The sequence below is a fragment of the Ensifer sp. Root31 genome (assembly GCF_001424825.1).
In the GTDB taxonomy this organism is placed as follows: Bacteria; Pseudomonadota; Alphaproteobacteria; order Rhizobiales; family Rhizobiaceae; genus Ensifer; species Ensifer canadensis.
Genome location: NZ_LMCO01000014.1, coordinates 1 through 57,671 on the forward strand (window position 1 = coordinate 1; position 57,671 = coordinate 57,671).

At 57.0% G+C, this 57,671-nt stretch carries 41 protein-coding genes and 4 pseudogenes (1 of these 45 running past the window's edge); 25 read left to right on the forward strand and 20 right to left on the reverse strand.

Annotation, left to right across the window (positions count from 1 at the left end; translation table 11 throughout):
* Positions 1-5 precede the first annotated feature (5 nt).
* The 7 genes from ASD00_RS15270 to ASD00_RS40035 form a co-directional block, all read right to left on the reverse strand.
* Positions 6-1,496: an aldehyde dehydrogenase gene (locus tag ASD00_RS15270; RefSeq protein ID WP_057207415.1), complete on the reverse strand. Its 1,491-nt coding sequence runs from the start codon at positions 1,494-1,496 to the stop codon at positions 6-8.
* A 1,125-nt stretch (positions 1,497-2,621) separates the two neighbouring features.
* A complete protein-coding gene (locus ASD00_RS41665) occupies positions 2,622-4,301 on the reverse strand; it encodes a flagellin (RefSeq protein ID WP_063963270.1) in 1,680 nt (559 codons plus the stop codon).
* Positions 4,302-4,855: 554 nt separating this feature from the next.
* Complete coding sequence (locus tag ASD00_RS15280; protein WP_348272068.1) at positions 4,856-5,794, reverse strand: hypothetical protein; 939 nt, start codon at positions 5,792-5,794, stop codon at positions 4,856-4,858.
* A gap of 33 nt (positions 5,795-5,827) precedes the next feature.
* The gene (locus tag ASD00_RS15285) at positions 5,828-7,291 is read right to left on the reverse strand and encodes an HlyD family type I secretion periplasmic adaptor subunit (protein ID WP_057207418.1); all 1,464 of its coding nucleotides are present in this window, start codon (positions 7,289-7,291) and stop codon (positions 5,828-5,830) included.
* Entirely contained in the window at positions 7,288-9,486 is a 2,199-nt protein-coding gene (locus tag ASD00_RS15290) for a type I secretion system permease/ATPase (protein WP_057207419.1), read from the reverse strand. Before ASD00_RS15290 ends, ASD00_RS15285 begins: the two co-directional genes overlap by 4 nt.
* A gap of 93 nt (positions 9,487-9,579) precedes the next feature.
* The gene (locus ASD00_RS15295; protein WP_156585590.1) at positions 9,580-17,691 is read right to left on the reverse strand and encodes a hypothetical protein; all 8,112 of its coding nucleotides are present in this window, start codon (positions 17,689-17,691) and stop codon (positions 9,580-9,582) included.
* Positions 17,692-18,879: 1,188 nt separating this feature from the next.
* Positions 18,880-19,269 (reverse strand): hypothetical protein, encoded by a 390-nt coding sequence (locus ASD00_RS40035; protein WP_156585592.1) that lies wholly within the window; start codon positions 19,267-19,269, stop codon positions 18,880-18,882.
* A gap of 898 nt (positions 19,270-20,167) precedes the next feature.
* Here ASD00_RS40035 and ASD00_RS15300 point away from each other — a divergent pair.
* The 4 genes from ASD00_RS15300 (at position 20,168) to ASD00_RS15315 (ending at position 25,600) form a co-directional block, all read left to right on the forward strand.
* A complete protein-coding gene (locus ASD00_RS15300) occupies positions 20,168-21,523 on the forward strand; it encodes an SIR2 family protein (RefSeq protein WP_063963274.1) in 1,356 nt (451 codons plus the stop codon).
* A complete protein-coding gene (locus ASD00_RS15305; protein ID WP_082523575.1) occupies positions 21,520-23,298 on the forward strand; it encodes an ATP-binding protein in 1,779 nt (592 codons plus the stop codon). The genes ASD00_RS15300 and ASD00_RS15305 overlap by 4 nt, the downstream gene beginning before the upstream one ends.
* Before the next feature lie 113 nt (positions 23,299-23,411).
* A complete protein-coding gene (locus ASD00_RS15310) occupies positions 23,412-24,341 on the forward strand; it encodes a hypothetical protein (RefSeq protein WP_057207421.1) in 930 nt (309 codons plus the stop codon).
* A 218-nt stretch (positions 24,342-24,559) separates the two neighbouring features.
* Complete coding sequence (locus ASD00_RS15315) at positions 24,560-25,600, forward strand: radical SAM protein (RefSeq protein ID WP_057207422.1); 1,041 nt, start codon at positions 24,560-24,562, stop codon at positions 25,598-25,600.
* 32 nt (positions 25,601-25,632) lie between these two features.
* Here the strand turns inward: ASD00_RS15315 and ASD00_RS15320 are convergent, their stop codons facing one another.
* Positions 25,633-26,319 carry a hypothetical protein gene (locus ASD00_RS15320; RefSeq protein WP_057207423.1) on the reverse strand — a complete coding sequence of 229 codons (687 nt, stop codon included), beginning with the start codon at positions 26,317-26,319 and terminating at the stop codon, positions 25,633-25,635.
* 69 nt (positions 26,320-26,388) lie between these two features.
* Between ASD00_RS15320 and ASD00_RS15325 the strand changes: the two genes are divergently transcribed.
* The 3 genes from ASD00_RS15325 (at position 26,389) to ASD00_RS40040 (ending at position 30,896) form a co-directional block, all read left to right on the forward strand.
* Positions 26,389-27,570: a cyclic GMP-AMP synthase DncV-like nucleotidyltransferase gene (locus ASD00_RS15325; protein ID WP_057207424.1), complete on the forward strand. Its 1,182-nt coding sequence runs from the start codon at positions 26,389-26,391 to the stop codon at positions 27,568-27,570.
* Positions 27,570-29,228, forward strand: coding sequence for a ThiF family adenylyltransferase (locus tag ASD00_RS15330; protein ID WP_057207425.1), 1,659 nt, complete (start codon positions 27,570-27,572; stop codon positions 29,226-29,228). The genes ASD00_RS15325 and ASD00_RS15330 overlap by 1 nt, the downstream gene beginning before the upstream one ends.
* 504 nt (positions 29,229-29,732) lie before the next feature.
* Positions 29,733-30,896, forward strand: coding sequence for a HEPN domain-containing protein (locus ASD00_RS40040; protein ID WP_057207427.1), 1,164 nt, complete (start codon positions 29,733-29,735; stop codon positions 30,894-30,896).
* Here the strand turns inward: ASD00_RS40040 and ASD00_RS42300 are convergent.
* Entirely contained in the window at positions 30,790-31,101 is a 312-nt protein-coding gene (locus ASD00_RS42300) for a helix-turn-helix domain-containing protein (protein WP_280137506.1), read from the reverse strand. The genes ASD00_RS40040 and ASD00_RS42300 overlap by 107 nt on opposite strands.
* Before the next feature lie 314 nt (positions 31,102-31,415).
* Between ASD00_RS42300 and ASD00_RS15345 the strand changes: the two genes are divergently transcribed.
* Together ASD00_RS15345 and ASD00_RS41675 are read left to right on the forward strand one after the other, a co-directional pair.
* Positions 31,416-32,429, forward strand: a complete 1,014-nt coding sequence (locus ASD00_RS15345) for a methyltransferase (protein ID WP_057207428.1) — start codon at positions 31,416-31,418, stop codon at positions 32,427-32,429.
* A pseudogene (locus tag ASD00_RS41675) lies at positions 32,428-32,547 on the forward strand (integrase); the annotation flags it as partial. The gene ASD00_RS15345 and the pseudogene ASD00_RS41675, both read left to right, overlap by 2 nt.
* Positions 32,548-32,610: 63 nt before the next feature.
* On the opposite strand, the pseudogene ASD00_RS42305 reads toward ASD00_RS41675, so the two are convergent.
* The 5 genes and pseudogenes from ASD00_RS42305 to ASD00_RS15370 form a co-directional block, all read right to left on the reverse strand.
* Positions 32,611-32,841 (reverse strand): annotated as a pseudogene (locus ASD00_RS42305) (CYTH domain-containing protein); the annotation flags it as partial.
* A gap of 85 nt (positions 32,842-32,926) precedes the next feature.
* Complete coding sequence (locus tag ASD00_RS15355) at positions 32,927-33,913, reverse strand: RES family NAD+ phosphorylase (protein WP_057207430.1); 987 nt, start codon at positions 33,911-33,913, stop codon at positions 32,927-32,929.
* Positions 33,914-34,125: 212 nt separating this feature from the next.
* The gene (locus tag ASD00_RS40050) at positions 34,126-34,218 is read right to left on the reverse strand and encodes a DUF1403 family protein (RefSeq protein WP_348272067.1); all 93 of its coding nucleotides are present in this window, start codon (positions 34,216-34,218) and stop codon (positions 34,126-34,128) included.
* A gap of 136 nt (positions 34,219-34,354) precedes the next feature.
* Positions 34,355-34,750 carry a hypothetical protein gene (locus ASD00_RS15360; RefSeq protein WP_156585596.1) on the reverse strand — a complete coding sequence of 132 codons (396 nt, stop codon included), beginning with the start codon at positions 34,748-34,750 and terminating at the stop codon, positions 34,355-34,357.
* A gap of 325 nt (positions 34,751-35,075) precedes the next feature.
* Positions 35,076-36,224, reverse strand: a complete 1,149-nt coding sequence (locus tag ASD00_RS15370; protein ID WP_057207433.1) for a hypothetical protein — start codon at positions 36,222-36,224, stop codon at positions 35,076-35,078.
* A gap of 656 nt (positions 36,225-36,880) precedes the next feature.
* Between ASD00_RS15370 and ASD00_RS41685 the strand changes: the two genes are divergently transcribed.
* From ASD00_RS41685 to ASD00_RS15385, 3 genes are all read left to right on the forward strand, one after another.
* Positions 36,881-37,291, forward strand: a complete 411-nt coding sequence (locus tag ASD00_RS41685) for a transposase (RefSeq protein WP_244496055.1) — start codon at positions 36,881-36,883, stop codon at positions 37,289-37,291.
* Between the two features lie 48 nt (positions 37,292-37,339).
* A complete protein-coding gene (locus ASD00_RS41690; RefSeq protein ID WP_244496056.1) occupies positions 37,340-37,498 on the forward strand; it encodes a hypothetical protein in 159 nt (52 codons plus the stop codon).
* A 612-nt stretch (positions 37,499-38,110) separates the two neighbouring features.
* On the forward strand, positions 38,111-39,028 hold the full coding sequence (locus tag ASD00_RS15385; RefSeq protein ID WP_057207435.1) for a recombinase family protein: 918 nt from the start codon (positions 38,111-38,113) through the stop codon (positions 39,026-39,028).
* Here ASD00_RS15385 and ASD00_RS15390 read toward each other — a convergent pair.
* The 3 genes and pseudogenes from ASD00_RS15390 to ligD all read right to left on the reverse strand — a co-directional run bounded on the left by ASD00_RS15390 (position 39,015) and on the right by ligD (position 43,391).
* On the reverse strand, positions 39,015-39,314 hold the full coding sequence (locus ASD00_RS15390; protein ID WP_057207436.1) for a hypothetical protein: 300 nt from the start codon (positions 39,312-39,314) through the stop codon (positions 39,015-39,017). The two genes, ASD00_RS15385 and ASD00_RS15390, sit on opposite strands and share 14 nt — an antisense overlap.
* A 29-nt stretch (positions 39,315-39,343) precedes the next feature.
* Positions 39,344-40,582, reverse strand: a complete 1,239-nt coding sequence (serA, locus tag ASD00_RS15395; RefSeq protein WP_057207437.1) for a phosphoglycerate dehydrogenase — start codon at positions 40,580-40,582, stop codon at positions 39,344-39,346.
* 1,731 nt (positions 40,583-42,313) lie between these two features.
* Positions 42,314-43,391 (reverse strand): annotated as a pseudogene (ligD, locus tag ASD00_RS15405) (non-homologous end-joining DNA ligase).
* A 1,125-nt stretch (positions 43,392-44,516) separates the two neighbouring features.
* On the opposite strand from ligD, the pseudogene ASD00_RS42490 reads away from it, so the two are divergent.
* Positions 44,517-44,585: pseudogene (locus tag ASD00_RS42490) on the forward strand (hypothetical protein); the annotation flags it as partial.
* A 53-nt stretch (positions 44,586-44,638) separates the two neighbouring features.
* On the opposite strand, the gene repC reads toward ASD00_RS42490, so the two are convergent.
* The 3 genes from repC to repA all read right to left on the reverse strand — a co-directional run bounded on the left by repC (position 44,639) and on the right by repA (position 48,328).
* Complete coding sequence (gene repC, locus ASD00_RS15410) at positions 44,639-45,853, reverse strand: plasmid replication protein RepC (protein ID WP_057207439.1); 1,215 nt, start codon at positions 45,851-45,853, stop codon at positions 44,639-44,641.
* 182 nt (positions 45,854-46,035) lie between these two features.
* Complete coding sequence (gene repB, locus ASD00_RS15415) at positions 46,036-47,043, reverse strand: plasmid partitioning protein RepB (RefSeq protein WP_057207440.1); 1,008 nt, start codon at positions 47,041-47,043, stop codon at positions 46,036-46,038.
* Between the two features lie 52 nt (positions 47,044-47,095).
* Entirely contained in the window at positions 47,096-48,328 is a 1,233-nt protein-coding gene (gene repA, locus ASD00_RS15420) for a plasmid partitioning protein RepA (RefSeq protein ID WP_200951467.1), read from the reverse strand.
* Between the two features lie 358 nt (positions 48,329-48,686).
* Between repA and traI the strand changes: the two genes are divergently transcribed.
* The 12 genes in view from traI to trbI are tightly spaced (at most 17 nt apart) and all read left to right on the forward strand, a layout consistent with a single transcriptional unit that may run on beyond the window.
* Positions 48,687-49,313 carry an acyl-homoserine-lactone synthase TraI gene (traI, locus tag ASD00_RS15425; RefSeq protein ID WP_057207441.1) on the forward strand — a complete coding sequence of 209 codons (627 nt, stop codon included), beginning with the start codon at positions 48,687-48,689 and terminating at the stop codon, positions 49,311-49,313.
* A 10-nt stretch (positions 49,314-49,323) separates the two neighbouring features.
* Positions 49,324-50,301: a P-type conjugative transfer ATPase TrbB gene (gene trbB / locus ASD00_RS15430; protein ID WP_057207442.1), complete on the forward strand. Its 978-nt coding sequence runs from the start codon at positions 49,324-49,326 to the stop codon at positions 50,299-50,301.
* Positions 50,291-50,674 (forward strand): TrbC/VirB2 family protein, encoded by a 384-nt coding sequence (locus ASD00_RS15435; protein WP_057207443.1) that lies wholly within the window; start codon positions 50,291-50,293, stop codon positions 50,672-50,674. Before trbB ends, ASD00_RS15435 begins: the two co-directional genes overlap by 11 nt.
* Positions 50,667-50,966 (forward strand): conjugal transfer protein TrbD, encoded by a 300-nt coding sequence (locus tag ASD00_RS15440; protein ID WP_057207444.1) that lies wholly within the window; start codon positions 50,667-50,669, stop codon positions 50,964-50,966. Before ASD00_RS15435 ends, ASD00_RS15440 begins: the two co-directional genes overlap by 8 nt.
* Positions 50,967-50,974: 8 nt before the next feature.
* Positions 50,975-53,431 carry a conjugal transfer protein TrbE gene (locus tag ASD00_RS15445; RefSeq protein ID WP_057207445.1) on the forward strand — a complete coding sequence of 819 codons (2,457 nt, stop codon included), beginning with the start codon at positions 50,975-50,977 and terminating at the stop codon, positions 53,429-53,431.
* Entirely contained in the window at positions 53,403-54,206 is an 804-nt protein-coding gene (trbJ, locus tag ASD00_RS15450; protein ID WP_057207446.1) for a P-type conjugative transfer protein TrbJ, read from the forward strand. The genes ASD00_RS15445 and trbJ overlap by 29 nt, the downstream gene beginning before the upstream one ends.
* On the forward strand, positions 54,200-54,376 hold the full coding sequence (gene trbK, locus ASD00_RS15455; protein WP_057207447.1) for an entry exclusion protein TrbK: 177 nt from the start codon (positions 54,200-54,202) through the stop codon (positions 54,374-54,376). Before trbJ ends, trbK begins: the two co-directional genes overlap by 7 nt.
* Before the next feature lie 4 nt (positions 54,377-54,380).
* Positions 54,381-55,565 carry a P-type conjugative transfer protein TrbL gene (trbL, locus tag ASD00_RS15460; RefSeq protein WP_057207448.1) on the forward strand — a complete coding sequence of 395 codons (1,185 nt, stop codon included), beginning with the start codon at positions 54,381-54,383 and terminating at the stop codon, positions 55,563-55,565.
* Positions 55,566-55,580: 15 nt separating this feature from the next.
* On the forward strand, positions 55,581-56,243 hold the full coding sequence (locus tag ASD00_RS15465; RefSeq protein ID WP_057207449.1) for a conjugal transfer protein TrbF: 663 nt from the start codon (positions 55,581-55,583) through the stop codon (positions 56,241-56,243).
* Between the two features lie 17 nt (positions 56,244-56,260).
* On the forward strand, positions 56,261-57,073 hold the full coding sequence (trbG, locus tag ASD00_RS15470; protein WP_057207450.1) for a P-type conjugative transfer protein TrbG: 813 nt from the start codon (positions 56,261-56,263) through the stop codon (positions 57,071-57,073).
* Positions 57,074-57,075: 2 nt separating this feature from the next.
* Entirely contained in the window at positions 57,076-57,513 is a 438-nt protein-coding gene (trbH, locus tag ASD00_RS15475) for a conjugal transfer protein TrbH (protein ID WP_057207451.1), read from the forward strand.
* A gap of 10 nt (positions 57,514-57,523) precedes the next feature.
* On the forward strand, positions 57,524-57,671 hold the start of the coding sequence (gene trbI / locus ASD00_RS15480) for an IncP-type conjugal transfer protein TrbI (protein WP_057207452.1). It continues 1,136 nt past the right edge of the window; the window shows 148 of its 1,284 coding nt (coding positions 1-148); its start codon is at positions 57,524-57,526; the stop codon falls past the right edge of the window.

Consider the following 57,671-nt stretch of genomic DNA (forward strand, 5'->3'; position numbering starts at 1 on the left):
CTGCTTCAGCCGATAACGAATGGGTTTGCGATCTCTTTGGCTGTCGAGAGCCAGATGGCTTTGGTCTGGAGATATTCGTAGATCCCGGCGACGCCGTTCTCACGTCCGATGCCACTTTTCTTGTAGCCACCGAAAGGCGTGGTGTAGGAGATGTCGCGATAGGTGTTGACCCAGACGCTTCCGGCCTCGAGGCGCTCGGACATTTTCAGGGCGAGTCGCATGTCTGAGGTCCAGACCCCAGCACCAAGGCCAAATTCGCTGTCATTGGCGATGGCGAGAGCCTCTTCGGGCTCATCGAATGGGATAGCCGCAAGGACCGGACCGAACACCTCTTCCCGGGCGATGCGCATATCGTTGTTCACGCCGGCAAAGATGGTCGGCTCGATAAAGAAGCCGGTGGCGCATTCTTCCTGATCAGGGCGCTTGCCCCCCAGGATGAGCTCAGCGCCCTCCTGGCGAGCGATGTCGATATAACCCAGCACCTTTTCGAATTGCATGCTGTTGGCGATCGGCCCGATCTGGGTCTCCAGTTTGCGCGGATCCCCCACACGCGCGGTTTTCGTGAAAGCGGTGAGCTTCTCCAGGAATTGGTCGTGGACCGAGCGATGCAGGAGCAGACGGGAACCCGCGATGCAGGTCTGACCCACCGCACCGAATATTCCACCCACGACACCGCGCACCGCGTTGTCCAGATCGGCATCGCCAAAGACGATATTGGGGGATTTTCCGCCCAATTCGAGGCTGACGCGCTTCACATCCTTCCCGGCCAGCGAATAGAGGTGCGCGCCGGTCTTCGTCGAGCCGGTGAAGCCCAGGTGACGGGTCAGTGGATGCGTCACCAAGGGCTCGCCCACCTCAGGGCCGTAGCCAGTGACGACGTTGATTACACCGGTCGGAAAGCCCGCCTTCTCGACCAGCTCCATCAACTTGAGTGCGGTGGCCGATGTGAATTCGGCGGGCTTCATCACCAGCGTGTTGCCCGCCGCCAATGCGGGGGCTGCCTTAAGGGAGAATAGCAGCAGCGGTGCGTTCCACGGCACGATGCCGACGCAGACCCCGAGAGGCTCGTGGCGCGAGAAGCTAAGCGCAGGCTTGTCGCAGGGATGGACCGTACCCTCGATCTTGTCGGCGTAGCCGGCATAGTAGTGGTACCATCGTGGAATGTAGCGGATCTGATGCCTCATCTCCTCGAGCAGTCGGCCGTTGTCGCGCACCTCGATGTCAGCAAGGGCGTCGGCATGCTCCTCGATGAGCACGGCGAACCTTTGGATGATGCGACCACGTTCGCTCGGGTGCATCCTGCCCCAGGGACCTTCGGTGAAGGCTCGGTGAGCCGCCCGGACAGCGCGATCCGCATCCTCCTGGTTACCGCGCGGGATTAAAGCCCAGGGCTTTCCCGTGAACGGATCCACCGTCTCGATATATTCCCCTGAGGTTGGGGCGACCCATTGGCCGTCGATATACATGGACAGTTTTGGCAGACTTTGCGTGGACATGCTCTCTCCTCCTGGCAGCTGAGGCGCGGCTTCAGCTGCATATCGATATCCATATTGATTTAAAGTGACATTCTTATTCTCTGTCAAGAATAGAATTACAGAGCCGCAAAAATTGCAGCCTGGCGCCAACTCTGGCTATTTTTACGGCTTTCGCCTACTTTTAGGGCATATTCAGGCAAAATTGACACTCAAGTCACAATCCCACTTGCCATCAGAGCAAAGATGGTGTGTTTTTAACCTAGCAATAATGATATCACTTTGGAGAAACCAGTGGCAGCAGACCAGCCCCTATACGAGCAGATCAAAAGCGCGATCGATCGNATGGTGTGTTTTTAACCTAGCAATAATGATATCACTTTGGAGAAACCAGTGGCAGCAGACCAGCCCCTATACGAGCAGATCAAAAGCGCGATCGATCGGAGAAAATCGGAGGGTCAGGTGAATTTGCGTGGGGAGAGCTAGCAATGGAGAATCAGGCACCCAAACTCCTAGCCTCAGCTTTGATGGGAACCGCACAGATGCATGGCGGCGCTGGCCCAACCATGGCGGAACCTAGCCAACCATAGCCAAGGCGGCGCAACGAAATACGGGTCAAGATTTTCGTGTCCGGGAAGGCCCTGCCGGATCTGATCTCATCAGAAGGCGCCCTGCTCCGTGTACTCTCCATCGCTCGCGCTGGACAGACAGGGTCTCGGGTATGCAACGTCTTCTGGTCGAGCCGAATCTTGCGAGGCTTGCCCTTCACCGTCGTCGCGCCACGGCGGCGGCCGCCTCGTTTGAGGTCAAGGCCATAAAATGACTGTCGGCGGATCCGGATTGGGGACGTGGTCGGACGCTACCGGCTTGCGGCTTGCCTCGTCGAAAACGAGCACGGCAGATCGGCCCTTGTCGTCGGCCTTCGGCTCCAGGGTTCGAGGTGAACAAATTTGAATCCCACATCGTACACTCAAAGGAATGCCCGTGGCGGGCCTCTAAATTTAATCGGCGGAAAGCAGAATAAGGGTAGTGACCGACTACCACTACTTCCGAGGCCCGCGCTGGAAGTGCCTTTTCTTCGGGCGAACCTATCGGTAGCCGTGCCGCTGGGCGGACCAATCCGCTCCAGGAGTATGGCCATTTGCCTCGTTAACGGAAGAGTTGCATCACGTTTTCGGCGTTGTGGTTTGCGATAGACAAGGACTGGATCGCCAACTGCTGTTGCGTCTGGATCGCCTTAAGCCTTGTCGATGCCTCGTTCATATCAGCGTCGACGAGACGACCGACCCCCCTGTCGATGCTCGTCATCATCTTCGCGGTGAACTCGGTCTGCAGTTCGATGCGCTTCTGAAGTGCGCCGAGGGAAGCGCCGCCATCTACGGCGTCTCGCGACATGTTTTCGATCGCAAGTATATACAGGTCCAAGCTTGCGGAACCCGTGATGTCGATTTCCAGAAAGTCGACGCCAATCGGTGTGACGTTTCCCGAAACATTGGAAAACGTGAAGTTCGACAGTGAACCTTTTTCGGGATGGATCGTCGTGTCGACGGAAATTGATACGGCATTAGCCGACCCACTGAAGTTCAGCCCAATTCCACCGACCTTGTATTCGATGATCCTTGCCATCTCGATGCCGGACACGACTATACCATCTGCGGTTCCAAGAGCAGCATCGACATCCGCCTTATCAATGGTGAAGGACTGAGGCACACCGCCATTGACCGCGACGTCAAAGGATATGCTGTCCGTTTCCGACAGCAGAAATGGATCGGTGAAATCCATGGATGTCACCGCGTAATCCGTTCCATAAGAATCTGTTGATGAACCTTCGAGGCCAAGCGCGCCGCCGCTTGGAAGTGTGGAGACAATGTTGGCGAATGCAACATTGTTTACGCTCTCACCGGGAATGCCACCCGACCAGATCGTCACGTAGCCTGCATCTGAATTGATATGCCCCCCGCTCGATACCTGTGCCGGAATGCCAAGTTCCTCGAACTTCTTCCACAGCACGGTCTGAAACCTCTCCGGCCGACCGACCTCTCCGTTGGTTACGCCCAGTGCTGAGTTGACAAAGTCATAATCGATGGTGACAGGGAAAGTCGCGCCTGGAGAGCCTCCATACGAATCCAAAACTAACTCGAAGCTTACAGAGTCCGTTGGGGAGAATGTGACGCTTCCAGGAAAGCTAAATCTGAAGCCCATAGAACCGGATGCTTTGGGTGGGTTGGGAGCCAAGCCACCCAAGGAGAAAGCGGCAGCAGGGTTAGACTGTAAAATTCCGCCACCGTTTGCATCAAACAGAGAGATACGCGTCAGGTCGACATCTGTTGTGTGGAGTGAGACCGACCCATTGGCATCCCTTACGAACGAAGAGACAACAGGGCGAATTGGCGACGGCCCGTAGTCAACATCGGACATATCCGTATTCAACCAGTTCTGACCGTTGAAACTGGCTGAAGTCGCGATGCTGTGAACCTGATCCTTGAGTTGTTCCAGCTCCGTCTGGATTTTGGCCTTGTCGATGCCACCTTCTTTGGCGGCTACGAGCTTGGCCTTGAATTCGGCGAGCACGTCTATGACGGCCGACATCCCGGCGTATGCAGTGTCGACCTTGGCCGCTCCCAATCCGAGAGCGTCTGATACGGCTGATATCGCCATGCGGTCGGAGCGCATGGTGGTCGATATCGACCAGTATGCGGCGTTGTCGGCCGAAACCTGGACACGCATGCCCGATGAAACCATTCGTTGAGTTAGGTCTAAATTAGAGGATATCAAACGGAGAGTCTGGAGCGCAGAAATTGCGGCCCTATTCGTGAGAATCGAAGTCATGGGATGCTCGAACTTGAAGGTTTTTTGCTCATCATGAGTGAAGATTTATGAACTGATACAATCATTTACTAAGTTAACGTGGAGTTAACGCGACGCCACGTTTGTTACTACGGCTGCAACTTTTAATAGTTCCGATGAACTTTGGCGAACGACATGCTCAAGTTGCCCGGTTCGTCTGGCATTAGGGCGGCAGGACATCGCTAAACCGCTCTCGAATATCTGTCTGCCGCGGAACACGGCATTGCAAGAGCCTTACGCGTCCACCGGAGAGGGGAAGGTCCGCAGCGTGGCTGCAATAGCGACTTCGAACCGTCCGAGCTGTTCGTCCACGTGCCGGACTCGCTGCTGTAGCGTCGGCTCGGGGAAGCGGGATGCAGGTCTCGTCGTCAATGTGAGTGATGTGTTCGGCGACGAGGCCTGCGGGAACCAAATCCGAGGGGCGAAACTCGATGCTCATAATGCTGGTTCCTTTTTGGAAACCCAAATCGAAGCATCGTTGGAACAGCATCAAAACTAGGTGGGCGCGCAGGTACGGCGACCGAGATGTCTGCCGGTTAGCTGGAGAGGAATGAGTAAGGAGCGCTTCGCTGCTCCATCCGAGAGTTCGAAGGGAGCGCCGAATTTGGGAAAATCGTCGACGGTCGGGTAAACGAGATACATCTCGCCATCGCCCTGGAGATACTTTGACCATCGGCGAAGAGCTGGTAGAAGTCGGCCTGACTAAGGCCGTGGTTGTTTTCTCGATCGGCGGTCAACCTTTTCCATTTCGCATCGATGATCCATCGACGATCGCCGCTCTTGATCAGGATATCTGGCTTCATCCGGAACCAATCGTCGCCATCCTGTGAGCAAAGATGCAGAGCGCCATGTTGTGGGAGGATCTCGAACGTCCTTGGCGCGGTCATGCGCAACGACGCGAGCACGTACCGCTCGAAGAGCCGCTCCATCGGAAATAGCATGCTGAACCCTTGATAACCGCGCAACCGCGAACGGCAGCCTGTGCATACCCAACGCCGAAAGTCGGCACCCACATCCTGGCTTTCGGGTATGTCGGAGAAAAGGATTGAAAGCTCGCGCGCGAGACGCCAATTCGCGTTCAATGTCGTTCGGCGCGCGACGTGCTCAATCGCCGACCGAATGAGGCGGTTCTCGGGTCGGTCGAGGGAGAATTGATCATGCGTTATGTGGAAGAAATGCCCGCCGCTCGCGGCGGCCCGAATCTGTCGGGCGACATCCAATCTTCCTCGCAGGAACGGCTCGCGCGTTTGCACCAGTTGGTAGGCCTGCCGCGGGCAGGGTCTCGCAAGTTCCAACGCCCTTTCCAGGAAATGAGCCGCCAGCCATTCGGTCATTGGTAGGTCGAAGGCTTCGATCGAGGCACTACCACCAACCCTTGGTGTCAGGTTCAACGCCTCGGAGATCATTCGGATGAGAAGCCGTCGAGCACGGCCGAGCTCGTCCGCCCCACCGCTATGTTTGGGCAGTATCTCGATGCGCGTGCCACAGGGTGTCTCGAGAACGCCGCCTCACCTTTCCTTCATCGCGCCTGAGGCGACTTCGGCCAGCGGCGAGAACAAATACTCAAGGATGCGACGTTGTCCGGTCTTGATCTCGATGGTCACCGTCATGCCCGGCGCCAGAGGAACCGCTTTGCCGTCGACCAGAATATCGGTTTCGATTGGCTCGATGATCACGGGATAGACCAGGTTCTGGACCCGCTGGGCATTGCTGACCGGAACAGTCGATTGCAGATTGCCGGATGACATTTCCTCAAGCTGGCGAGCGTCCGGTTCGGGGATGGCGTCGGTGGCGACACGGATCACCTTGCCGTGCAGAGTGCCGTATCTGGTGAACGGGAACGCCTCCACCTTGATGACGGCCTCGTCGCTCGCCTCGACAAAGCCGATGTCGCGGTTTGGCAGGTAGGCTTCGATCTCCAGCCTCTGGTCGCTGGGCACGATCCGCATCAGTTCGGTTCCCAGTGTCAGCACCTGGCCGACAGTGGTGATCGCCGATGCCTGGACGACACCGGTTTCCGGGCTGCGGATGGTCATGGCCGACAGCCGCCGGCTCGCCTTGGCCAGTTCCTGCACAGCCTGCTCGGCCTCGCGCATGGATTCGGCCAGCCGCTGCATGTTTTCCGCCTGGAAGGTGCTGAACTGGCTGTCCGCCTCGGACTTCAGCACATCGAGCGCGGTCTTTGCCTCCAGGTGTTCGCCCTTTTGGCTGACCAGATCACGCTCGGCCTCCTGCAGCGTTTCCTGGGCGTCGATCATCGCGGCCTTGGTGCCGGCCTCGACATCGACGAGCCGGCTGCGCATCGACACACGCTGGGACAGGGTGGAAACGAACGTCTGCTGGGCAACGATCGTATGCTCGAGGCGGTCAACTTGAGCGACGCTCTTGCGGTACTGGGCCTTCAGGTTGGCGATCGCGCCGGAGAGCTTTGCCAGTTCGGCGTCGTAGAGCTGCTGCTCACGCTCGACGGTCGAGGCCAGTGTCTCCTTGGGGAAGGCGATCAGCAGAGACGCAGGGCCACTGGCAGTCGCCCACAGATCGCTCTTGGCCCAGGCGGCGACGGTGTCTCGCTGCGCCTGTCGCCTGACGATCTCCGCCTGCAATGCGTCAAGGCGCAGCTTCAGTGCCTGTTCCTCGGCCCGCGCGGTTGTCGGGTCGAGCTCGACAAGCACCTCGCCCTTCTGCACCCGGATGCCGTTGACGGCATTCGCCGTGATTACCCTGCCCGGTTCCTCGGACTGGACGATCTTGACCCGGCCGACCGGCTGGATCTTGCCTTGTGCGGTCGCGACAATGTCGAACTTTCCCAAATAGGCCCAGATCAGTGCAAGTGCTGCGAGCAGACAGATCAGCCAAATCATCGCGGCTCGCACCGGCGACGCCGGTGTTTCCAGGATTTCTATTGCCGCCGGCAGAAACTCGTTGTCGGCGCGGCTGCTTTGCTTCGTGGGGTGGCTTGAAGGACGGCTCATGCCTGGGCCTCCGCAGCCACATCCGACATGCCGTTCTGCAGCCGCCACAGATGGGCGTAGAGACCATCCTTGCGTGCCAGCAACTGGTCGTGATTGCCTACCTCGACAATGCGCCCTTCCGACATGCCGATGATGCGGTTGCAGGCTCGGACGGTCGCCAGCCGGTGAGCAATGATAATCACCGTTCGGCCGCGCACGATCTGGCGCATATTGGCAAGCACGATGCGCTCGCTGTCATAATCCAGCGCGCTGGTTGCCTCGTCGAGGATCAGCATCGGCGGATTGGTCGAGAGTGCCCGGGCGATCGCAATCCGCTGCCTTTGGCCACCGGAGAGATTGGCGCCGCGCTCCTCGATCATCGTCTCGTAGCCGTTCGGCAGTTTGACGATGAACTCGTCGGCGCCCGACAGCCGGGCAAGCTTGATGACGGCTTCCCGCGACATGGCCGGATTGGAAAGGGCGATATTGTCGTGGATGGTTCGATTGAATAGCAGGTTCTCCTGCAACACGACGCCGACATGCGACCGCAACCAGGCGGGATCGACCTGGGCGATATCCTGGCCGTCGACAAAAACCTGGCCGGAATTGGGGATGTAGAACCGTTGCATCAACTTGGTGAGGGTCGACTTGCCGGATCCGGACGGGCCGACGATGCCGATGACCTCGCCCGGCTGAACATCGAGGTCGACGTTCTTCAGAACCTCGGGCCCGTTCGGCGAATAGCGGAAGCTCACATGCTTGAAGGAAATCCCACCGCGCGGTTTTGGCAGCGCAACAGGCTGGGCCGGTCGCGGCTCGGACGGCGCATTGAGGATATCGGCAAGGCGCGACACCGAGATCTGCACCTGCTGGAAATCCTGCCAGAGCTGCGACAGACGCAGGATCGGTTGTGCCACCTGGCCGGAGATCATGTTGAACGCCACCAGGGCGCCGACACTCAAGCTGCCGTCGATCACGGCTTGGGCGCCGAAGAGAAGCAGGGCAGCGCTCGTCAGCTTGCTGACATACTGGATGGCATTCTGCCCCTTGGCGGCGAGCATGGTTGCAGCAAAGGACGAACGCACATAGGCGGCCAGCCGCTCTTCCCACTGCGAAGCGACGACTGGCTCGATCGCCGATGCCTTCAACGTCTGCATGCCGACGACGGATTCGACCAGGAGCTGCTGGCTAAAGGCGCTGCGGTCGAACTTCTCGTCGATGCGCTCTCGCAGGAACGGCCTGATGAGAAATCCGATGGCGATATAGAAGGGAATGGAGGCAACGACGATCCAGGCGAGCGTCGTAGAATAGGCAAACAAGACGGCGATGAAGATGAAGGCAAAGATGAAGTCGAGGCCGCTGAACAGCCCCTGCCCCGTCAGGAACTCCCGGATCGTCTCCAGTTCACGCATGCGCGCCACGGTCTGGCCGGCTGCCCGCGTCTCAAAATAGTTGAGCGGCAGATTGAGCAGATGCCGGAACAGCCGCCGTCCGAGTTCGACATCGATGCGGCTCGTCGTATGCGTCAGGGCATAGGTGCGCAAATACTGCAGCACTACGTCGAACAGGCCGATGACTACCAGCCCGATGACGAGAACCGTCAAGGTCGAATAGCTGCGGTGGGCGAGAACCTTGTCGACGACCACCTGAAAGAACATCGGCGTCACCAGCGCGAACAGCTGGATGAACAGGCTGGCGATCAGCACATGGCCGAGTGACCGGCGATAGCGCCAGATCGACGGCAGGAACCAGCGAAAGCCGAACCCAGTCGCCGATGCCCCTGCCCCCAAAAACTTGCGTTGCAGCAGGATGACGTTTCCGCCGGTCAGCCGTAGCAACTCCGCAGCATCGACTTCGCGCGTTTCCATTGTCTCGGGATTGACAAGACGCAGGCCCCCGGTCGACGTCGCCCCGGCGAAGATCGCGAAGCCGCCGTCGGCGAGACAGGCGATCGCCGGCGTCGGAAGCCCGGAGAGCCGGGGCGACGAGACGGCGGACACGAGCCGCGCTTTGAGACCAACGAGTTTGGCGGCGCGCAACAGGTCATCAACCGCCGCCGGTTTACCGAGCGCGAGTTGCTTGGCGATGACTTCAGCTTGGGCGGCAATGCGATAGTAGCCGGCAACGAGGCAGAGTGCTTTCAATCCGGGATCGATTTCAAACGCTTCGGACTCCGAAACGAAGGGATGGTGGGGGCCGACAGGCGCGTTGTCCATGAATGGTTGGCTTTGGTTGAAGCTTGATGGAGAATGACACCGCCTGCCGATGCACATAGTGTCGGCAGGCGGTGTCACCAATTGGAGGCTGCGTCAGGCGATCCCAACCTCGAAGCGGGAGGGACGAGAGGCAACCTTCGCATCACCGACGAGCGCACGCGATCCGTCGCCCTTGAGGTAGCTGCTTGTGCCTGTGATCGCCGAACCGTCGGAGAACTCGCGAGCCCCTTCAGAGGATGGCACAAGGTCGATCAAGCTGATGTCGGCCTCCGCCAGCGTACGGAGTTCGCCGGCATCGGCATTCCCGTTCTGGTTGGCATCCCGCCACACTCGGAACTCGCTCCACCGTGCGTCACCAGTATCGAGCAGGTTGTTGTGGTTGGTGTCAAATACCAGCCGCAATGCTTCCAGGTCGGTGATGTCGGCCTGCTCTTCAGCAAGTTCGTCTGGCGTTTTCCACATTGTGAAGGCCAGTTCCTTCGCCTGATTGATCAAGCCATCAGGACCTGCCCCACCTTCAGCGGCAACGTCGATCGTCAACCAGCCATCATCCGGGCCGACCCACCCCGTGCCATCGGCGATACCATCGCCGTCCCAATCGAACCGTGGGCCGTTTCCGGCTTCGAACTCAGCCGGCGAGAACATCCGAAGATCGATGTGGTCGTCGCCGTTGAGGTCGAGCGCGACGGGCTTTCTCAGTCCTGTACCAAAACGGTTAGCGACGTACTGTGGATACTTACTGAGGACGGTTCGATCATCGTGCACGTATCCTATCATCCGGAGATTGGCCGCGGTCGCCCCCCTATACGGGCTCTCGTTGTCGGCTTGGATCGCGTTGTACGTGCTCCGGGCGTAAGATCGCATCGTTGCAATCCTGTCGAGCTGCAGATTTGCAAACAATGGCTCGTTGAGCGCAGCCAGGTCCGATTGCGCCCGTGCATCAAACCGTTGATATCCGGCGTGCGGCGAGCGCCCCTCTGCGTAGCCCGAGCCGCGCCAGTGCTCAAACGGATTCAGGCCACCGTTTTTGATGTCCACGTTCTGCTGAAGATAGAAGTTGCCATCAAAATAGGCATTGGGCCTACGCCCTTCCTTCCAGCCGAACTGATTGTAGTGCTCGATCGCCGGGGCATGCCAACCGGCGGCGATATCTGGGTTCATAGCAAGATAATAGTTCGCGTCGAACGTGGCGATCTGCCGCGCGGTCCCTTGGCCGTTGTAGCGGGTTTCCTCGACGGAGCCATCATCCCGCTTCTGGAACTGCGCCGTGACCTGCCCTGCGGCGTTGATGTACTGCTCCAGCGACGACCACGGCTGGCTGTTGCTCACATCCCAGAATTTTGCGAAACGCGAGTTGTCGCTCTGGTAGGCGGCCGTTGTGGTCACCGTCCCCGCGGCGTTCTTGACCTCGACGAACTTCGACCACGGTTGATTGTTGTAGACGTTGAACGTCGTTGTTTCCGTGGTCCCATTGTCGAATTCGTTGGCTTGCCACTCAAGTGCACCAGCAGGATTGTAGACTTGCGTGATCTTCATCCAAATCTGCGTGTTCGCTGGATCAAACTGATAGACGTGGTTGGTGCCGTCATCGTTGTAGTTGACCTGGTTCACGAGCCGGCCGCTGCTCTCAAAGGCCTGTTCGTAGCGCAACCAGCCCTGATTGTTTGCAACGTCATAGTTGATCGTATTGCGCGTGCCGTTGTCGTTGGCCTGGTCGACAAAATGGAGCTGGCCGGCTGCGTTATAATGCTGCTTGTACGAAGACCAGGTCTGGACATTTGTCGGATCGAACGTTGCGGCTTCCCTGGTGCCGTTGTCGTAGTAGTTGACCTGATTTAGAAGCCGGCCACTGCCGTCAATGTACTGGTCGTAACGCGACCATCCCTGGTTGTTGTCTACGTCGTAGTGGATGTTGTTGTGTGAACCGTTGTCGTTGGTCTGATCGACGGACGCCAACTGACCCGCCGCGTTGTAGTTTTGTTGGTAAAGCGACCAGGTCTGGGCGTTGGTTGGATCGTAGGAATAGGTGGTGCGTGTGCCGTTGTCATTGAAGTTCGTCTGCACCAGGACACGCCCGCTGCTGTCCTTGTACTGCTCATACCGCGACCAACCTTGGTTGTTGGCGACGTCATAGCTGACCGTGTTGTAAGTGCCGTTGTCGTTGGCTTGGTCGACATAATAGAGCTGGCCAGCGGCATTGAAATAAGACGCACTCGTGGACCACGCGTGCGCGTTGGCGGCATCAAAATGATCGACCTTCTTTGTGCCATCGTCATTGAAGACAGAGGTTTGCGTGGTTCGCCCCTGGGCATCAATCACGTGTTCGCGTCGGCTCCAGGCCTGGTTACCGAATGCATCATACTCCGTCCGGTAAGTAAGAACCCCGGCCGCGCTGAAAACACGCGTTTCATAGTGTTGCCCACCTGAAACGTGGAAATGGAGATCGAACCGCGTTCCATCATCGCGGAACTGCACTTCGAGCGTTTTTACGTTCGCTGTGTCGAACGTTTGCTCCACGCGTGACCAAACATCCTGGTTGTATGGATCGAAGATAGTCGCGTTCGTCCTCCTGCCGGCCGTATCGTAGAAGGTTTTCGTGAGCAGCGCGCCATCGCCAGCGAAATTTTGGACCTCGACGAGCTGGCCGCCCGGCGAACGGTAGTAGGACTCGGTCCTGCCGCCGTTATCCAGGAACTGTTTCTCCAGGATGTTTACGCCCGCGGCATCGAACGTCTGCTCCACCCGCGACCAGACATTCTGGTTGAGCGGATCGAAGAAGACTGCGCTGACCTTCTTTCCTGCCGTATCATGGAAGGATTGCGACAGCAGAGCACCGTCATTGTTGAAGTTATGAATCTCATAAACCTGCCCACCCGGCGATCGATAGTGGAATTCCGATCGACCACCACCGTCCATGAACTGCTTTTCGAGCGTTTTCACGCCAGAAGCGTCGAAGGTCTGTTCCGCATAGAACCACGGGGCTTGGTTGAGTGGGTCATAATGTACAGCGCGCGTCTTCAAGCCATCCGCATTAAAGTAGGTTATCGCTGTCACCTGGCCCGCGGTGATCGTTCGCGCGACAGTTATTTTGCCCGTCAGCGTGTTAAATTCGCGCTGCTCATTGGTTCCGTCATCGTTGATCTGTGCTTCGTTGGACTTCGATCCTGTCTCATCGAAAATCTGTGTAATATTCACCCAGATCTCACGGTTCAATGGATCGAATAGAAACGCATTGAGTCGGGTGCCGTCCGGACGGAAGTTAACACTCCACATTGTATGGCCACTTGCCGCATCGTACCCCGTTTGGCTGGAGTACCCGTCTGGTCGGAAGGTGTGGTCAGAGATTTTGCGCCCAAGCGCGTCGGAAACTATCCTATACGTTGGACGACCGAGGGCGTCTACATCATTTCGCGTTGTCTGTTTGAGCGTGCCGTCTGAGTTGTTTTCGACAATCGTGTGAACAACAGAACCGTCCACCCGTCGCACACTAGTTTCGACGCGATTATCCCTACCATCAGCGTTAGCGTCCTTTTTCAAAATCGTCGTCAAGCCATCGGCGGACACGGTCGACACGCCCTTTGCAACCACGTTTCCGTTGGTTCCATGCTCCGTGAGCCTCGTGACAACCGAGCCGTCGATCTGCGTCTGCGAAACGCCGATGTGTTCGAACACACCGTCACCATCATAATCTGACCGCATCGTTCGGGTCAGGCCATTGCCCGCAATCGTAAGTTCTGTCTTTGCAGCAATCGCCTGGGCCCAGTAGACGTCCCCTTCCCGCAGGTTGCTCGCTGTTCGCGCCGCTGAAGCATTCGTCGTCGTGACGACCGTCACACCGCTGATATCGGTCACCGAGACCTCGTTCACATCGACCGTTCCATCGCCGTCGACGTCGCGCGCAACCGTGCGCGTCCGACCATCGGCACTCGCCTTTAGGACCGTCCTTGACGCAAGCGTGTTGCCTGCGGTCTTTGTGTCAACTGAGAGGTTCTCGTAGCTTCCGTCGGCGTTGAAGCTCTCGGTTAGCATCCGGCGCCGATCGACGACGCCGTCACCGTCCTGATCCCATTCAGTGAACGTCGATCTGCCATCGGCGGCGACCGATATAATCGTCGTATCAGACTTGCTGCCGTTGGCTTTGAGGTTTGTGACTACCGTCTTGCGCGAGCCATCGACAAGATTCGATCGGATTTCAACCTGATCGATCCTTGAGTCACTATTGGCATCACGCTCAATCTCGACTGTGCGTCCGTCACCATGGGTGGTGATCGTTTGCGCCTCGATGGATTCATTTCCGGCATTGCGAATAGATCTGCTCTCGACAGTTGTACCATCTGCGAGAAGCCTCGTGCTTGACTGCAGCGTCCGATCAACATCGCTGCTAACATGGCTGCGCTTCTCCTGAACGGTGACAACCTGACCGTTCGCGCTCTTGGTGATAGTAGAAGACGATTGGAGGGTGCCTGCCTCAAAGTGCTGGATCACCCGTGTGGTTGTGCCATCAGAATTGAGACTTGTCGTGTCGGACGTGCTCTGGTCGATTACGCCGTCGCCATTCAAATCCCACTGCTTGGAAGTCACCAAGCCATTGGCACTCGCTGTCGATGTGTAGCGAGCAGATAGCGACGCGCCTTCATAGTCACTGATTGTATCGGTGGTCGAGCTATCGGCATTAAGCTGGGTCGTACGCGTGCGCGACCGCTCAAATGTGCCATCCGCGTTCAGGTCCCATCGCTCCTGGATCGTCAGGCCGTCCCCAGATCGCTCTACGACAGTCCTTGCCTTAGCGACAGCGTCCGAGCCGTACTCGGTGGTGGTTTCCGTTTTGCTGCCATTTGAATTGAGCATGATCGCGGACCAGTAACGCTGCTCGAACTGCCCGTCGCCGTTTGCATCGAAGTCGGTCGTTTTAACCAGGCCATTGGCGCTAGCCGTAACGGTCCTCCTTGCGCCAATTCCAGCGCCATCAGCCGCCAGGTCATCAAAGGTCGTAACCAGGGCCCCATCAGCTTGGATCAAGCTCTTTGCAACCTGGTCAACGGTCCCATCGCCGTCAATGTCGCGGCTGATCGTGGTCGACCGCTTGTTGCCGCTCACCGAGGTCGTTGTCCTGCTCTCAAGCGAACCGTCGCCCTTATGGAATGTGACGGTATCGACGACACCGCCATCGTCGGAATAGACACGGCTCTCGGCCGCCCTTCTCGAGAGGTTGACCCCGTCGGCACGCCATTCTGTCAGTTTCTCCAGGCCTCCGCGAAGAACCCTCGTGCTCGTGTCGGACAGGCGAGCACCACTTCCATCAAACTCAGTGAAGCGCTCGTCAACCGACCCGTCGGATTGCAGTGTCTTGACATGCTCACTCCACTTATCAGTCGTCCCGTTGCCATCGAAGTCCAGAGTTTGCGTCCTCGACAAGCCGTTCGCCGAAACGGTCGTTGTGAGCCGCGAAGTGAGCTTCCATTTTGGGCCAACGGTAACATAGGTGGACGTCGTATTTGTCGTCGCGCCGTTTGCTTCCACCTGGGAGGCTGTGACGACCTCCGGTTTGCTATTGCCTGTCGTATCGTCCGTGACCTCAACCTTACTGCGGTCAGCCGAGGTGGTTTTCTGGGCCTTGCGAATAAGTTTTCCGGCAGCGTCCGTTGTGCTTACCGTGTTTACCACGGACAAGTCAGTTCCAAACTCTGTAAGTTCCGAGACTATACGTTCCGCGACACCGTTCCCATCCGCATCGATTACAGTCGTTTTGGATAAGCCGTTGGCGCTGACTGTCGTCGTGATCACACCATCGACAGCGCTCGATACGGTGCGCGTTATCGAACCATTTTGATTAATCACTGTGGCGTCAGTGGTCCGAAGATCAACGGTTCCGTCGCCATTGCGATCTTGAGTGCTCTCTTTCGTCAGCCCGTTGCCGCTGATTTTTAGGATCGATTTGGAAAGCAGCGTGCCATCGCCTGCGCGCGCTGATAGGGTCTGAGTTCTGCTTCCATCAGCGTTCAGTTCCGTCTGATCGACAGTCTTAAGGTCGACAACGCCATTGCCGTCGGCGTCGAGTTCGGCAGTCATCGTCAAACCATCAGCACTCTTGGTGGTCGATGTGCTCGAAACCACTGCTGCACCAGCAAAGGAAACAGCAGTGGAACTTTGACTTCCGTCGGCGTGATTAATCACGGTTTGCAGCCGCTCAGATTGCCCGTCACCATCGAGGTCCTCCGACAACGTCGACGTCTTGCGGTCGGCGCTGATGGTCGCTTCACTGCCCGACAGCTTCTGGCCTTGGTTCGCGTGGACACTGATACGTTGGGTGCGGCTTCCGTCCGCATTGACGATTGTCACATCCCTGCTTGAGCGTTCGTATCCGCCATTGCCATCGGAATCGGTAAATACCTCGATCGTCAGCCCATCCGCAGACACTGTTTGGATTGTCGATCCACTCAACTGACCCGCGGAGCCAGAACGCTTCTTCACCTCGGTCCTGCGCGCGCCATTCGCTTGCGCTGTCGTACTCTTCTCGATGAATTCATCGAAGATCCCGTCCCCATCACGATCAATGCTCGTGGAGACATTGGCCCCGTCACTGGAAGCGATGGTCAGCTCCGATCCAATGACCGCGCCAGCGCGGTTGAGGATCTTGGTCGATGTCGTAGTGTTTTGGGCGGTCTTGGATATCTCAACGTTTCGGTCGGCGTAGCCGTCGCCATTGCTATCCTCCAGAAGCGAACGCGTTGATGCATCCGGAGCAATCGTCGTGGTGCTCTTGTATTGGTCTACAGGAGCGGAACGCACTATACTCTCCGTGCGAACGCCATTGTTCACAGAAATGAGTTGAGACGTCCGTTCCTCGAACACACCGTCGCCGTTGCGATCATATTCGACGGTTTCCGTTTGCCCGTCCCGAGCAGTGTTCGCTTTCGATTGAGAGCGCAATGTTCCGTCTTCATTGAAGACCTGGATATTCGTCTGATAAGCAGTGTCGGACACCTCGGTCGTGATAACCTGGCGTCCATCCAAACGGCCGTTGCCATCACTATCGAGTTCGATAGTCTTAAGATTTCCGTTCGCAGATGCAGTCTCAACCCGCTTGCTCAACAGGGTTCCGTTAGCACTCGCATCGGTGAAGGTTGTCGTTCGACTTCCATCCGCATTCACGACCACGGTTTCGCTACGCACGAGATCGACTATCCCGCGTCCGGTCGAATCAATGGTTGTTGTTTTGGAAAGTCCGTCAGCCGCCGCATTGGTGAAAAAGCGCGTCAGAATTGCGCCATTGGCACTGAGCGCTTCCACAGTCGTCGATGTCGACTTGTCGCTGTTGGTGACAAATACCTGACGCTCGTCGGCGACCCCATCGCCGTCTCTGTCCAGCAACGTGGTAACGGTGGATTTGTCGCCGCTTCTGATTGTGGTTGTGCTGCTCGCGAGCGATCCGTCCTTGGCGAAATTCGACACAACTGTCGTTCGAGAGCCATCAGCACCGATCGTCAAGGCGCAGGTTTGGCGCCGGTCATAGGATCCGTTGCCATCTTCGTCAAAGTCAGTTGTCGTGTTGGCCTTGTCAGCGCTCAGGGTCACCCTTTCTCGGAACGCAAGGGCACCGGCCTTGTTGAAGGCAGAGATTTCGGTGGTCGTAGAGCCGTCGGCATTGGCCACCACGCTCCGTGTAACCAAATAACCGGTACTATCCGAGGCGAGGATCGCATCACCGACTTCGCCTTTCGTGCCATCTGTACGTGTAAAGGTGGTCGTTCCGGTAATGGCCGAACCGTCACTGAATACACGGCCGGTACCTGTCGGAGTAAGGTCGATAGACTCGATGCCAAGGTCGCTCAACGACACCAGAGTGTCCCCGACCATGACTTTGAATTCGGCCCAGCGGGCATCGCCTGCGTCGAGTTTGCCATTCTGATTGGTGTCAAAGCCGCTTTTCAGCGCTGCAAGGTCGCCCGTAGCACCGGGAGCCCACTCGGTGAAGACGAACTCTTTACTCTCGGTGATTTTGCCGTCACCGCCCATATCGAGAACGAGCACGCCGGTGCCTTCAGCAGCCCAAGCCGTGCGGCGTTCGTATCCGTCGCCCCCCATCTCGATGAACTTAGAAGACGATGACAGCGGATCGATCGTGAGGCCATTGCCAGTCAAATCGAGAAGAACAGGCGACCACGCGGGACCACTTTTACTTCCTCCGCGGTCCGGCCGTCCCAATGGATCTCGGCTTTTTGATGGAGAGCGGTCTCGGTCCCAACTTCCATACGACCCCGTGTTTTGGTTGTCGCGCATACCTGGCGACGGCCGGTCTGGCCTTGAGCTTGGCGTCGGGCCTTCTTTCGGCGTGGAAGCATAGCCTCCAGATCCGCGGCTGCTGCCCGAACTTGAGGATTGATTGCCTCTGCTTGGACTTGAGGTGCCGTTCCCGCCAGTTCCACCGTTCCCGTAGTTCCCGGCACCATAACCGTTACTGCCACGGTCGTTGCGATCCTCGCCGCGCGATCCACCCCCTCCTATACCACTTCCACCCGACAGCGGGCTTCCCGTGGTGCTGTCAGGTCGAACTTCATCCGGTCGCAGTTGCGGCAACGCAGGCGGCGTAACCGGCTTTAGGTCGAGTGGCTCCCATCCTGTGGGCATTGTGAGTGGGGCAATCGCCTCTGGTGAAAAAGGATCGAAAGACAGAGGAGATATAGTGCCCGGTGTCGGACCGAAGTCCATCCCTATAGAGGGCGCGGAAGTTGCAGGGTCGAAACTGATTGGCGACGGCGAAACAGACCCATCGACACTTCCCGGGTGCTCTGGTCGGGGAGTAGGTGTTGGAACGCTTTCCCATTGGGGCTCACCTAGCCCCGGGGATGGCGTGGTGTCGAAATTCATCTCCGGCCGATGAACCAGTTCCGGCGGCAATCGACGTTCGTAGGCTTCTATCGGAGCTGGCCGATATCCGAGGTAGTCCTCATTAAGGATTCCTCCATTTCTGAGGTAAAAGTAGTCGCCAATCATCTGAGCCTGTTGCTCAAGTCCTAGGTTCCGGAACGAGGTCCCCTTGAACACATTTCTATAGTCGTAGCTTCGGTTAAAAGCTGCGGTTGGCACATCACGACCTTTCTGGTGCTGCCATACGTGCGCCATTTCATGAATAAAAGTAGCTCTATCTGCAAGCGACGATAGCAACGAAAAATCTGAATTGTCTACAACGGAACCAGGGGGATAGTATATGCTCCCATCCGGAGCGTGAGCGCGTTTATCCGTCAAAACGCCCGGGAGCATTTTAAAAAACCACCACTTTTCATCGGAAATTTTTACGCTACCATAATCTATTTCCTCGCCGAAGATGGTCCTGGACATCTCGATTTCGCCCGGCGTTAAGAACCGCTCTGCCATTGATTTATCTCGCTATTCTTAAAGATAATTACGAAAACATGATTTTGATCGGTTTGACGCTAAAGATTCGTCAACCGATTTACGATACTCTGAAAAACCAGATACTAAGCCAAGCGCGATAGCGTGGCTTACACAGCGATCGCCTGCTGCTTCTGAGGTTGCTTTCTCGAAGCAGATGCTGAGATCTTTAACCGATTGAGGTGAGACCGGTTTGATCGACGTGTACGACATCGTTCTGTTTTGCGGCGACACCACGACGGGGCCAGTTGGACCCGTGATCGACTGCAGTATAATGCGGAGATTCGCCGCAGTTCGGTCAATGGGCGCAGCAGCGCCGTAGATCGTCAGCGCAACGGCATTTGCTAACTGCTTTTGGTGCTCTGAAAATTCGCTGTCTTTGTCGGGCAATTGAAGGCCGCCCAAATATGAAGCGTTCGCAAGGCTCGAAAGCGCTCTGCCGTCACCCTGTCGGGCTAGCGGCCACAGAAGGGCCCACATATCTTGGCACTGCCCTGCCTGCATGGATTTCGACGCAGTCTGAAATCGTTGTTCCCGGTCCAGGGCTGAATTGGTAGCAAGATTGCGAGCTTGGTCACCCGTGCACCCGTAAAGAGATAGCGCAACGACTATTGTCGCTCCGACCGCGGTGAAACGACGAAGTCGCGACAGCAGGGCTAATGAGCATTTCATACCTTCTGTTCCTGTGCTTACGAAAAAGCGCCACAAACAGAGAGCGCTACCATAGCGCGCAATATTACAAAAAACGCGGAAGTTGCAACGGGTAGAACTGAAGTTTCCTAAAAATGGAGGCCTATTTGATTTCAATCATTTAATGGGAGTAAGCGGCACGGCATTAGTGTTACTTTTGGTCGGCGCCTGAGTTTTTGGAATCCGTTCATTTCCGCCTTGGCCGAAGAGCGAAGTCCCAGATCAAGCACCGTCCCCGAGCCGCCCGATGGATACGGGCGACGCGTCGCCTTAACGCGTCCCTTGCCAAGCAATCAAGGTTCATCGGCGCCAAATTGTCAGCAACCACAATCGCTTCGGAAGGGTGTTTGGCACCTATGTGCCTGTTGATACATTATGCGATCTCAGAAGCACGAACAGAGAACATACCGAGATCAAATCCGCGCCCAGCGCTCACCGCACGAGACTGATCAAAGAGGCTCAGAGCGTCTGGGCATTTGCTCGTTGTTGCAATGAGATTGTCCGTCGGCTCATGCGACGGCCTTTTTTCTCGCTTTGATAAGCTTTGCGCTCGATGTAGTTTCAACGCAACTCTGTGTTGATTATCGAGTCGGGAGCGATGGTGAGCGACTATTGGGATGGAAAGACCGGCGCAGCAGAAAATCTCCGCCTTCTGACCCGGGATGGGAAATGGCTTGCTTGGGACGATCAAGATGCCAACTCCGAAGACGCTAGCAGCAAAAGAATACCTGGAGCAAAAAGCCTCGTCGAACAGGCGCTTCTTCAAGCTCTCCATGCCACTAACGTTCAAGCCCTTTTGGGCTCGGGTGCTTCTTTTTGCACCCGAAACAAAGACGACCGCCGAGCGCCCGGCATGGGTGATCTTTGGCATGCTGCCAGAGACAAGGTTTGCGATGGTGGCCTAGTCGACTGCTCGGCCTTTGATAATGTCGTGATCGATGTCGTGGGCTCCGTTCCAGAGGACGAAAACGGAAAGCAGAAGGCTGGAAACATCGAGTCCCTACTGAGCCTTTGCAAAATGAAGCTGGAGCTACTCGACGTCCGAGCAACAGAAGCTGAGAAAATCGATCCCAAAGGGGAAATTCGTCGACTGAAGTCGTTCATCGCCGACGCCGAGAGCGCCATCCTCACGAAGGTGGACTTTGTAGATCAAGGCACCGAGCTGCCTGCCCATAAGGCTTTCATCCAGAAGCTCGGCAAGAGGTCCGTTGATAAGCCCCGGGTTAAAGTCTTCACCACCAACTACGATCTATGTGTGGAGGAGGCATCGGCGCGACTCGGCGTCGTGCTTGTCGACGGATTTTCTCACAGCGCCGAACAGAGATTTAACCGTGACTACTTTCAGCATGACATCGTCAGAAGGCAAACGTCCGGCACCAAGGCGGACTACATCGAAGCCGTTTTTCATCTCTATAAGCTTCACGGCTCTGTGGACTGGAGAAGACGCACGGATGGCGTGGTAATTCGATCGATGGCGACCGACAAGGCTGGCTTGGAACCAGTCCTGATCTACCCGAGGTCAACCAAGTATCAGCAAGCGTTTGAGGTGCCCTACATCGACATGTTCGCCGCCTTCCAAGGTGCACTTCGCGAACCGGACACGGCACTTATCGTTGCGGGCTTCGGATTTGCGGACGACCATATCAGCTCCCCTATTTGGTCTGCGCTGGAGTCCAATCTCAGCTTGAGACTCATTTTGGTGGATCCCTCGTTCATCCCACCGATAAAACTAGATGCGTATCCAAAGCCCGACCACATGCTTGATCTCGATATCGCCAGCCAGAAAAACTATCAAAAGCGGATTATGCGACTCGTGCAGGAAGGCGATCCGAGAATTACCGTTTTGAACGGTCGATTTGAGGATTTGGTGGATGCGATACCGGGGATAACCGGCGATACGGACCGGCAACGTTTGCAGATGCGCCTCGATCAGATCAGGGACACACTAGCATGATCCAGCCGGCGGCAGCTCTTACTGATCCTGACAAACGTGTAGGCACCGTCACCCGGGTCGGAGCTTCGTTCATTGAACTGACGGTACCAAGGGCCCTTGCGGCCAGCGGCCAACGAGGAATGGCGCGAGGCACAACCGGAGACTTCATTTTTGTCGACTGTGACCAGGAAAGCATTCTCGGACGAATAACAGATGTGTTCGTGCCTGATCGTCAACGCTCAGCATTGGAACGGCAGATGGACGCAGACGCCAACGCCGAACCGCAGGGACGTGCACAGCTGCTGGCGACGGTCAGCAAAGCGACACACAAAGTGACGCGCGGCATAAACGTCAAGCCCCGTATCGGAGACAGCGTCTACTTAGCCGATGGCAGCGCGCTGGCCGCGGCAATTCGCGAGGCCCTCCAAGGTGAGATTGAGCCGGGACGCGGGGAGCGCCTTCTGATCAATTTAGGACGATTGTCCGGGATAGCCGATGCCAGCATCGCGATGCCTCCGGAAAAGCTCTTCGGTCGCCACTGCGGGATTTTTGGCGCTACCGGAGGTGGTAAAAGCTGGACCCTGTCGAAGTTACTGAATGAGATTGTTCGTCTCGGTGGAAAGTGCATACTTTTCGATCCCACTGGAGAATTTTCAGGGAAGATTTCGGGTGCGACGGAGTTTTCCTTCTCCAAGGGTAACGCGCTGCAGCCGCTCGCACGATTTCCATACCGCGAGCTTTCAGAAATCGACTTGTATGCCCTCCTAACCCCCTCCACTCAGATGCAAGGACCCAACCTACGCAGCGCCATAAAGAGCCTCCGCCTTGGTGCAGCGCTCCGAGAAAATCCGAAGAATTACCCATTGCAAGTGCTGCAGGACGGAAGTGAGCGCTACTCCGTCGGCAACCGTGGAGGGTTCGTGGAAGTCCGCAAAAGCGGCGTTGTCAGAAAAGCTGGGCACAGCCGTCACGCTCTTTCAATGGCGCTCATCGAGCTCTCTTCGGAACTAGACTCGCACTTGTGCGACTTCGATATCCACCTATTGTCAGACCAGATAAAAGAGGAATGCATCAAACATCATTCTAATGAAAATATGGGGACCTACGGCGCCCACGATGACTTCGCTCTCGGTGCGTGCAATTCGCTAAATGTCCGGATTGAGAACTATCTTTCCTCCCCAGAAATGCGATGCCTCTTTTCCGACGAGGGCGTTGACATCTGCAACGAGTTCAAAAAATTCATCGCGGATCCTGCCCAACACGCACTAGTCCTGTCTTTTGAGCACGTCAGCTTTAAGTACAATACACGTGAGCTTCTACTGAACACGTTGGGGCGTTATTTGCTCAGCCTGGCCCGCGCAAACGTTTTCCAGAAATCTCCGATGATCTGCTTCTTGGATGAGGCCCATCAGTTTATCGGCCGGTCAATTGGCGACGAGACGAACCACGTGACGCTCGACGCGTTCGGGCTCATCGCCAAAGAAGGCCGAAAGTACGGACTGACAACTGGCATCGCAACACAGCGTCCTCGAGACGTGCCTCCGGACGTCTTAAGTCAGCTTGGTACTCTCTTCGTCCATCGCCTAACGAATGACCGAGACCGAGAGACCATCGAGAGAGCGTGCGGCGATTTGGACCGGGATGCTGCATCATTCATCCCATCGCTTGCCCAGGGCGAGGCAATCGTCGTCGGCCCCGAGTTACCCGCCCCTCTGCCGGTCTTAATCGACCGCCCCGAGAAGGGGCAGCAGCCACAATCGCATGGTCCACGATACCAGGCTCATTGGGGCAAATAGCGCAAAGACCTACTTAATGAGATGTCCTTTGACGGAAGCTTCGAATAACTACAGGTCTTTGTCTCCAATATCTGGTATTTAGCGCCAGCATTTAGCGTGGATGAGTTCAGTTCATGTCAACCGATCAAAAGCCCGACCTGCTGCCCGTCCTACAGGCAGTTGCTGAGCGAATTCACTACGCTGAAACTCGGCGCTCAAATTTTACTGTCATTGCAGGAGTTCTCTTGGCGGGTGGCGTCGCTCTTTTGGGATTAATTGCGGGAAAGAGAATTGACGCAGTGTTGGCTTACCCGCTTTGGGTCAGCGCGATCTCGTTTACGATATTAGGGATCGTGATCTTTGTCGCCTATGCTCGACAAACAAACCTCTATCCTTGGACATCAGCGACAAGAACCTGGAAGTGGTTCTACCGCGATGCATTACCTGACGAAAAAGCCTTCAGCTCAAGCATTGCATCTAATGTATATGTCTCTACTAAAGAACGAACACGCGCCCAATCAGAGTATAATCGGCAGTTACCTCTCTTTATGGACCGTCTCTCCGATCTGTCCGACGACAAGGTGAATCACGAGCAAGATCAGGAGCAGCTATATGTTTTGCACATCAATGAGAAATACAAGAATTTATATCTTTCCGGTCTTCGTTCTATTCTGAATCGGGGAGTTTTGGCATGGGTGACATTCTCCATAATCGCACTAGCCGTAGGAGCATACCAAGATTACCACGACAGTCGTCCGCACACAGCTAAATGGACAAGCGGTAATCTGGATATTCGTGGAGAATGGCTTGCGCATACTCTCGAAAACGGGACCGAGGAGATCCTTCTCAACGTTGATATTTCGAACAGAGGAAAGGCGCTTGCCGATCTGCCGCAATGGGGCCTCACGACAGATGAAGGTCTTCTAGTGCCCCTCGAAATATCTAAGCAGACTCGCGCTTCTAATGTGTTGTCGGGTTGCACAACCCAAAGCTACTCCATTGTTCTACGGACTGTAGGGCAATTCGGAGTCAACTCAGACTCTCTTCACGTGATCAGCAAATGAGGCCATCTTACAATTACGCCTTGGCTCTCACGAGCCAGTTTCCCTTTTGCAGTATGCCGCTTCGACTCGATAGCTATTCTGCTTGTCAGTATGCATGCCACTACTGCTTCGCCGCGGCACGCGGAGGCGCGTCGACGAAACGAAGGCTTCAGGTAGCAGACCCGCAAGCATTGAGACGTCGACTGGAAAGGCTGGAGGCTGGCCGTGAGCCCATCTCCATGATCGACGAAATGCTCTCAGCTAGGATCCCCATTCATTTTGGTGGAATGAGCGATCCTTTTAACCCACTCGAGCATGAAATGCAGACAACATTTCAGATGCTGGAAATACTGGAGCGCTTTGAATATCCTACTGTCATCAGCACAAAATCCGACACTTGTGCGGAGAAAAAGTATCTCGACCTTCTAAAACAGCCAAATTTTGTCGTACAAATCTCACTTTCAAGCCACAGAGACGAATTGGTGGAACGGATTGACGTTGGCGCGCCCAACGCTACCCGCCGACTCGAAACCATTCGTGCTCTCGCTGACTCGGGAGCAATAGCTTCGTGTCGAATACAGCCAGTGTTACCAACAAAAGAAGGCGATGTTTTTGAACTTATCGATCGTTTGGCCGAGGTCGGCGCGAAGCACGTGTCCATCGAGCACTTAAAGCTGGCGGTCGAACCTAAGCACCATGCCCGATTATCGTCGGCGCTTGGTCTTGATGTTCGAAGCTACTTCGATGAAGCAGGATCGAAGCGGATTGGCCGCGAGTGGATTTTGCCAATCAGAAGCAGAGTCGAGCGCCAACTCGAATACCGTCGCCGCACTCACCAAAACAAGATGTTTTTCGGAGCCGCTGACAGCGATCTCTTACACCTCAGCGATGGCTCCTCATGTTGTAGCGGAGTCGATCTTTTAGGCCTCGTATCGCGTTTCACGTTCACATTCACGCAGGCAGTTCGCTCAGCAAAGAATCTCAGAGTTGAATTTAGTTCGATAGCAGGTGAATGGCGACCGCAGAAGAGCATCGCGCGATATGTGAATTCGAAGTCTAGACTAGGCCCCTCTGCAGGGATTGACGCGTACATCCGAGAGGCCTGGAACGGCCTGACTCACGGTGCCTCTCCTGCAATGTACTATGGTGTACATCCAACTGACGAGTACGACAGTGCGGGATGTCGTGTGTATATGCTGGACCCATCCGTAGCCCAGCTTATGCCGAGCTTATCGGGGGGTGCAGGCCTCAGCCTTCTGCGTAACGATGGCGTGGCTTAGCGTTTCCCTCCATGGGACGAGGCACCAAATTACTAACCGATACGCGAAAACTTCACCGTGCCAGCGGTGTTCATTGCCCTGCGCCACTGTCGGGCCGACCAAACCAGTCCCTCTAGCTCGTCGGTCTCGGTGACATACTCAAGGCGGGCTGCTCCGTAAAATTCGGCATCATCGGATACGATATCAGTCTCGTTTGTCTGCTTAAAAAAATAGCAAACACCATGGGGACGTAAGCCAGTTCCCACATACGGGTCGACGCTAATTGTGTCCGATCGCTTGATCGGCGTGTCGCGCTGAGGATTCCACATCTTCATCTCGAAGCTCCACCAAGTTTGCGTTATCTCGGCTTCGAGGATGATTGGTGTAAGCGGAGCGAGCCGTTCGGGCGCACAATGTCTCATGTCAATTACATCGAGTTTCGACATCGCTGCGTTGAGCAATTGCTCCTGCCTTGGCCAATTCGAGCAGAGTTCAACTCTCCATCGGCCATTAAGATCCGGGAAGACGACTCGGCCGAGCCTCGGAAACCAACGCCAGACTTGACGCCACACCGGATTCCACAAGATGGTGCTCAAGACAATCCAAGCCAAAGCCGGGATAGCGGTATACTTTGGGCTGAGAGGAAAGCTACGAGAAAGATACTGCCCCAGCAAAAGAAGCCCTACGACGAGCCAGGAAAAAGAAACGAACAAAGCCTTTTTCGATAGAATTCTGTACATTAGATCTCCCAGCTACTTGAATCGTCCGCGCTGACCCACTATCGAACAAATATAAAATATAGGTGGGACGTGACTCTTGCAAATGCCCATGCCCTTTTTTGTGGCCTGAAATCTCAGCCAAGTTATCTTGCGAACTTGAATATCGATGAGAATGATAGGGCCGGATTGATCGAGGCGAGGCGAAAAATTCGGATTGCCCTGAGGGCGGCCGCGCAGGGTATCGCCGCAAAGGATGAATATTGGCACTCCGGATATGCGGCCCGAACTAGCTGGCGCAACCGCCCCGCTGTCGAAGTCAAGTTTATGACTCAAGGTAGCTTCGCATATGGCACGATCAATGCACCTGCACAAATACCCCAACAGGAAATAGATCTTGATGATGGCATGTACGTGCCCGTTGAGTTTCTGATGAACGGTGAACCCGCACTCGCTGCTCGCGGACTTTTTCTTTTCGTCGAGACCGCCCTTGCGCCTTTAGCCGCCGAGAATGGATGGAAGTTGGCCGAAAAGCCGAACTGCGTGAGGATAAAACTCTGGTCGGGAGCACATATCGACATTCCGATCTATTCGATACCGCGTGACCGTTTTTCGCAAATCAAGGAAGCCTTCGATAGCGCGCACACGTCTTTTTCAGAGAGGAGAGCTTCACTTTCGAATAGCTGGCGCCTGCCCTCAGACAAGATCGTGCTCGCTCAGCGCGACGGAACATGGATCCAATCGGATCCTCAGCAGCTTCATGACTGGGTTCTTAGCCGGACTGACAGATACGGCCCGGTCTACAAGCGTTTGAGTCGCTTTTTCAAAGGCTGGCGAGACTACACGTGGGAAAAGTGCGTTTTGTCTTCGTTGTGCATCATGTGCGCTGTCGATCTCGCGCTTCAGAAGCTAAATGGTTTCCCGACCGAGGAGCGCGACGATGCGCTGGTCTTGGAGATTGCCAAGCGTCTACCTGACATTTTGCGCGGGGAGGTCAAAAACCCCGTTCTAACAGATCTCTGCATCAACGACTGGTCCGAAGAAGATAGGTCAGAGATTGTAAGGGCTGCTGAGAACCTGAAAGTCGAGCTAGAATCTGCGCTAGAACGGACAGGCGACGCCGAACGAGTGGTTCAAAAGCTGCGAAGCAAGTTTGGCGAACGCCTGCCATATCGGCCGGAAGCGATAAAAATGGTCTCCAGCATCGCTGCGATCCAAGTCGCTGTACCAGCAGTGGCTGCAGCACCGAAGGTAATACCTTCAACGTCTGGCTGATGGAAAAGACCGCCGCCATTCGCGAAATAGACGCTACTCTGCGTGGGCGTGGGTTTATTTACACCGGTCCGGGCTCAACAGATTACGACGGCGTCATCAAGGTTCACGGCAAACCAATTGGTGTTTCAGTATCGATCCCAGACGTGCGATTCGTCTCGAAGCCGCGCGTTTTTCTGAAGGTCCGTTCTGAGATCCCTCTCGCAACATTGGCGCATATAGAAACGGACCAAGGAATTTGTTACGCCTCCGGCGCGGGGCTACCGTTGGACCTTTACCACCCTGGCGAAGGCATACTCCGCGTGCTCGAAGAGGTGCAGCGAACACTGGAGATCTCCTACAAAGGTCGCGGTAGCGCGGAAATCGTCGACGAGTACCAGCAGTACTGGTCATCGAAATTCGCACTCCAGGTGATGCTCCCTCGCGACGGCGGCCTTACGACCGTGGACGGTTACACCTTTTTCGCCGGACTGAACGATGAGGCGCAGTTTAAATGCTTAAGCAGAACTGTGCAGCTTGCGGGATATCGGACCTTCTTCCCTGAGGAAGCGCGCGTTCGCTTCTACTTGAACAAATTGGGACCAGGCGGGGGCGTCAGAGCTCCGAATTCCTTACTAGATTTGAAGAGATGGATCGAGGGCCAAGATGAGCCCCTGGTTTCGTGGCCAGTGGCCCTCGCCGAAATATGTGAAGGGAAATCCCTCTTCTTCGCAGCTCCGAATGCATTTCTTGGTGTTCGGCTGTCAATGCCGACTGATATAGCCTCAGGCATCAAAAACGGGTCAATCCGGCTAGCGTCTCTTCCTAAGATCTTTGCCAACCGCCTCGATAAAGTAACGGTGGAACGCTACACAGGTACTTGGGCAGGCTTGGATCACGTCACCAGGCGCAATCTGACTGAAGGCAGGTCCATGAGAAACATCTCCATTTCGCTGATTGGTGCAGGAACCATCGGCGGCTACCTAGCACGTTTCCTGGTGCAAAGTGGGGCCGGTCACGATGGTCATTTGGCCGTGTTTGATAACCAGCTCCTGAGCGAAGGAAACATTGGCCGCCATTTGCTCGGCTTTGAGCATTTAGGCAAGCCCAAAGCTCTTTCCGTGAAATCAGAACTTGAGCGCTTTCATCCGCAGGTGAACGTTCGCGCCTATGTCGAGGACGCCATCGACCGCTGGGACATTGTTCGCAATTGCGACATCATCATCGATGCGACCGGCGAATGGAATGTTCAAGCGGCGCTGAATGATCTTTTTCTCTCCACTGACCACGTCCGGCCTAGCGCACTTCTTCATTCCTGGATTTTTATGAACGGCGCAGGCGTCCAGAGTTTTCTCAATCTTCGCGACGGTAAGGCATGCTTCCGATGTTTGAAGCCAAGAATTGAAGGGCCTTGGAGATACCCCGCCGGGAATGAACATGATGAGTTGAACTTGCAACCAGCCAGCTGCGGAGATGGGTCATTCGTCCCGTTCTCGGTGGATGCGCCGGTCATGGCGGCAAGCCTAGCCACCAGAGCCGTGCTGGATTGGGAGTCCGGGAAAGCGGGGCCACGTCTTCGGACGGCTGTCGTCGATCTTGAGCGTGGTCGATTTCAGAAGCCTGTATCACCGACCCGAGTTTCTGATTGCCCGGCGTGCAGAAAAGTGCCTGTATCCAGATGACCGTGCTCCTCCTTCCCGACGCCGTCAGCGCGCGTATCCGCTCGTATCTGAGTACGCGCTCGGACAAGAATGAGCACGGTGGCTTGCTCCTTGGATATCGGAAGCCTGGGGCGATCGAGATCAAGGACGTGACCTTTCCTAGTCGCTGGGACCGTTCCTCACCTGTGCGATTCCACCGCTCGGCCATGGGCCACAGAATCAAGGCCCTCCGCGAGTGGATTTCCTCAGGTGGAACGGTGGACTGGGTTGGCGAATGGCATTCTCACCCAATTGGAAGCTGCCAGCCTTCATCCATAGATCGAAACAACTGGAGGATGCTCGCCGTGCATACCGGACGGCCCATGGCCTTCTTGATATTTGGCCGCGGGGACCTTTACGCTGGCATGCAATTGCCATGGAACGATGCGTATCGCTCTTTGTCGGTCGCAGAGCGATCGAACGAGGCGGAACTTTATAGGTAAGTATGGGACGACCTCACGCTGAAAATATGATTGGACGAAGATAGTGGCGGGTGACCTTCTCGATATACTTCGTGATGCCCAGCGTGATCTGCGAACGTCGGGCTACGAACGATACCAGTATGACCCGAGCTTCACCTCGGTTTATCCAGCACGCCTCTATGACAATATTGAATTCCATTACCCTTTTAGTGAATGGAGAAACCGTTGGCTGGCTTGGGGAGATGATGGCCTTGGTGCTCCCGCGCGCGACACATTCGGGCGGTGGCTGATGTTCGAGCTTCTCTCTGGCAAGCAGCCGGAAAAGCTCGTCCTCAGCGTCGAAAAACTTCTTCTAGAAAATTGTGCCTCTTTCGCCGATGTCTATATATGCCGCGGCATTGAGGTTGCTTCGCGCGTGAATCTCGCCGACGGCGCTTACCTGTTGAACCTCGGCCTGCTTACTGAGATTGATGATGCGCCCCGAGTGTTCGCGCCGCCGCCAGGGATGAACATTTCCAAACCATGTTCCGCCCTAGTGCTTCCTTTCCATATGCAGGTCGTATCGTTCATGCCGAGCGAACAGCGCCCTCTGCCGTCATCGGCGACAGCGCTGTCTCGCATGCTGCTTGCTCAAACTATCCGCCAATCGCTTATATTGTCTGGTTCTGTAGCCATCCGCTTGCCAGGGAAATTCCGCATTTCTCAAACAATCGGCTACCCATACCGGCGCGATCAGATCGAGCTGAATGAGGGTGAAGCAGCTGTCGCAGTGGGGCCCAGCCCCGATCTTGACTTGGCGCGGACTCTTATTACCCAATTGCGAACGTTTCCCGATCTTCGTCCAATAAATATTGCTGTCGATCGCATCAATCGTGCGCGTTCCGCATCTAACGATGCAGACGCCGCTATCGATTACGGCATCGCCTTAGAAGTGGTGCTGATGCATGGGGATCCAGCAGCAAATCAAGAGATCTCGAACAAGCTTGGTCTAAGGGCCGGATGGCTGTTGGGCACAGATATTAAACGTCGGCTCGATGTCAAAAGCAAAATGTCGCGCGTGTACTGTGCCAGATCCGACGCCGCCCACAGGGGCCATCTACGCGAAGAAACGCAACGAAGATTCAGCAGACCTGAAGCAGATCTGATCGCGGTCCAGTGCGTCCGAGCTGTTCTGCAAAAGGGCAGGTTTCCCGACTGGAACAAACTTCTCTTCGGAGAATTTGGATAGATTCGCCTAAAGCCCCCCACGCCCGAAACCTTCCCCTCCCCGTCCCCGTCATCTCGCGAAGATCGAGCTCCAAAACAGTCCGCCGCGCTGCCTGCGGCGTGACCTCGAGCGTCCTCAGGGCGCGTGCTGCAAGCCGGGCCGGGCGTCTTCGCTGCCTCGGGACAGCAAAGCATCGATGCCGGCCAGCTCGGCGTCGAACTGGCAAGAGCTTTGCGCGGATGCATTTTCCCTTTTTGACACCTCCGACCGGCGCAATTTCTAAGGCACCCGGGCTTTGAGAAACTCCTCCGCTGCTCGACGTGAAGTCGTCAGGACGAAGTTCGGCGCCGGAATTACCGCTTAGCGGTTGGGCTCTCTGCTAGTGATTCTTGATTAATTGTCCCCCATCGCAAAACGTTCTATTTTCCCTTGCAGGGTGCCTCGACGAGACGGAACGTCCTCGGCTTCGCAGCGCTGTCGGACCGCTTCCGCACCAATCCCAAATGCCGTTCGACGACACGATCCACGAGGAGACGAGCGATGGGCACAACGACACCGAACAACATCATGCAGGTCGGCATGGGGTTCTGGGCGTCCAAGGCCCTGCTCAGCGCGGTCGAGCTCGGCGTCTTCACCGAACTCGCAGCCGGCTCGGCCGACCTGCCGGACCTGCAGGCCAGGCTGAAACTGCATCCCCGCTCGGCCCGCGACTTCCTCGACACCCTGGTGGCCCTGAAGCTGCTCGAACGCGAGGACGACCGCTATCGCAATGCCCCCGATACGGACCTCCTCCTCGACAAAGCGAAGCCGTCCTATATCGGCGGCGTCCTCGAAATGGCCAATGCCCGGCTCTACGGTTTCTGGGGCTCGCTTACCGAAGCCCTGCGCACCGGAGAGCCGCAGAACGAAGCCAAGCACAGCGAAGACTTCTTCGCCGCGATCTATGCGGAGCCGGCACGGCTGCGCGGGTTCCTCGAGGCGATGAGCGGGATTAGCGCCGGTGCGGCGCAGGCAATCGCCGCAAGGTTCGACTGGTCGAAATACACGACCTTCGCCGATGTGGGCGCGGCGCAGGGCATGGTGCCGGTGGTGATCGCGCGAGCCCATCCGCATCTCCAGGCCGTCGGCTTCGACCTGCCCGCCGTGCAGCCGATATTCGACGAGTTCGTCGCCCGGCAGGGCCTCGCCGACCGCATCCGCTTCCAAACCGGCAACTTCTTCGACGGTCCGATGCCGAATGTAGATGTGATCGTGATGGGGCATATCCTGCACGACTGGGATCTTGCCGAGAAAAGGATGCTGCTGGAAAAAGCGTTCGCCGCGCTGCCGAAAGGCGGGGCCCTGATCGTCTACGACGCCGTCATCGACGACGAGCGCCGCAGCAACGCCTTCGGCCTGCTGATGAGCCTGAACATGCTGATCGAGACCCGCGGAGGTTTCGACTACACCGGCGCCGACTGCCAGGCCTGGATGCGCGAGGCCGGTTTCGTGTCCACGCGCGTTGAGCCGTTGCTGGGGCCGGACTCGATGGTGATCGGCTTCAAGCCCGACTGAGCGGAAACCGAGACCCGGGCCGGCGTTCCGCAAGATCGACCAATGGGGCAATGTCGATTGCCTGGCGCTGACACCGCAATCGGTCAATCTGATTTTGAAAAGCCGCTGCGAAAAGGCCGAGTGAGGTCGGGACCGCTTTCACAACACCGGGTGTTGCGCCAAGCAGACGATAGCCCCGTTCCGCTTTGCTCAGCACCCCGAGATGGGCCGGAGTAAGCTGATCGACCTTTCGGGCGAGCACAAACAGGGCTGTCGGTGAGCCCGCCTCCTTTTCAAACTCGATCTCGCAAAGCCGCGCCTCGCGATCCGCTGCAACGACCTTGCCGAGATCCAAAGCGACTTCGATTGTGGCGTCACCATCCATCACATTCCAACGATGCCGTTTGACATGAACCTCGAACAAGGGCGCGAGCTTTCCGTCAGCCCCAGCGAAGTATCGTTACCGGACGGCGCCTCTTGCGCCGCAGCAACCGCAAATCAAGCACCTACAGACCCCCTTAAAGGTCTAGTGTTTCGATCGTCAGAAGCTTAGCAAAGCCATCCAACGTCGCCGGCGGCTCAAGCAGGACGATATTCGTGCCCGAGGGATGCTTCGTTGAACCGAATTCAATGGCATCGAAGCCGGCGTGGCGAGCACAGTCGGCGACAAAGCGCGTGAAAACATATTCACGCTTCGTCCATCCCTCCCCAAGTCGTGGCGCGGCGCAAAGTGCAGAGCGTGCCAGACACTGGAACACGATCTCCGCCCGTGTCTCCGCTTCACCCAAGGAGCTCAGGTTGAGAACCCTGAATGGCGACAACAACTCGACTTCCGCGACGTGGAAGCGTGCGCCTTGAGATCCGACCTCAGCGAGTGCCGTCTCCTTCGCCTTCGCCAGATACATCATCGGATGGGCAGCATGGTTGTATCGACCCTCGGGAACCTTGTCAGACGGAGGTGCCCCGAAATCCTGAAGCATCGGGTTTGGCACCCCGTCCGCTCGTCGGGAACGAAACAGCGTGCCTTCTATCAACGCAGGCGCAACCTTAGCCGCTTGGCCCAGGATGATTTCGAAAACTTCAGCTGCGAATTCGTGCGTGAGCAGCAGGAACGGGGTTCGCGAAGCGAGCTGGGCGATCTCGCCCAGCTGATCGAAAAACTCACGCGGAACGCGAAAAGGATGCTCATAGATCCAGAAGTCCCGATCCAGCGTCGCACCACAGTTCGGGCATTCGAGAAATTTCGAGTAGTGCTCGATTTCCTCCGCATGGAAAGCGTCTTGGATCCGGCTCTGCTCGATAAAGTCGTCGACGGTCTGGTGTCCATATTGAAGTTCCAAATCGTGCGATACGGTTCCAGGCCACTGCGCTCTGAAATCGTCATGGCATTCGGTGCAGCAGCTGATGCTTGATGTAAAGAATGTCTCTATGTCCCGGTCGAAATATTCCTGGAAGATAGAGATGCGCTCTTCCTCGGTATTGGCCTCAAAGTATCTGCTACGCATGAATTGCCTACATTCAAACGCCCGCGGGCCGTCTGCTTCGCTGGTTGACACGAACGTCCGGTCACTGGAGCCCGCACGCGCTGCAATCTGCTAGCGGATGTCTTGATCTTAATCCAGATACTTTGCTGCCGGCGACCAGCTCAAACAGGTCAGCCAGTTAGGCAACACTTTTCCAGGAGAAGCCGGGTTTTCGCGCGGAAAACCTTTGTAGGCTAGAAACACTTTCCGGCCGGTCCACGCTCGTCGCCCGCCGCGGTCAGCAGAACGGCGTCGCGCAAGGCCGCTTCTTCCTCATTGCGCCCCATCAGCCGCACCGCCACCGCGGCACATTTGGGGGCCTGTTGCGCGCGCAAACGGGGGGCCTACTGCGGACATCAACGCCGCCGCCACCGCTTCGGTGTAAACCTTACCAAAGCGTCCGGACTATAGGCCATGAGCCGCTCAAAACATTTGTCTTGCCGTCATCCCGATCTCAACACCGTGTGACGCGTTACCGATCGGCCAAGAAGATGGATCATGATACCAAGCCATCAGGACCTCTCGGACCCCAATGCATTTCGCAGCCAGTGCCACATATGTCCGAGCGCCAACCGGTAGCCTGACCCCTGGACCGAAAGCCCCGACAAAATCCCGTTTCAGCGCATAGACCGTGTGCTCGACGAAGCTGACGCTGTCGGCATCGAACCAAATTCCCAAGGGAACCGCCGAAGCCTCCAAGTTGTGGAGCTTTTCGTGGACAATGGCCAAAGCAGACGGCTCCTGGAACTGCGTACCAATGTCCTTGAAGCTTGCGACGACCCTGTACTTTTTGGGCGCGCGCTCGGAGGACCAGGTCATTTCCGACCTCCCCTTGCTAAAGTCCAGGGCCTCACAATAGGCACTCATGGCCTCGACATGATCTGCGAAGCGCCATCTCGCTCGATCGAGCTCAGCGCCTGCCGCGAAAGGTCAGCCTGCATACCGGCATAGCTCGCAGCCAAGGCCGTTGCAATCGTCGATCCAATGCCGACCGCGATGGCAACAGCGATCCCTATACGTTCGAGGCTCCAGCCTCTGGAGCCCTCGAGTTTAGGCTCCAAAGTCTTGATGGTCCTTTCCAGACTTGCCACCGATCGCTCGAGGCGACGATGGGAAGTCGTAGCTTGACTGCGATTGATTTGCCTCATTCCACGCTCCCAAGCATCGCACGATATTGCCCGTTGTCAGGGAATAAAGGTCGGGCGCCGTCTCGTCTTGGGCCGCGCGCAGCTAACTCGTCGACAACTTTGCGATCGAAATTCTCGTTGGGAACAATGATGAATTGCCAAAGCGGCAGGTTATCGTCCTTGAAGTCTTCCGGGATAGCCAATCTGAAAAACGCAGGATCTTGTTTCACGTCGAGCGAGGCCACGGCGCCGTCTTTGACCGTGAGTTCCTGGTAGGCTGTGCAGATCATCTGGCTCAGCGAACCGACGACATCAAAGCCCTGGTCTTCGTCAGGCTCCTCCGGTGAGAACACGGTGCGAAGACCGATGACTTTGTTGCCTTCGAAATGCGCCGTCTTCTCCTTCTCGGGCCAGCGGCCGTATCGGATCAGATAAAAGGCGATATCCTTCGCCGTCTTGTCGACGATTTCCCGGCCGCCACAATAGATCCCGATCTCCCGCGTGATAAATGATACGTCACCATCTTCGTTAGGTACTTCAGCCTCCTGCGGGCTAGTTCGCAGTTCAATGGCAAGCTCCGGCAGCGTCGCGATGGTTCGCTCCCCGAGCGAGGCCATTTCGTTCCTGGCCATCGCCGTCGAGAAGTCGATGACCAGTTTTGTCCCCTTTTGCCTGAATGCTTCCCTCGAAAGGAGGGTCCACGTGTTCATCGACGAGAAGTAGACAGCGATTTTGATCGGAAGGCCGTTCAGTGCGGCGTATTCCGCCAAGCCGTCCATGGTCTTCTCCGGAAGCAAAAACTCGTGCTTCAACGATTTCATCCGGAAATTCTTGACCTCGATAAGCATTGCCGAGCCATCGGCAAGGGCTATGCGATAGTCCGGGACAATCAGGCTTTCCGAGACCGCGAAAATCGATCCCCCATCTTCCTGCTTGATCAGTTTGCACCGACCAAGAGCGCCTGCGACGATCCCGAACATAGCTTCAACCCGCTTGCCGTGAAGAAGCGTGGGATTTGTCTGAGTAGCGCGCAGGGACGTCCCCAGCGCCCTCAGGAAGTCATCCATATCGCCTGGCGAATTCAACGTATAGCCCCGCTCTCGGGCGACGGCCGTATACAGTTCGATCAGGTCGAATTTGATCGGGTCTCGCAATTTCCGTCGCATTCGTTCCGCCCATAGGTTGTTAGTTCAACCCTATTTTATTTTATCGTTGTAGCGGTATTTTCGATATCCGTTCAATGCGTTCCTCAAAAATCTTAGTTGTTTCCGAGATCCGGCTACGGTCCCGCAGTTGCTCAAAGTGAAAAGCTTGATCTTGTTTTCCTTACAACCGGACCGGTTCCCCGGCATGCTCGCTAGTACATTCACAAGCTGTGAGGTGACAGACGGAATTGCTCGCGTAATGTCGTGCTAATGATTTCCTCCGTCCCGCCCGCAAACCGCTTGCGTCATGCGTCGCGCCTTCGACCATTGCTCATCCGAAATCGCTCGAGCATGAAACACTCTAGTAGGGCCTCGCCGACCGCACCGGCGCCGACTGCCAGGCCTGGATGCGCGACGCCGGTTTCGTGTCCACGCGCGTCGAGCCGTTGCTGGGGCCGGACTCGTTGGTGATCGGCTTCAAGCCCGACTGAGTGGAAACCGCAACCGGACCAGTTTGCTGCGCGCCGGCCTTGCCTCCACGGCCGATACCCACGAGCGCTACGTTCAAAAACAGCTGGGGCATCGGCTGAGTTGACGCCAAACATCAGCGGCGGCGCGACCGCTTCCGCAGTAATCTCGCCAAGGGTATCGACATCTTCGACAGGCAGGCGGTCCGTGTGCTCGCGGAAGCCGGCATCTGGGGATCCATTCGCCATCACGGTCTTCTCGGCGACACCGTGATTGTCTCCGACGATGCCGGCCAGTTCCGGGTCGGCAACCATGCCCTGTGTTGGGTCCATGCGGAGCGGCTGCTGCAAAAACTGATGCCGGCAACGCCGCGGCAGGTCCGAAAGGTCGAGACCGTGCGCGATCTCGTGTGGAAGTTCTACCGGACGCTGAAGAGCGTCAAGCGAAAGCCCCCGCCCGGGCTTGCCGCCGCATTCCACAAACGCTTCGCGCGGATCTTCTCGCTGCGCACCGGCTATCATGACCTCGACAAGCTTCTGGCTCGTCTTTGTCGCCGAAAGGACGAACTGCTCAAGGTGCTGGAACGGCCAGACACGCCTCTGCACACCAATGCGTCGTAGAACGATCTGCGCAGCTTCGTCACCAAGCGGAAGCTCTCCGGCGGCACGATGAGCCGCGATGGTCGCGTCGCACGCGACACCATGCTCGGGCTGATGAAGACCTGTCGGAAGATGGGGCTGTCGTTCTGGCAGTATCTCGGTGATCGCCTCGGCTTTGATGGCCAACCCATCCCGCCGTTGGCCACGCTTGTTGCGACCAAACCCTAGGCGCCCCTCCCCTCACCTACGAACGGGTATCTTGCACCTCCTCAGCGCATGCTATGATCCACGGCGCGGCGCGCTTCGCCCATTAAAACGGCGCGCCCCCCAATCTGCCCCGGTTACCCCTCGAGTCCAGCAACGCCATCTTAGAAGATAATTAACCATCTGTATTAACATCGTAAATTTTACAAACGGAAGCAAACTTCATATATCTTTCCGTCTGACGGACGGCGTTTTTCATGTCCTTTCACTATCGATAGGTATCCAGTATCGATATGGCGCGATTTGGAGCCGCTAATGGCTTATGTCCGTCGTCCTGATGAGCGGAAATGCCTGGTTTTCCCGGCTTTTTAGCCGCCTGTCAGCCTTGTTCAGCGGACTCATCTCCCAGATAGGGCGCGACCCGATCCCTCTCAAACCCGCCGAATTCGCTGCAGTTCCGCCATAACCGCCCGCTGACGCGGTTTCATCACCGCGTGCGGTCCGTCGCTTATCCGCACGGACATTTCGAGTCTGGCGGGCTTCCATTCACACCACAAAACACACTTGCAAAGGATCAATTTCTCGCGCATTCCTTATCTGTACAAAGCACCTCGAAACGGGCCCGTCAAAAGCGCGATGGTAAAGCGACAAACAGTTAGCCTCCAACAGCCTCTCAAGCGACTGATCGGGTACGCGCGCGTGTCGACGGACGACCAGGTTCACGATGCCCAAATCGATGAGCTGCGGGCCGCCGGCTGCGATCGAATCTATCAGGAGCACGGCTCCGGCGCATCGCGCGCTCGACCGGTCTTGACGCGGCTGGTCGGCGAACTCACCGCAGGCGACGTCCTCGTCGTCGTCCGCCTCGATCGGCTGGCCAGATCGGTGAGTCATCTCTTGTCGGTGATCGAAGAGCTCGAGCAGCGCGGCGTGCATTTCCGGGCGATCCGCGACCCGATCGATACCTCGACGCCACAGGGCATGTTTTCTCTCCAGGTTCTTGGCGCGGTCGCCCAGCTCGAGCGGGCGCTGATAGCCGAGCGAACGAAGGCCGGCATCAAAGCAGCGAAGGCGCGCGGCAAGCTTCCTGGAAACCCCGGCCTGCGAGAACGGCGGCCGGAGGCTATCAAAGCAGTCTCCCAGGCACGCGAGAAACTCTATCTCGATGAACTCGTTGCGTCCGCGCAGACGTGGTTGCCGATGGTGCGGCAACTCCGGCCCCAGCACAGTTGGGACAATGTCGTGCAGGTGCTCAATCGCCGCGGTCACGACTGGACCGTCGAGCGCCTGCGTCGCGCCGTTCATCGCTTGGTCCGCGAAAAGCTCGCGGAAAAAGAACTCCTGGCCCGGTCCCCCCGCCGCGCCCCAGAGGACCATCTGATGAAGCTGGTGGCGGCGATCGCCATTGCCGATCCCGACCTATCGCTTCGCGACATTGCCGCTCAGCTGGACCAGATGGGGGAACGGCCTGTGCGAAGCGGCAAGAAATGGCAGCCCTCCTCCGTCCGGGACCTGCTGGACGAAGCCCACCGATTTGGTCTCATCCGCCGCTGAGGGCACGGTTCATCAGGCGACCGATAGCACGGTGCTTTTTCTTAGCGCTGTCCGATGGCAAAGACAGGATCTGCAGCGCCAGGCCACGGTAGTCGCTATCAGTTCGCAGCTTCAGCTCAGTGCCGTCAGCCTGGAACACGGCGGCGGGTTCTTCCGGTCCCTGCGCGCTCTCCCCTCCCCGAAAGTTCCTGGCCCCCTCATGCAGGAACGGCGGAGCAGGTCCGGCCGCACGCGGCTCCAGCAGGCCCGCGATCTCAGCGATGGCAACCAAACCAAAGGTGTTCATTCGCTGATGCGCTGAGCCCCGATCAGCTGTCAGTAGACTAATCGCGTTCGTATCGTTCCAGGAATTTCGCGTAGGGCCTGAAGCACCTCGTCGGCATTTGCGGACATTCCTTCGGCCTCGACCACCACATAGCCCGTGTCACCATGCGTCTGAAGGAACTCAGCAACGATGTTCAGCCCGCGCGACGAGAAGATCTCGTTGAGCTGGATGAGCACGCCGGGACGGTTTTCATGCACGTGAATGAAGCGCGTGCCGTTCGGACGCTCGGGCAGCTGCACCTGCGGAAAGTTGACGGCGCCCATCGTTGAGCCGATGTCGGAATATTCGACGAGCTTCCTCGAAACCTCCCCGCCGATGCGCTCTTGGGCTTCCTCAGTGGAGCCGCCGATATGCGGCGTCAGAATGACATTGCTCAAGCCTTGCAACGGCGTCTCAAAACGCTCTTTGTTCGATGCCGGCTCCTTGGGGAACACGTCCACGGCGGCACCCGCTAGATGCCCGTCTTTCAGGACTTTCGCAAGCGCATCGAGATCGACTACCGTGCCGCGAGAGTTGTTGATGAAGATGGCGCCTTTCTTCATGCGCCGCAGTTCGGTTTCGGTGATCATATTATGCGTCGAGGGTGTTTCCGGAACGTGCATTGTCACATAGTCAGAGATTTCGAGAAGGTCGCCGAGCGAAGCCATCGACTCCGAATTGCCACGGCGCAGCCGATCGGAAAGATCGAAGTAGCGCACGAGCATGCCCATACTTTCGGCAAGCGCGCTGAGCTGCGATCCGATATTGCCGTAGCCGACAATGCCGAGCGTTTTGCCGCGGACCTCCCGGCTGCCGACAGCGGACTTCTCCCACCCACCTTGATGCGCGGAAGCCGAACGCGGAAAGATCTGCCGTGTCAGCATAATAATCTCGCCGATCACAAGCTCGGCCACTGAACGCGTATTTGAATAAGGTGCGTTGAACACCGGAATGCCGCGCCGCCGCGCTGCATCCAGATCGACCTGGTTCGTACCAACGGAAAAACAGCCGACGGCGATCAATTTCTTGGCGGATTCGAGAATCTCTTCCGTTAATTGCGTGCGGGAACGAATGCCGATGATATGAGCGTCGGCGATGTGGCTCTTAAGATCCTTGTCGTCGAGCGCCTTCGGCAAATGAATGAGGTTGCTGTAACCAGACGAAGAAAAGTGGTCCACGGCGGTCTGGCTAATGCCTTCCAGCAGAAGCACGGAAATTCGGTCGCGTGGGAGAGAAAGTTGGCGGGTCATAAATATTGCTCCGATTTCCGGAAGGCCGATGTGGCTTCGGCGCCTATGAAGATTTACGCGGCCGGACAAGTTAATATCAACACACTGATACCACGAACAAATCTCAAGACACGCGGTTTTCAATGCTTCCTACCCAAAGGTCGGCAAGAAGGGATAGCATATGCTTCGCCGTCCCTCCCAACCGACCGGAAGATTGAAGTTCAAGCCAATTTGCCATTGATTTGACCACAGTAACGACGAAAAAAGCGACCCGACAACTGACCTATCGCGATCGATCTCAGCTTGGAATGGCCCAGATCATCGCGCAAACTGCAAAAATCACCCAAAAAGACCTCTGCTCCGCCTGACAGCATGGCGCTTTCTGGTGATGATCCGGTGCTGACGGCGGCGGCAGAGGGCTCCTTCCCTCTTCCCGGCCCCTCTCAAAGACCTTGCCAAACGAGCGTGTCCCGCCAACACCCGCAAGGCCTATACCTCGGTCAGGAAGCATTTCTCCGCCGGGTGCCGGCGCCAGCCCCTCCCCCCGGATCCGCACGTCGTCGACCTCTGCATCGCCGCTTGCGCCTCCGGAACCGCGCGCGCCCAGCGTGAAGGCCAATTCCGTCTCCACGATCGTGCGCCGCCTCTCGGCGATCGCCTGGAAACGCATCCAACGGGGCCAACCGCCCGCAGCGTGCCGCGTTCTAGCGTCTCGAGCATGGCGATCAGGTCATCCGGCAGGATCGCCTTTTTTCCGCGGCGGGGTGAGGCGCGGGATCCGCGCGGCCTTTTCTGTTTGCGGTTATGTCTAGTAGGATCCAGACCGCCGCTTCATTTGCCGAGCTGCCACAACGGCGGACATGGCTTTCCTCTACACGAGAATAAATAGATGCTTCTTAGCCCCGGACAAATTTCTTCCCGGACGACTGCCAACCTTGGGGCCTGATCGTGGTTCCGACGGCGCGATCGTTTTTGTGGTTCCAACTTATGAGGCGTAATTCTCAGCTTTGTTTCCGGCAGGCGCATTGGCGCGCATCAACGGCACGAACCTAGCCACCGACTGTGTTGATATTCCCTGTCCTTTGCGGATTCACGTCATGACGACGGCGGCATTCTCAACGCCTTGGTTCCCCCGCGGGCCGCCTCATGGCCCTGTTCTGACATATGGCTTCATATTGAGCCACGGCGACGGGATGAACGTTGATTCGAGACCCCCTCGGTATCCGGTAGGCGCCCGGACAAATGCGCCGGCCAAAGGACGGATCTGTCTCTTCCGAAAGGACCGAAGTTGAATGTCTCTGCCCTGACCCACCACCCGTCCGATGGCTCCCAAAAGGTTGAACGCCTCCTGCACTTTATGGCGCCTAGACCGACCATGCGATCTCAGGTTCCCTTCTGAGGTGTGTATGGAGGATTAGCTGCCTATCCGACATCAGCTAAGTAGCAATGCGTTTCTTGATCGTCAGTAAGGAGAATAGGAGTAGCGTCTGTTGGGAGCTCCCAACAGACTGCCGTTGTCATACAGCTCGGCCGATTACCTCAATTCCTAAAGTACGACGCAGCATATAGTCACAGACGTCGTTGGGAGCTCCCAACACGCCGGTGGACAGTTTGCTTGACCATCGAGCACGGGCGCTGGATTTCAGGAGTTCCAGACCTCGTACCTTCAGGGTTGCCACCGCAAGGGTCACGTTGAGGCCAACACTAGTCCGTGACGAGAAGGACCAACGGGGTTTTGCTTATCAATGCGTGTCACCGTAAAAGTTCGCTATCCAGACGGTAGACATCAGCATTGTCCTGGAACTCGCGCAAACCCTTGTAGGAGGGATGCCGAAGCTTTTTGTCCGTCGTCCACGCCCGGAACTCAACCTCGGCTATGAGCACCGGCTGAAGCCAGACGACGTTGCGTTTTCCTGAGTAAGGCACTGGCGGCTGCTTCCGCTTCCAGGGTAGATGGTCCATCTTCTCGCGCAGTGCGATCGCATCCTGCTCGCTAATGCCAGATCCCACGCTGCAAACATAAACCAGGTCGTCGTCCCGATAGGCTGCAAGCAGCAAGGAGCCAAAATCGAGCCCGAGATACCGTGGACGGTTCATAGCCTACCACCAAGAAAGCTTCGCTCTGCACACATTTGAGCTTGATCCAATCGCCGGCGCGTCCGGATCGATAGGGGCTGTCTTGACGCTTTCCAACGATGCCTTCCAGGCTTAAGCTGCAGGCATGACCCAGCAATTCGACCGGGTCTCCATGGATTTCTTCGGAAAGCAGGATCGCGCCGCCATGACCGCGCAATGCTTCCTCCAGCAGATGTCGCCGAGCTCGATACTCGACCTGGCACATGTGGTGGCCGTCGAGGTACAGAAGATCGAAAGCGTAGAAGAGGGCAGGCGAGGCCCGATTTCCAATCTTTCGTCCGGACGCCCCGAGCGGTTTCTGGAGCAGACTGAAATCTGACCTGCCTTGCTCGTCGAGGACGACAGCTTCGCCATCCAGGATCATAGACGCCGGTCTCAGGAGACGGGCAGCCTCAGCAATCGCTGGGAACCTGCTGGTCCAATCGAAGCCATTCCTGGTAAGAATCTTCACGCGATCGCCTTCGACATGAACATGTAAACGGTATCCATCCCACTTTATCTCCCATCCCCAATCGCCGGTTAAAGGTGGTCTCTCGGTCAACAGAGCAAGCGCTGGTTCGATGCGAACGGGTATAGGATCGGACGAGAGTTTGGGCTGCGCAGGATCTCGCTTGCGGATGCGGCTGCTCTGCATCGAAATTGCTTCGTTGCGCAGCAATGGCGTCGATCGAGGTGAGGGAGGGCGCCTAGTCATGCATCAGTGTATCAGCAAAACTTAAATTTTCTTCCGCGCTCAAGCCCTTCGTCTTCCCCGACGCTTCCGCACGGATTGGCATCTCGCCTTCTGTCAGATTCAAACGGTGCGCTTGAGGGGAGGGCTGGCGGCTCGAGCTTAGCTCGCACCTTTCCAACAAGCGCACCGGCACGTTCGTCTCGGAAGGTGGTGAACGGAGGTCTGCCCAGGGCCTGCGTGGCATGGGGCGACGCCTTTGGCGTGCTATGCCCTGGGTCGGCAGCCTTGCAGGTTTGCGACCGTTGCCTCGTCCGAAGGCGAGAACATAATAGGAACGTCGCCGACGTCATGACGATTGATCCTCTTCGAACTCAGACAGCCGCACATGCCTTTTGCCCGCAGCGCTTTCGCAAATCTATGTCTCGATCGTCTTCGGAGGTAAAAACGTTCAGGCCGACGGTTTCCGTGGACATCGGCGCCTGGTTCGTTGGACACGGACACTCCAGTTTTTGGTGGAAAGCTGCCGGTAACTGGTTTGTGTTCAGGGTGTTATGAACGCCGACTGGGTGCGATCGACAAGCAAAGTTTGCACCGGTCCGGATCGTTCTGTCGGTCTACGACAACGACATATGCTAAGGAAACGCCGGCAGCCGCCTTGGCGCGAAGCCTTGGAATTGGGACTACGAAGGCTCTGGCAAAGTTCGCCAAACTTCCTCGCCAAGAAGAACGCCATTTTTGGGGGCGTTGTTCGCTGTTCGATCCGACGTTACGGGATATCGGTATGGATAAGATCGACGCCTCCGAAGTCTGGGTCGTTGGCCGCCATAGCATCAACACTGCAGGTTCGTGATATGCCGCTTCCTTTGGTAAGAACGGTCGGGCGCGTGGTTCTTGAGCGTACTGTCACAGAACTACCCTTGACTGCTTCGCAGCAGCCGATCACGTCGCATGCGACCAGAGCTGCAGAAAAACTCCGGCGTCACGGCCTGTCAGCCATGTGACCGTCTTCTTCCGAAAATCCGCACAATGGTTCCGCTCGCGATAGCTTGTCGAAAACGTCCTACCTCCTTCTAATTCCACCTTTGTGCTGGCTCTAGTCGATCTCTTCGGACCCCGGCAGGGGAGGGTAGGGGGCTATCGGCCGCTCTCGATGCGATGAACGATCGATGGGGAAAGAAATCCGTTGTCTTAGCGTCCGAAGGCCTCAGTCTCGGCTTCGAGACGAAAGCTGAATGTATTTTCCGCGACTGCGCCGCGGCTGCCCGTCACTACGCCGATCGTAACTCACTGCTACCGCCAGCACGCATGAGTGCCATCAACATCGGCCCGAGACTAAACTCCCCTCGCTCCGCTCGATCAGTCAGATCCCGAAGGTACCCCCCGGGTGAGTTGATGTGCCCGGCGCGTTCCAGGATGCAGGCAGTCGCAACCGCCGCATTCTCCGGCCCCATGACCTCGCAAGCCTGCTCATAGGCCGAAGGTGAAACGCCCAGCATCGAACGAACCACGACCGCGGCGCTCATCAATTCGCGCCAGCTCTCTATTCGCGCTCCGTTTCCATAGTCCGCAATCTGCGGGCAAGCGCGTAATACCATAGAGAGAGGAAACGCCTTTATCGGCTCGCCCCGCCGGGGAGGTTCCTGCCGCGGCTTCGCGCCCAGCTCGTGTCCAGAGCTAGGTTCAAATTCAATATTAGAGTCGGTATTTGAATTCTGTATGTGCTGACGGATTTCGGCGCCATTGGTATCGGATTTTTGCGGAATAAGCTGTGCTTCCAATAAGTTGACAACACCTTCCTGCAAAAGTGTCAGCCCGTCGAGGCAGTCCGCAAAGTCCTCCGTCGTTTTAGCCGTCCTCAGTTTGGCAACGGCCGCAACGTACAGGACCTCCATACCATCCCAATCGCCAGCCGCGCCCTCTTCGATCGCTGCTGATATCAGCTTGCGGACATCCCTCCGCGCAATGGTTATCTTCTCCTTGATCAGCTTCAAACGGCGGTTTTCGTCATTCACCTGTTGGGCCAGTCGCGCAATCTCTTCCGCGCGAGCAAGCAAGGGCGCAAGGCTGAAGCCGTAAGCCGCATCGATCGCGCCATCCCGATCTTTTCGGGCGTATCTCTTACCATTGGGGCTATCGTTCCGATTGATCAGCCCGGCTTGTACCAGCAGCGCCAGGTTCTCACGGAGTGTCGTGCCCGCGATGCCGTTCGCACGCGCCGTGAGTTGGGCGTTGGAGGGAAACACGATCAAATTGGAGACTTCACTTAATTCCGAGTCCGGATAAAAGGATAGCAATGCGCTCAAAACTGCGAGCGCGCGATCTCGCACGCCCAACAATGTACGCGCCGCGCATGCATCTTGGTAAATCTTCCACTTATTGGCTGACTTGCCTTGCTCGATGTCCGCTGCGGCGAACTGGTTCTTTACGAGCGCAAGCGTCATCGGCCGCCGCCCAAAGGGCGTCGTCACATGTCCACTCTGCATTTTCTTTCACCTTCTTGAAGGCAATAGAAAAGCGCTCACCAAAACGATGCCAAAGACTCTTGACGTGGATTCCGGGAAATGCGATTCTCTTAGGTGCGAACTAATTGAGAAGGGCTTCCGGAACCGTTTCGGCGGCCTTTTTCTTTGCCATGTGTATCTACCTAATGATCACAGACTTTCCGTCATTCGCTTTCTCCCTCAACTTTACGTTCGTGAAACTCCCGATAGAGTTCGTCCAGCTTGCCTGAAACAAACTGGGCGAATGCCGGAACAACTTTCTCTTCGAAGACGATGGTCGTTTTGTCACTCCGCGCCTCGATGCGCGCACCGCGTTTGCCAAGCGGCGTCTTCCAGGTTTCTGACTTGGTGGCCGTGGCCTTCTTTTCCGGCTCGCCAAGTGCACGAAGCAGAGCGTCCAACCGCGGGTCGCTTTCGAACTTGTTATCAGCATAGCCGAGAAGCAGCCCGCGAGCGGTCGCCAGCTTGGAGGGGGAGGCAAGGTGGTCAACGAGCGCCAACCAACGTGCCCGTCCAGCTTTCGGCGCGGGGCCGATCAGCCGAACCAAATCTTCTGGCAGTTGCCGCGCGATTGCCACATAGCGACTTACGTCCGCCTTGTCGGATGCAAGGGCGGCGATGATCGTTGGTCGGTCGCACCCGGAATCTTCAAGGTGTTTTGCAAAGAATGCCTTCTCGATGAAGGATAAGTCCTTGCGGTCGAGGTTTTCGCGCCCCTGCGCGATGACGAGCTGGCTATCAGTGAGGTTTCTCACGATCGCACGAACGGACAGTCCCAGTTTTTCGGCCGCCTTCAGCCGCCGACGTCCATAAGCAATCTCGAACCGACCCGTCGTCTGTGGGCTCGGTCGCACCAGGATCGGAACCTGCTGCCCGTGCTGGGCTACACTTTCGACCAGAGCATCAAAGGCTGGGTCAACGTCGGCCGGAATGCGATCTACGATCTTCGATGTATCAATCGAAGCGGTGTCAATCGAAATGACAGCTTCGCCTTCGGCCAGTTGCTGCTGGAGTCTGGTCGCCTGCTTCGCGTTCTCCGCCATCTCGTGCAACGAAGAGCCCATTGCCGAGATTGCACCCGTGCGCACGCGGTCCGCTGATTTTGACGCAGATGAAGCCGTAGTTATTGGCTTCTTCAGAAAGAGAGAATCGATCGAATCTCGTCTGCTCATGATGCCTCGCCTGTTATAATCTTTAGATAAAATTGCAAATTCACGGTGTCCACTACGCTCGACCCCATGCCTGTTTGATCAGCGTCTCGACCTCGGAATTCACCGCGTCGAGCGCCTCCATGGCGCGATCGTAGGTAGACCTCGTCAAGTTTTCCCGACCGATCTCATACAGCGTCTGCTTGGTCAGTCCGGCATCCGAAACGGCGGCGGACTTCACCATCGGATTTGTAAGGACATGGTCGTCAAACAAGTTGCGGAGAAGGGCTGCAACCTTCGTCTGCGGCGCATCCTGCGGTTCGAACCGTGTAAGCAGATAGCGTATGAAGTCATATTTCAGGTCGCCACCAGCGTCACGCACGACGCCAAGTAGGTCCCGCGTCATAAGAAGAAACTGGCTCATCGAGGAGATGTCGAGCATCTGCGGATGCACAGTGACGATCATGGAAGTTGCCGCACATAGTCCACTCAACGTGAGAAAACCCAGTTGCGGCGGGCAATCGATGACGACAACATCGTAGTTGTCGGCGACCTCATCGAGCGCAGCGGCCACACGCGCGAAAAACAAGGTTTCGCCGGGAGTGCCCGCGCTCAGCGCTTTGGGCGTTGTGTGCTCAAATTCCATTAGTTCGAGATTGCCTGGAACGAGATCCAAACCGTCAAAATAGGTCGACCGGATTACGTCCGAGAGGTTTCGACGCTCGTCATCGTACCGAATTGCAGCGTAGAGGGTCTGGTTGGCGGCCACGTCCAACTCAGGAAGCACCCCGAGAAGGGCGGACAAACTCGCCTGAGGGTCCAGGTCTACAGCGAGGACACGGTAACCCTGCAAGGCAAGGTGCTGGGCCAAGTGCGCCGATGTGGTCGTCTTGCCCGACCCGCCCTTGAAATTCGTTATAGCCAGTACCTGAAGGTGTTCTCCAGGACGACGATGTGGCACGAACTCGATGCTCTCGCGACCACGTGTGGATTGCGCCAGCACGCGCCGGATCTGATTGATGTCAGCAAGCGTGTAAAGGCGTCGACCGTTGCTTGTTGTCTCCGGCTGCGGACCTTCCCCAGCCAGTGTCATCTTCCGTAGAGTCGAATCAGATACACCGATTAGTCTAGCGGCCTCTCCCGATGTGAATCTTCGCAGAACTTTCTGCGAAGTTGGCGGAAAAAGCGCTTCGCTCATCGATTGCAGCTGTGAGCTCAGACGGTCTGCCTGCTCACCGATGGTTTCATCGACGCTTGGCAAAGTCTGACGGTTTGGTTTTGTTGCCACACTCACGCTCATATCTCTCATCACGGATTTATCGCCGGAACGGCTCTTTTTCCGTGACGATACGCAAATGCCATTTCTTGGCAAGGGCTTAATGGTTAACCAAAGGTTAATCCGGCGACCCCGCGTTTGATCGAAAATCAGGTATTATCCCTTCCTTTCAATCACTTAGCACCAGCCATAGCTTACCATGTTCACTATGCGTTTTACTGTGAATCCTGCAAGGCGAGCCCTACGAGCGGCCTTCGAGAAGCAAGTTTCCGTAGACCGCCAGGAACCTGGGGTGCGACTCAGTCGCGAATAAGCTTGTAGAATTCTACAACTGCACCCTGACGCTAATCTGTGCTGCTCTCACGTCGAACAACCAAGGACGGAGAGTTTCATGCAGATTCTCGCAATTTCGAAGCCCCGCAACGTCGAGGAGACCAGACTTCTACGGACTCACCATCAACTGCGGGCTCGTGTCTTTTCTGATCGGCTCGGATGGGAAGTGGACGTTACGGGCGACCACGAATCGGATTGCTTCGACGCACTTCAGCCAACGTACATCCTAGCGGTCTGCGACGCCGGGCAAGTCGTAGGCTGTGCGCGCCTTCTACCAGCTCTGGGCCCGACCATGCTGACGGGCGTTTTCCCCTCGCTTCTTCCAAGTGAGGGGCTTCGCGCTCACACAGGGATGATCGAGAGTTCCCGCTTTTGCGTCGATACCTCCATTGAGGATGGACGGGGAGGGGGCTCGGTACACCAAACAACGCTCACGATGTTCACCGGCATCATCGAATGGTGTCTCGCAAACCGCTTCACCGAAATTGTCACAGTGACGGATTTGAGGTTCGAACGGCTCCTCGCCCGAGTCGGATGGTCACTTCAGCGCCTTGGCGAGCCCAAGAAGATCGGCGTAACCATGGCTGTCGCAGGCACCCTGGCTGCGAACCGAGACATATTGCTGAGGCTCCTCCCCGCCAACTACCGGTCCAATATCGCCCACCCTTTTGACCAAGCGGCGTAGGGAGAGGTCAGTGAACCAGCTTCGATCTCACCCCCGACTTGTCCGCAAACTTCAGGAAGCCCTCGGCGAACAGCTCTGCGTCGCCCTCGACGACGCGAATGTCGTCGAGATCATGCTCAATCCGGACGGAAAACTCTTCATCGAGCGCCTCGGCCATGGCGTTACGCCCGCTGGCGAAATGTCACCAGCAGCTGCGGAAATGGTAATCGGTACGGTAGCGCATGCGCTTCAGTCCGAAGTCGATCCACAACAGCCGATCATTTCGGGTGAGCTCCCGATTGGTGGCCACCGTTTCGAGGGTCTGTTGCCCCCCGTGGTCGTCAAACCTGCTTTCACCATACGGCGCCGGGCATCACATCTCATCCCGCTCGATGAGTATGTTCGGACCGGTATCATGACGGGTGATCAGGCGGCGACGATCCGCAGCGCAGTCTCCGCGCGGCTCAATATTATCATCTCCGGGGGAACCGGTTCGGGCAAGACGACGCTTGCGAACGCTGTCATCGACGAGATTGTCAGATCCGCGCCAGAGGATCGTCTCGTTATTCTCGAGGACACGGCCGAAATCCAATGCACGGCCGAGAACGCCGTGGTCCTGCGCACGAGCGATACCATCGATATGGCGCGGCTTCTCAGGAGCACCATGCGTTTGCGTCCCGACCGGGTCATCGTCGGCGAGGTGCGAGACGGGGCGGCCCTGACGCTGCTCAAGTCATGGAACACCGGTCATCCGGGTGGCGTCGCCACAGTCCACGCGAACACCGCCACCTCCGCTTTGCGTCGTCTTGAACAACTGACCGCAGAAGCCAGCCAGCAGCCAATGCAGGAAGTAATCGGTGAGGCGGTCGACCTCGTTGTTTCGATCGAGCGGACCTCGCGTGGACGCCGTGTTCGCGACGTCATCCACGTCGAGCAGTTTGCCGGCGGCCAATATCAGATCGAATCCGATCAGCTCACCGAAGAACAGGAGGCCCGCCGTGTCGCCTAAGCAAACACTGATCGCCATCACGCTCATTGCAGCGCTCAGCCTTTTTGCATCGACCGCGCCGGCGCTGGCCGGTTCGGGCGGCAGCCTCCCGTGGGAAGGACCGCTTGAGCAAATTCAAGAATCGATCACCGGCCCGGTGGCCGGATACATCGCGCTTGCCGCCGTCGCCATCGCGGGCGGGATGCTGATCTTCGGCGGCGAACTCAACGATTTCGCCCGACGGCTCATGTACGTCGTCCTGGTCGCCGGCATTCTTCTAGGCGCGACACAGATCGTGGGCCTCTTCGGCGCAACCGGCGCATCGATCGGGCTGGCGGACGAGCAAATCACAAAGACTCCATCCGGCCGAGCAGGAGAGGGCACCGATGGTTGAGCCTGTGCCCAGACTGCAGCGCAACCGCATCCATCGCGCCCTTTCGCGGCCGAACCTGCTGATGGGCGCAGACCGCGAACTCGTGTTGATTACGGGACTTGCCGCCGTAATCCTCATCTTCGTCGTTCTAACCGCGTATTCAGCACTCTTCGGCATCGCCGTCTGGATCGTGATCGTCGGCCTGCTTCGAATGATGGCGAAATCCGACCCGCTGATGCGGAAGGTCTATCTGCGGCATATCTCCTACAAGCCCTACTACAGGGCGACCACTTCGCCTTGGCGGCGGTACTGAGGAAAACCATGGTCGCTCTTAAACGCTTCCGGGCCACCGGCCCGTCTTTCGCTGATCTCGTTCCGTATGCTGGCCTGGTCGACAACGGTGTCCTGCTCCTGAAAGATGGGAGCCTGATGGCGGGTTGGTACTTCGGTGGGCCCGATTCCGAAAGTGCCACTGACCTCGAGAGAAACGAACTTTCGCGCCATATCAACGCAATCCTGTCACGGCTTGGCAGCGGATGGATGATCCAGGTCGAGGCCATTCGGGTTCCAACAATCGAATACTGTTCGGAAGATCGGTGCCACTTTCCAGATCCCGTGACGCGCGCGATCGATGCCGAACGCCGGGCGCATTTCGCGCGCGAGCAGGGGCACTTTGAGAGCAAGCATGCCCTGATCCTCACGCAGCGGCCACCTGAGTCGAAGAAAACTGCGCTCGGCAAATACATCTACTCGGATGAGGACAGCCGGAGGAAAACCTACGCAGATACGGTCCTCTTCACATTCAGGAATAGCATACGCGAGATCGAGCAGTATTTCGCAAACATACTTTCGATCCAGCGCATGGAGACGCGCGAGGTTGCTGAGAGGGGAGGGGAGCGCAGCGCGCGATACGACGAGCTCCTTCAATTCGTCCGGTTCTGCATAACCGGAGAAAACCATCCGATCCGTCTCCCCGACGTCCCGATGTATTTGGATTGGATCGCAACGGCGGAGCTTCAACATGGGCTGACGCCGAAGGTAGAGAACCGGTTCCTCGGTGTCGTGGCTATCGACGGCTTTCCTGCTGAGAGCTGGCCAGGGATCCTGAACAGCCTGGATTTGATGCCGCTCACCTACCGTTGGTCATCACGTTTCATTTTCCTTGATGCGGAAGAGGCGCGTGAAAAGCTGGAGCGCACGCGCAAGAAGTGGCAACAGAAGGTTCGCCCCTTTTTCGACCAGTTGTTTCAGACCCAAAGCCGGTCCCTCGATCAGGACGCGATGAGCATGGTTGCCGAAGCCGAAGACGCGATCGCTCAGGCTTCGTCGCAGCTCGTCGCCTATGGATACTACACGCCGGTCGTCCTGCTTTTCGACAAGGACCGTGACATATTGCAGGAAAAGGCCGAGACGATCCGCCGGTTGGTGCAGGCTGAAGGCTTCGGCGCACGGATCGAAACACTCAACGCGACTGATGCCTTTCTCGGCAGCCTTCCGGGAAACTGGTACTGCAACATCCGCGAACCCTTGATCAACACCAGCAACCTTGCTGATCTGGTTCCGCTCAACTCGGTCTGGTCGGGTAGCCCGATCGCCCCTTGTCCCTTCTTCCCTCCCAATTCTCCGCCCCTGATGCAGGTCGCGACCGGCTCGACGCCATTCCGGTTCAACCTGCATGTCGATGACGTTGGACATACACTTATCTTCGGCCCGACCGGCTCGGGGAAGTCGACGCTGTTGGCGCTGATCGCCGCTCAGTTCCGACGTTACGAGTTCGCCCAGATCTTCGCCTTCGACAAAGGCAATTCACTTCTGCCGCTAACGCTTGCCGCCGGCGGGAAACACTACGAGATTGGCGGCGATCATGAAGGAGAGGGGAGCGCGCTTGCCTTCTGCCCGCTATTCGACCTTTCGAATGATGGCGATCGGGCTTGGGCAAGCGAATGGATCGAAATGCTCGTTGCGCTACAGGGCATGACGATCACGCCTGATCATCGAAACGCCATTTCGCGCCAGATCGGTTTGATGGCCAAGGCCACCGGCCGGTCATTATCGGATTTCGTCAGCGGCGTGCAGATGCGCGAGATCAAGGACGCGCTCCACCACTACACTGTCGATGGACCAATGGGTCAGCTGCTCGACGCTGAGCAGGACGGGCTCACCCTCGGCGCTTTCCAGACTTTTGAAATCGAACACCTCATGAACCTGGGCGAACGCAATCTCGTACCTGTCCTGACCTATCTGTTCCGCCTGATCGAGAAGCGGCTAGACGGCTCCCCAAGCCTGATTGTGCTGGACGAGGCCTGGCTGATGCTGGGCCACCCGGTATTCCGCAACAAGATCCGCGAATGGCTAAAGGTCCTGCGCAAGGCTAACTGCGCGGTCGTGCTCGCAACCCAGTCAATCTCGGATGCCGAGCGCTCTGGCATCATCGATGTGCTGAAGGAATCGTGCCCGACCAAGATTTGCCTTCCGAACGGCGCGGCCCGCGAGCCAGGGACGCGCGAGTTCTACGAGCGGATCGGCTTTAATGAGCGGCAGACCGAGATCATCTCGATGGCCGTCCCCAAGCGAGAATATTACGTCGTCACGCCAGACGGCCGGCGGCTTTTCGATATGGCGCTGGGTCCGGTTGCACTGAGTTTCGTCGGGGCGTCGGGCAAGGCGGACCTCAAGCGCATTCGCGCACTCAAGTCCGCTCACGGTCAGAACTGGCCAAGCCACTGGTTGACAACGAGAGGAGTCCCCGATGCCGCGTCGCTGCTTAACATCGAGTAAGGTGATTTCAGCCTTAGCTGCCGTCACAATTGTGGGCGGATTGCCGCTACCCGCTCACTCCGGATCAGCAACAGGCGTTGCCACCGAGTGGACGCAACTCGCCAACAACGCTCAACTCGTCGATCTCCTCAAAACCAGCGGCTTGCAGGTCGATAACCAGTTGACCCAAATCGGCCAGTTGGCCGAGCAGATTCAGAACCAGCTGAAGATCTACGACAATATGCTTCAGAACACCGCGCGATTGCCGAGCCACATTTGGGGCGAGGTCGAGCGAGACCTAAACCAGTTGCGCGGGATCGTCGAAAAGGGGCAAAGCATCGCCTTTTCCATGGGCAATGCCGACGACGTCCTGCAGCAACGCTTCAAAAGCTACTTAGACCTGAAGGCGGATCTGCCAAACGGCGAGAGCTTCTCGTCGAGTTATCAGTCCTGGTCAGACACGAACCGCGACACGATCGCGGGAACCTTGAGAGCAGCAAAACTCACCGCCGATCAGTTCGACACCGAGGAGGGCACCATGGATGAGCTCCGATCGATGTCGCAATCTGCCGACGGACAGATGAAGGCGCTTCAGGTGGGCCATCAGATCGCAGCGCAGCAGGTGAGCCAGATGCAGAAGCTGCGCGGCCTCGTCTCGCAGCAGATGACGATGATGGGCACGTGGCTGCAATCCGAGCAAACAGACAACGATTTGGCCCAAGCGCGTAGGGAAGAGTTTTTCGGGACGACTGCCCCGTCCACAACCGGTGGCGAGAAAATGAAGGTGGAATGGTGAAAACAAAGATCATCGTGACCTCGCTCACCGCCATTCTTTCGCTCACCATCGTGAGTGTTTGGCTTTTCATCTCAGAAAAACATGCCGCTCAGGACACGCGCGCAAAGTTCTTCGGCACTTCGCAGAAGTACCCAACGTCGGGCGGTCAAAAGATGAAGTTTGAGTGGTGATCCCATGTCGTCAACGCTCCCTCCCAACGTCCGAACGATCGCGCTTTTCGCAGCGGTTGCAGTACTCGCGGCGCATCCTGCATTGGCTCAGGAAGGTTCAATTCTCACATCCCTGCAAAACCAAATCACAACGGCAGCCAGGGGCTGGGAAGCTACGGTGATGAACGCGGCAAGATCTCTCTTCTGGATTTTGGCAACCATCGAAATCGGCATTGCCGCGGTCTGGCTTGCCTTGCAGGCGGCCTCACTGGACAGTTGGTTCGCCGAGCTTGTCCGCCGTATTATGTTCATCGGTTTCTTTGCTTTCGTGCTTGAGCAGGGACCTGTCTTCGCGAAGGCAGTTGTCGATAGTCTTTTCGAGATTGGAGCCGGTGGTGGTACGGCTTCGCCCGCAGATGTTTTCAACGCCGGCTTAACCGTTGCAACGAAGATGTCCGAAAAAGTGCAGTTCGGGCTCTTCGAGGATAACGCACTGGCAATCTCAGCGGCCCTCGCCATGGTCGTGTCGGTTATCGCATTTTCCTTGGTCGCCGCAATCTTCGTGTCGGTGATGGTCGAGATGTACCTGGGACTACTTGCCGGCATGATTATGCTAGGGCTCGGAGGATCGTCGTTTACGAAAGACTTCGCCATTCGATACCTAGTCTACGCGTTCTCCGTTGGCATGAAGCTGATGGGGCTGGTGATGATCTCGCGTATCGGGTCCGAAGTTCTTATCAGTCTCGCGAACGAGCCTAATGCCGGCAACCAGTTTCAAACAGCGCTTGCAATTGCCGGTATCGCATTCGTCGTTTTCATCATCGCGATGTACGTACCCAACATCATTCAAGGCGTGGTGCAAGGCGCTTCCGTGACAGGCGGCATGGAAACCATCCGTCACGGAAGCCAAGCAGCGTCGTTCGCCGCCGGCGCGGTTTCGCTGGTATCCGGTTCCGTTGGCGCCGGGGCTGCAGCAGCCCAGTCCGCTCGTGCTGCCGGTTCTTCGATCGGCGGTTCAGCGCTTAGCGGGGCTTGGTCAACTCTCAGCTCGGGAGCGAAGGCAACCGGTTCTGCCGCCAAGGAGAAAGCGATCGGATCGCCCGGCGCCTATGCCGGTTCGCTGATGGGTCTCGCCAACGCAAAGCTGGACGAGGCTCGCGGCCGTGGGGGCGGAAATACGCCGCGGCCTGAGCGAAACGAAAAAACCTAGCCCCGAGGATCGACTATGGCCACAAACCACGTCCCCGAAAACCCATACCTTGCAGCACGTCAAGAATGGTCCGAGCGCTACGGATCCTATGTCAAAGCCGCGGCCGCCTGGCGGACCGTCGGAATTCTCAGTCTGGCCATGGCCATCATCGGCTTCGGCTATGCGCTGTACCTCAGCACCCAGGTCAGGCTGGTGCCTTACATCGTCGAAGTAGACAAGCTCGGCACGCCGGTCACCTCGGGTTTCCCTGAACAGATCGAGTATGCCGATGCGCGTGTGGTGCGCGCGATGCTCGGCAACTTCGTCACGAGTTTCCGAAGTATCTCTCCGGACGCGGTCGTCCAGAAGCAATACATCGATCGTACCTACGCCCTTGTTCGCACCGCGGACCCGTCCACCCAAAAAATCAACTCCTGGTTCCGCGGAAACTCCCCGTTTGAAAAGGCGAAGACGTCGACTGTCGCAATCGAGGTCAACAACATCGTCGCGCTATCGAACCAGACCTACCAGATCGACTGGTCCGAGTATGAGCGTGACCGCAAGGGCAAAGAAACCGACACGCGCCGCTTCCGCGGTATCGCGACCGTCGTACTCACCGCGCCGCAGGACGAAGCGATCATCCGCCTCAATCCGATCGGCCTCTACGTCCAGGACTTTGACTGGACCGCACAGCTCTGAGTGCAGGGGACATCAAAATGCACAAAACGGTTTTCAGTGCGGCCGCGGGCTGCCTGGCTGGGCTCGTCTTCGCCATGACCGCCGAGGCCCAAAGCATGAGTAAGAACGAAGCCAAAGGGACGAGCATTTCCGGTAAATGGCGCGGTTCTTCAGGTCTCGTCACAAAGGGAGCTGACGGGAAGGTCATTTTCCTTTTTGGCGAGAGCCAGCCTTCTGTCGTCTGCTCTCCTTTGCAGGTGTGCGATATTGAGCTGCAGGGTGGCGAGATCGTTCGTGATGTTCTAGTTGGCGACACCGTGCGCTGGAAGATCGAGCCCGCGACATCGGGGGCGGCTGGCGGGCAGGCAATCCATCTCATCGTCAAGCCATCCGAACCCGGCCTCGTGACCTCAATGGTGGTTACCACCTCGCGACGCACCTATCATATCCAGCTTAAATCCCATCCGAGCCAGTATATGGCGAGGGTGGGCTTTGAATATCCCGAGGACACGTCTCATAAGCTGGCCGACATTAACTCGCGCCTGGAAACCGGTAGCTTTGCCGGAGCAAGGCCGGAGGCTCTGAGCTTTTCCTATTCCGTCAGCGGTAGCGCGGCATGGAAGCCCAAGCGGGTCTACTCCGACGGCATCAAAACCTACATCCAGTTTCCCCGCTCCATTGCCGGTCAGGACGCGCCAGTGCTCTTTGTCGTCAGCGGTGGCCAGAACCGCATCGTCAATTACCGTATGAAGAACGACATGATGATCGTCGACTATGCAGTCGAGAAGGCGCTGCTCGTTTCCGGCGTTGGCTGGCGCCGCCAGAAGATCACCATCCGGAGAGGCGGCTGACGATGCGCAAATTGCCCACGTTCGTTTTCACGGTGGGGCTGCTCACCAGTTGCCAGACGGGAGATGAAGCATTCACCACGGACTCCACTTCGACTTCGGTCACCGGACCAGCTGCCAGTGCAATCGCCGGCGATATGGCAAGCCGATTTGCCGAACAGATCGGCTCGCCGGCAACGACAACGATCAAGCTCGATAAAGGCGAAACCGAGTACGCGATCGCACTCGAAGCAGCCTTAACGGGATGGGGTTACACAGTTACTTCGGAGAGCAAGACAACCAAAAAAGAAAGAGCGGTAGCGCTTACCTACGCAATCGACACTTTCGATGGTCACGTCCTTGCGCGCCTCACGATCCCCTCGCTAGCCATCGCCCGTGCCTACACGCAGACCGCAAGCGGCGCGACGCCAGCGAGCCCGCTCTCGGTCTTGCGTCACAACTGAGGAAGAGTGAATGGTCCAGTCCCTTCAGCTTGGCGCTTCCGGCCATGATAACCAGCAGGAAATGCGTCGCCTCAATCGCCTTCCAATCATAATTGCGATCGGAGTCATCGTGCTGTTCTTTGGCATCGTGATCCTCGGTCTGTCCTGGCGGGGGCTTT

Excerpts from the sequence above, each read along its gene's own strand:
- ASD00_RS15345 (WP_057207428.1), top strand. The coding sequence starts at position 31,416 with ATGGGCACAACGACACCGAACAACATCATGCAGGTCGGCATGGGGTTC.
- ASD00_RS15390 (WP_057207436.1), bottom strand. The coding sequence starts at position 39,314 with ATGAACACCTTTGGTTTGGTTGCCATCGCTGAGATCGCGGGCCTGCTG.
- ASD00_RS15320 (WP_057207423.1), bottom strand. The coding sequence starts at position 26,319 with ATGTACAGAATTCTATCGAAAAAGGCTTTGTTCGTTTCTTTTTCCTGG.
- repA (WP_200951467.1), bottom strand. The coding sequence starts at position 48,328 with ATGAGAGATATGAGCGTGAGTGTGGCAACAAAACCAAACCGTCAGACT.
- traI (WP_057207441.1), top strand. The coding sequence starts at position 48,687 with ATGCAGATTCTCGCAATTTCGAAGCCCCGCAACGTCGAGGAGACCAGA.
- ASD00_RS15315 (WP_057207422.1), top strand. The coding sequence starts at position 24,560 with ATGATCGACGAAATGCTCTCAGCTAGGATCCCCATTCATTTTGGTGGA.
- ASD00_RS15440 (WP_057207444.1), top strand. The coding sequence starts at position 50,667 with ATGGTTGAGCCTGTGCCCAGACTGCAGCGCAACCGCATCCATCGCGCC.
- ASD00_RS15270 (WP_057207415.1), bottom strand. The coding sequence starts at position 1,496 with ATGTCCACGCAAAGTCTGCCAAAACTGTCCATGTATATCGACGGCCAA.
- trbH (WP_057207451.1), top strand. The coding sequence starts at position 57,076 with ATGCGCAAATTGCCCACGTTCGTTTTCACGGTGGGGCTGCTCACCAGT.
- ASD00_RS15360 (WP_156585596.1), bottom strand. The coding sequence starts at position 34,750 with ATGACCTGGTCCTCCGAGCGCGCGCCCAAAAAGTACAGGGTCGTCGCA.
- trbG (WP_057207450.1), top strand. The coding sequence starts at position 56,261 with ATGCACAAAACGGTTTTCAGTGCGGCCGCGGGCTGCCTGGCTGGGCTC.
- ASD00_RS15310 (WP_057207421.1), top strand. The coding sequence starts at position 23,412 with ATGTCAACCGATCAAAAGCCCGACCTGCTGCCCGTCCTACAGGCAGTT.
- ASD00_RS40050 (WP_348272067.1), bottom strand. The coding sequence starts at position 34,218 with ATGGGGCGCAATGAGGAAGAAGCGGCCTTGCGCGACGCCGTTCTGCTG.
- ASD00_RS15290 (WP_057207419.1), bottom strand. The coding sequence starts at position 9,486 with ATGGACAACGCGCCTGTCGGCCCCCACCATCCCTTCGTTTCGGAGTCC.
- ASD00_RS15285 (WP_057207418.1), bottom strand. The coding sequence starts at position 7,291 with ATGAGCCGTCCTTCAAGCCACCCCACGAAGCAAAGCAGCCGCGCCGAC.
- ASD00_RS15300 (WP_063963274.1), top strand. The coding sequence starts at position 20,168 with ATGGTGAGCGACTATTGGGATGGAAAGACCGGCGCAGCAGAAAATCTC.
- ASD00_RS15445 (WP_057207445.1), top strand. The coding sequence starts at position 50,975 with ATGGTCGCTCTTAAACGCTTCCGGGCCACCGGCCCGTCTTTCGCTGAT.
- ASD00_RS15355 (WP_057207430.1), bottom strand. The coding sequence starts at position 33,913 with ATGCGTAGCAGATACTTTGAGGCCAATACCGAGGAAGAGCGCATCTCT.
- repB (WP_057207440.1), bottom strand. The coding sequence starts at position 47,043 with ATGAGCAGACGAGATTCGATCGATTCTCTCTTTCTGAAGAAGCCAATA.
- ASD00_RS15305 (WP_082523575.1), top strand. The coding sequence starts at position 21,520 with ATGATCCAGCCGGCGGCAGCTCTTACTGATCCTGACAAACGTGTAGGC.
- trbK (WP_057207447.1), top strand. The coding sequence starts at position 54,200 with ATGGTGAAAACAAAGATCATCGTGACCTCGCTCACCGCCATTCTTTCG.
- ASD00_RS15370 (WP_057207433.1), bottom strand. The coding sequence starts at position 36,224 with ATGCGACGGAAATTGCGAGACCCGATCAAATTCGACCTGATCGAACTG.
- trbL (WP_057207448.1), top strand. The coding sequence starts at position 54,381 with ATGTCGTCAACGCTCCCTCCCAACGTCCGAACGATCGCGCTTTTCGCA.
- ASD00_RS41690 (WP_244496056.1), top strand. The coding sequence starts at position 37,340 with ATGAGCCGCGATGGTCGCGTCGCACGCGACACCATGCTCGGGCTGATG.
- repC (WP_057207439.1), bottom strand. The coding sequence starts at position 45,853 with ATGCAGAGTGGACATGTGACGACGCCCTTTGGGCGGCGGCCGATGACG.
- serA (WP_057207437.1), bottom strand. The coding sequence starts at position 40,582 with ATGACCCGCCAACTTTCTCTCCCACGCGACCGAATTTCCGTGCTTCTG.
- ASD00_RS15385 (WP_057207435.1), top strand. The coding sequence starts at position 38,111 with ATGGTAAAGCGACAAACAGTTAGCCTCCAACAGCCTCTCAAGCGACTG.
- ASD00_RS15330 (WP_057207425.1), top strand. The coding sequence starts at position 27,570 with ATGGAAAAGACCGCCGCCATTCGCGAAATAGACGCTACTCTGCGTGGG.
- ASD00_RS41665 (WP_063963270.1), bottom strand. The coding sequence starts at position 4,301 with ATGACTTCGATTCTCACGAATAGGGCCGCAATTTCTGCGCTCCAGACT.
- ASD00_RS15465 (WP_057207449.1), top strand. The coding sequence starts at position 55,581 with ATGGCCACAAACCACGTCCCCGAAAACCCATACCTTGCAGCACGTCAA.
- trbJ (WP_057207446.1), top strand. The coding sequence starts at position 53,403 with ATGCCGCGTCGCTGCTTAACATCGAGTAAGGTGATTTCAGCCTTAGCT.